Source organism: Streptomyces sp. HUAS CB01 (assembly GCF_030406905.1).
GTDB classification, from domain to species: domain Bacteria; phylum Actinomycetota; class Actinomycetes; order Streptomycetales; family Streptomycetaceae; genus Streptomyces; species Streptomyces chengbuensis.
The window spans coordinates 570206-626187 of sequence record NZ_CP129137.1; the positions used below are offsets into that span (position 1 = coordinate 570206).

54 protein-coding genes, 2 pseudogenes and 1 riboswitch (2 of these 57 running past the window's edge) are annotated in these 55982 nt (G+C 74.0%); of the genes and pseudogenes, 36 read left to right on the plus strand and 20 right to left on the minus strand.

Annotated elements, in window-relative coordinates; genetic code table 11:
• Both QRN89_RS02585 and QRN89_RS02590 read right to left on the minus strand, forming a co-directional pair.
• Positions 1–312, minus strand: the 5' portion of a protein-coding gene (locus tag QRN89_RS02585; RefSeq protein ID WP_290347704.1) for a tocopherol cyclase family protein. The gene continues 1530 nt to the left of window position 1, outside the view; only the first 312 of its 1842 coding nucleotides appear in the window; the start codon lies at positions 310–312; the stop codon falls past the left edge of the window.
• The gene (locus QRN89_RS02590; protein WP_290347705.1) at positions 309–995 is read right to left on the minus strand and encodes a FadR/GntR family transcriptional regulator; all 687 of its coding nucleotides are present in this window, start codon (positions 993–995) and stop codon (positions 309–311) included. Before QRN89_RS02590 ends, QRN89_RS02585 begins: the two co-directional genes overlap by 4 nt.
• Before the next feature lie 136 nt (positions 996–1131).
• Between QRN89_RS02590 and QRN89_RS02595 the strand changes: the two genes are divergently transcribed.
• From QRN89_RS02595 to QRN89_RS02670, 16 genes are all read left to right on the plus strand, one after another.
• Complete coding sequence (locus QRN89_RS02595; RefSeq protein ID WP_290347706.1) at positions 1132–2037, plus strand: alpha/beta fold hydrolase; 906 nt, start codon at positions 1132–1134, stop codon at positions 2035–2037.
• A 156-nt stretch (positions 2038–2193) separates the two neighbouring features.
• Positions 2194–3291, plus strand: coding sequence for a baeRF3 domain-containing protein (locus tag QRN89_RS02600; RefSeq protein WP_290347707.1), 1098 nt, complete (start codon positions 2194–2196; stop codon positions 3289–3291).
• 195 nt (positions 3292–3486) lie between these two features.
• Entirely contained in the window at positions 3487–4479 is a 993-nt protein-coding gene (gene dhaK / locus QRN89_RS02605; RefSeq protein ID WP_290347708.1) for a dihydroxyacetone kinase subunit DhaK, read from the plus strand.
• Between the two features lie 90 nt (positions 4480–4569).
• Positions 4570–5166, plus strand: a complete 597-nt coding sequence (gene dhaL / locus QRN89_RS02610) for a dihydroxyacetone kinase subunit DhaL (RefSeq protein WP_290347709.1) — start codon at positions 4570–4572, stop codon at positions 5164–5166.
• Positions 5163–5564: a PTS-dependent dihydroxyacetone kinase phosphotransferase subunit DhaM gene (locus QRN89_RS02615; RefSeq protein ID WP_290347710.1), complete on the plus strand. Its 402-nt coding sequence runs from the start codon at positions 5163–5165 to the stop codon at positions 5562–5564. The genes dhaL and QRN89_RS02615 overlap by 4 nt, the downstream gene beginning before the upstream one ends.
• 44 nt (positions 5565–5608) lie before the next feature.
• Positions 5609–5801, plus strand: a riboswitch (cobalamin riboswitch).
• A gap of 29 nt (positions 5802–5830) precedes the next feature.
• A complete protein-coding gene (locus tag QRN89_RS02620) occupies positions 5831–6523 on the plus strand; it encodes an energy-coupling factor ABC transporter permease (protein WP_290347711.1) in 693 nt (230 codons plus the stop codon).
• Positions 6520–6900, plus strand: coding sequence for an energy-coupling factor ABC transporter substrate-binding protein (locus tag QRN89_RS02625; protein WP_290347712.1), 381 nt, complete (start codon positions 6520–6522; stop codon positions 6898–6900). Before QRN89_RS02620 ends, QRN89_RS02625 begins: the two co-directional genes overlap by 4 nt.
• Positions 6901–6906: 6 nt before the next feature.
• Positions 6907–7656, plus strand: a complete 750-nt coding sequence (gene cbiQ / locus QRN89_RS02630) for a cobalt ECF transporter T component CbiQ (RefSeq protein ID WP_290347713.1) — start codon at positions 6907–6909, stop codon at positions 7654–7656.
• Entirely contained in the window at positions 7653–8519 is an 867-nt protein-coding gene (locus QRN89_RS02635) for an energy-coupling factor ABC transporter ATP-binding protein (protein ID WP_290347714.1), read from the plus strand. The genes cbiQ and QRN89_RS02635 overlap by 4 nt, the downstream gene beginning before the upstream one ends.
• Positions 8520–8616: 97 nt before the next feature.
• Positions 8617–10638 carry an NADPH-dependent 2,4-dienoyl-CoA reductase gene (locus QRN89_RS02640; RefSeq protein ID WP_290347715.1) on the plus strand — a complete coding sequence of 674 codons (2022 nt, stop codon included), beginning with the start codon at positions 8617–8619 and terminating at the stop codon, positions 10636–10638.
• A 24-nt stretch (positions 10639–10662) separates the two neighbouring features.
• Entirely contained in the window at positions 10663–11211 is a 549-nt protein-coding gene (locus QRN89_RS02645) for a PadR family transcriptional regulator (RefSeq protein ID WP_290347716.1), read from the plus strand.
• A gap of 475 nt (positions 11212–11686) precedes the next feature.
• Entirely contained in the window at positions 11687–11890 is a 204-nt protein-coding gene (locus QRN89_RS02650; RefSeq protein WP_004986771.1) for a cold-shock protein, read from the plus strand.
• A 336-nt stretch (positions 11891–12226) separates the two neighbouring features.
• Entirely contained in the window at positions 12227–13699 is a 1473-nt protein-coding gene (locus QRN89_RS02655) for a DEAD/DEAH box helicase (protein ID WP_290347717.1), read from the plus strand.
• A gap of 49 nt (positions 13700–13748) precedes the next feature.
• A complete protein-coding gene (locus QRN89_RS02660; RefSeq protein WP_390701867.1) occupies positions 13749–14138 on the plus strand; it encodes a CBS domain-containing protein in 390 nt (129 codons plus the stop codon).
• Positions 14139–14202: 64 nt separating this feature from the next.
• On the plus strand, positions 14203–14508 hold the full coding sequence (locus tag QRN89_RS02665; protein ID WP_290347718.1) for an SCO5918 family protein: 306 nt from the start codon (positions 14203–14205) through the stop codon (positions 14506–14508).
• Between the two features lie 413 nt (positions 14509–14921).
• Entirely contained in the window at positions 14922–15260 is a 339-nt protein-coding gene (locus tag QRN89_RS02670; protein ID WP_290347719.1) for a helix-turn-helix domain-containing protein, read from the plus strand.
• 25 nt (positions 15261–15285) lie between these two features.
• Here the strand turns inward: QRN89_RS02670 and QRN89_RS02675 are convergent, their stop codons facing one another.
• A complete protein-coding gene (locus QRN89_RS02675; RefSeq protein WP_390701925.1) occupies positions 15286–15816 on the minus strand; it encodes a hypothetical protein in 531 nt (176 codons plus the stop codon).
• Positions 15816–17969, minus strand: a complete 2154-nt coding sequence (locus QRN89_RS02680; RefSeq protein WP_290347721.1) for a heavy metal translocating P-type ATPase — start codon at positions 17967–17969, stop codon at positions 15816–15818. Before QRN89_RS02680 ends, QRN89_RS02675 begins: the two co-directional genes overlap by 1 nt.
• Before the next feature lie 200 nt (positions 17970–18169).
• On the opposite strand from QRN89_RS02680, the gene QRN89_RS02685 reads away from it, so the two are divergent.
• Genes QRN89_RS02685 through QRN89_RS02695 form a run of 3 tightly spaced genes read left to right on the plus strand, consistent with a single transcriptional unit; the run spans position 18170 to position 20780 of the window.
• The gene (locus QRN89_RS02685; protein WP_290347722.1) at positions 18170–18547 is read left to right on the plus strand and encodes an ArsR/SmtB family transcription factor; all 378 of its coding nucleotides are present in this window, start codon (positions 18170–18172) and stop codon (positions 18545–18547) included.
• A 27-nt stretch (positions 18548–18574) separates the two neighbouring features.
• The gene (locus tag QRN89_RS02690) at positions 18575–20017 is read left to right on the plus strand and encodes an FAD-dependent oxidoreductase (protein ID WP_290347723.1); all 1443 of its coding nucleotides are present in this window, start codon (positions 18575–18577) and stop codon (positions 20015–20017) included.
• Entirely contained in the window at positions 19917–20780 is an 864-nt protein-coding gene (locus QRN89_RS02695; protein ID WP_290347724.1) for an alpha/beta fold hydrolase, read from the plus strand. The genes QRN89_RS02690 and QRN89_RS02695 overlap by 101 nt, the downstream gene beginning before the upstream one ends.
• Positions 20781–21054: 274 nt before the next feature.
• On the opposite strand, the gene QRN89_RS02700 is transcribed toward QRN89_RS02695, so the two are convergent.
• The 3 genes from QRN89_RS02700 to QRN89_RS02710 all read right to left on the minus strand — a co-directional run bounded on the left by QRN89_RS02700 (position 21055) and on the right by QRN89_RS02710 (position 24791).
• Positions 21055–21945, minus strand: coding sequence for an ABC transporter substrate-binding protein (locus tag QRN89_RS02700; protein ID WP_290347725.1), 891 nt, complete (start codon positions 21943–21945; stop codon positions 21055–21057).
• A gap of 175 nt (positions 21946–22120) precedes the next feature.
• Positions 22121–23644 (minus strand): amino acid permease, encoded by a 1524-nt coding sequence (locus tag QRN89_RS02705; RefSeq protein ID WP_290347726.1) that lies wholly within the window; start codon positions 23642–23644, stop codon positions 22121–22123.
• A 151-nt stretch (positions 23645–23795) separates the two neighbouring features.
• A complete protein-coding gene (locus tag QRN89_RS02710) occupies positions 23796–24791 on the minus strand; it encodes a hypothetical protein (RefSeq protein ID WP_290347727.1) in 996 nt (331 codons plus the stop codon).
• Between the two features lie 474 nt (positions 24792–25265).
• Here QRN89_RS02710 and QRN89_RS02715 point away from each other — a divergent pair, with 474 nt between their 5' ends.
• The 3 genes from QRN89_RS02715 to QRN89_RS02725 are packed head-to-tail and all read left to right on the plus strand — an operon-like array spanning position 25266 to position 29448.
• Positions 25266–26822 (plus strand): FGGY family carbohydrate kinase, encoded by a 1557-nt coding sequence (locus QRN89_RS02715; protein ID WP_290353546.1) that lies wholly within the window; start codon positions 25266–25268, stop codon positions 26820–26822.
• Positions 26819–28216: an FAD-dependent oxidoreductase gene (locus tag QRN89_RS02720; RefSeq protein ID WP_290347728.1), complete on the plus strand. Its 1398-nt coding sequence runs from the start codon at positions 26819–26821 to the stop codon at positions 28214–28216. The genes QRN89_RS02715 and QRN89_RS02720 overlap by 4 nt, the downstream gene beginning before the upstream one ends.
• Positions 28217–28227: 11 nt before the next feature.
• Complete coding sequence (locus QRN89_RS02725) at positions 28228–29448, plus strand: NAD(P)/FAD-dependent oxidoreductase (protein WP_290347729.1); 1221 nt, start codon at positions 28228–28230, stop codon at positions 29446–29448.
• A gap of 568 nt (positions 29449–30016) precedes the next feature.
• Here QRN89_RS02725 and QRN89_RS02730 read toward each other — a convergent pair.
• Positions 30017–31408, minus strand: a complete 1392-nt coding sequence (locus tag QRN89_RS02730) for an NADP-dependent succinic semialdehyde dehydrogenase (RefSeq protein ID WP_290347730.1) — start codon at positions 31406–31408, stop codon at positions 30017–30019.
• 250 nt (positions 31409–31658) lie between these two features.
• Between QRN89_RS02730 and QRN89_RS02735 the strand changes: the two genes are divergently transcribed.
• From QRN89_RS02735 to QRN89_RS02765, 7 genes are all read left to right on the plus strand, one after another.
• Positions 31659–32402, plus strand: a complete 744-nt coding sequence (locus QRN89_RS02735; RefSeq protein WP_290347731.1) for a hypothetical protein — start codon at positions 31659–31661, stop codon at positions 32400–32402.
• A 124-nt stretch (positions 32403–32526) separates the two neighbouring features.
• Entirely contained in the window at positions 32527–33000 is a 474-nt protein-coding gene (locus QRN89_RS02740; protein ID WP_290347732.1) for an NUDIX hydrolase, read from the plus strand.
• Between the two features lie 35 nt (positions 33001–33035).
• Complete coding sequence (locus QRN89_RS02745) at positions 33036–33716, plus strand: glycoside hydrolase family 75 protein (RefSeq protein WP_290347733.1); 681 nt, start codon at positions 33036–33038, stop codon at positions 33714–33716.
• A gap of 160 nt (positions 33717–33876) precedes the next feature.
• Positions 33877–34923 (plus strand): PHP domain-containing protein, encoded by a 1047-nt coding sequence (locus tag QRN89_RS02750; protein ID WP_290347734.1) that lies wholly within the window; start codon positions 33877–33879, stop codon positions 34921–34923.
• 413 nt (positions 34924–35336) lie between these two features.
• Entirely contained in the window at positions 35337–35723 is a 387-nt protein-coding gene (locus tag QRN89_RS02755; protein ID WP_290347735.1) for a hypothetical protein, read from the plus strand.
• 117 nt (positions 35724–35840) lie between these two features.
• On the plus strand, positions 35841–36200 hold the full coding sequence (locus QRN89_RS02760) for an ArsR/SmtB family transcription factor (protein WP_290347736.1): 360 nt from the start codon (positions 35841–35843) through the stop codon (positions 36198–36200).
• Positions 36197–36721 carry an SRPBCC family protein gene (locus tag QRN89_RS02765; protein ID WP_290347737.1) on the plus strand — a complete coding sequence of 175 codons (525 nt, stop codon included), beginning with the start codon at positions 36197–36199 and terminating at the stop codon, positions 36719–36721. Before QRN89_RS02760 ends, QRN89_RS02765 begins: the two co-directional genes overlap by 4 nt.
• 163 nt (positions 36722–36884) lie before the next feature.
• Here the strand turns inward: QRN89_RS02765 and QRN89_RS02770 are convergent, their stop codons facing one another.
• The 6 genes and pseudogenes from QRN89_RS02770 to QRN89_RS02795 form a co-directional block, all read right to left on the minus strand.
• A complete protein-coding gene (locus QRN89_RS02770; protein ID WP_290347738.1) occupies positions 36885–37331 on the minus strand; it encodes an SRPBCC family protein in 447 nt (148 codons plus the stop codon).
• Between the two features lie 83 nt (positions 37332–37414).
• Positions 37415–38656, minus strand: a complete 1242-nt coding sequence (locus QRN89_RS02775) for a cytochrome P450 family protein (protein ID WP_290353547.1) — start codon at positions 38654–38656, stop codon at positions 37415–37417.
• Positions 38657–38682: 26 nt separating this feature from the next.
• Positions 38683–40029: a cytochrome P450 gene (locus QRN89_RS02780; RefSeq protein WP_290347739.1), complete on the minus strand. Its 1347-nt coding sequence runs from the start codon at positions 40027–40029 to the stop codon at positions 38683–38685.
• Between the two features lie 178 nt (positions 40030–40207).
• Positions 40208–40794 (minus strand): annotated as a pseudogene (locus tag QRN89_RS02785) (GTP-binding protein).
• A gap of 120 nt (positions 40795–40914) precedes the next feature.
• The gene (locus QRN89_RS02790; RefSeq protein WP_290347741.1) at positions 40915–41361 is read right to left on the minus strand and encodes a roadblock/LC7 domain-containing protein; all 447 of its coding nucleotides are present in this window, start codon (positions 41359–41361) and stop codon (positions 40915–40917) included.
• Positions 41358–42962 carry an ATP-binding protein gene (locus QRN89_RS02795; RefSeq protein WP_290347742.1) on the minus strand — a complete coding sequence of 535 codons (1605 nt, stop codon included), beginning with the start codon at positions 42960–42962 and terminating at the stop codon, positions 41358–41360. Before QRN89_RS02795 ends, QRN89_RS02790 begins: the two co-directional genes overlap by 4 nt.
• A 261-nt stretch (positions 42963–43223) precedes the next feature.
• Between QRN89_RS02795 and QRN89_RS02800 the strand changes: the two genes are divergently transcribed.
• Positions 43224–43667, plus strand: a complete 444-nt coding sequence (locus tag QRN89_RS02800) for a hypothetical protein (RefSeq protein ID WP_290347743.1) — start codon at positions 43224–43226, stop codon at positions 43665–43667.
• A 30-nt stretch (positions 43668–43697) separates the two neighbouring features.
• Complete coding sequence (gene secD, locus QRN89_RS02805) at positions 43698–46040, plus strand: protein translocase subunit SecD (protein ID WP_290347744.1); 2343 nt, start codon at positions 43698–43700, stop codon at positions 46038–46040.
• A 159-nt stretch (positions 46041–46199) separates the two neighbouring features.
• Here the strand turns inward: secD and QRN89_RS02810 are convergent, their stop codons facing one another.
• From QRN89_RS02810 to QRN89_RS02820, 3 genes are all read right to left on the minus strand, one after another.
• Positions 46200–46964, minus strand: coding sequence for a hypothetical protein (locus QRN89_RS02810; RefSeq protein ID WP_290347745.1), 765 nt, complete (start codon positions 46962–46964; stop codon positions 46200–46202).
• 591 nt (positions 46965–47555) lie between these two features.
• Positions 47556–48431 (minus strand): class II fructose-bisphosphate aldolase, encoded by an 876-nt coding sequence (locus tag QRN89_RS02815; protein ID WP_290347746.1) that lies wholly within the window; start codon positions 48429–48431, stop codon positions 47556–47558.
• Positions 48432–48434: 3 nt separating this feature from the next.
• Complete coding sequence (locus QRN89_RS02820) at positions 48435–49319, minus strand: SIS domain-containing protein (RefSeq protein WP_290347747.1); 885 nt, start codon at positions 49317–49319, stop codon at positions 48435–48437.
• Between the two features lie 130 nt (positions 49320–49449).
• Here QRN89_RS02820 and QRN89_RS02825 point away from each other — a divergent pair, with 130 nt between their 5' ends.
• Both QRN89_RS02825 and QRN89_RS02830 read left to right on the plus strand, forming a co-directional pair.
• On the plus strand, positions 49450–50229 hold the full coding sequence (locus QRN89_RS02825) for a DeoR/GlpR family DNA-binding transcription regulator (protein WP_290347748.1): 780 nt from the start codon (positions 49450–49452) through the stop codon (positions 50227–50229).
• Positions 50230–50397: 168 nt separating this feature from the next.
• Positions 50398–50760 (plus strand): DUF952 domain-containing protein, encoded by a 363-nt coding sequence (locus tag QRN89_RS02830; RefSeq protein WP_290347749.1) that lies wholly within the window; start codon positions 50398–50400, stop codon positions 50758–50760.
• Between the two features lie 157 nt (positions 50761–50917).
• Here QRN89_RS02830 and QRN89_RS02835 read toward each other — a convergent pair whose 3' ends face one another.
• Both QRN89_RS02835 and QRN89_RS02840 read right to left on the minus strand, forming a co-directional pair.
• The gene (locus QRN89_RS02835) at positions 50918–51910 is read right to left on the minus strand and encodes an MASE1 domain-containing protein (protein WP_290347750.1); all 993 of its coding nucleotides are present in this window, start codon (positions 51908–51910) and stop codon (positions 50918–50920) included.
• Positions 51911–51976: 66 nt separating this feature from the next.
• Positions 51977–52834 (minus strand): PP2C family protein-serine/threonine phosphatase, encoded by an 858-nt coding sequence (locus QRN89_RS02840; RefSeq protein ID WP_290347751.1) that lies wholly within the window; start codon positions 52832–52834, stop codon positions 51977–51979.
• A gap of 141 nt (positions 52835–52975) precedes the next feature.
• Between QRN89_RS02840 and QRN89_RS02845 the strand changes: the two genes are divergently transcribed.
• Positions 52976–53401 carry a nuclear transport factor 2 family protein gene (locus QRN89_RS02845; RefSeq protein WP_290347752.1) on the plus strand — a complete coding sequence of 142 codons (426 nt, stop codon included), beginning with the start codon at positions 52976–52978 and terminating at the stop codon, positions 53399–53401.
• An 83-nt stretch (positions 53402–53484) separates the two neighbouring features.
• A pseudogene (locus QRN89_RS02850) lies at positions 53485–54371 on the plus strand (NAD(P)-dependent oxidoreductase); the annotation flags it as partial.
• A gap of 126 nt (positions 54372–54497) precedes the next feature.
• Here QRN89_RS02850 and QRN89_RS02855 read toward each other — a convergent pair.
• A complete protein-coding gene (locus QRN89_RS02855) occupies positions 54498–55367 on the minus strand; it encodes a YhjD/YihY/BrkB family envelope integrity protein (RefSeq protein WP_290347753.1) in 870 nt (289 codons plus the stop codon).
• 336 nt (positions 55368–55703) lie between these two features.
• On the opposite strand from QRN89_RS02855, the gene QRN89_RS02860 reads away from it, so the two are divergent.
• On the plus strand, positions 55704–55982 hold the beginning of the coding sequence (locus QRN89_RS02860) for a SpoIIE family protein phosphatase (RefSeq protein WP_290353548.1). It continues 2457 nt past the right edge of the window; the window shows 279 of its 2736 coding nt (coding positions 1–279); its start codon is at positions 55704–55706; its stop codon lies off the right edge, out of view.

Sequence of the window (55982 nt, forward strand, 5' to 3'; positions counted from 1 at the left end):
CGCGGCACGCGCCATGTCATCACCCCCCACCGCGCCCGTACCTGCGTCCACCGCCGCCCGCGTGTCCGAACCCCCCGGGGCACCGGCACCCACCGCCGGGCCGGCGGCAGCGCGCGGCGCGCCGGCGCCCACCGTCGCGTCAGCGCCGGCCCTCATGCCCGCGTCGCCCGTCGTACCGCCGCTCACCACCACGCCCCTGCCGTCCCCCGTCCTGCCGGCACCCACCGCCGTGCCCTTGTCCAGGCCCGTGCTCGTTTCCTGGCCCGTGCCCCTGTCCTTGCCCGTGCCCGTGCCGCTCCTGCGCGTGCTCATCGGAGGCCCTCCAGCATGATCCGCTCGGTTTCGGTCAGATAGGCCTCCGCCGCCCGGCGTGCGGCGCCCGCGTCACCGGCGCCCACCGCGGCCACCACGGGTTCCAGCCGCGCGTGCGCGGCCGCCGCGTCGGTGAACGGGCCGACGAGCGCGGCGCGTACGGGCAGATAGGCGTTGAAGAGCGTGTTGGTGAGCAGGCCGTAGACACGGTTGCCGGTGGCGCGGGCGAGCGCCCGGTGCACCTCGATGTCCGCGAGTTGCACGGCGTCGCCGCTCTCGGCGGCGCGTACGGCCGCCAGCAGCGTGGTCAGTTCGGCCCGTTGCTCGGTGGTGGCCCGTACGGCGGCCCGCTCGGCGATCAACGCACCGATGCTGCGCCGCACTTCGAAGATCTCGCGGATCCAGGCCGCGTCGTGGCGCACGAGCATCGGCAGCAGGTCCGCTCCGCCGAACCGGGCGAAGTCACGGACCCGGGTGCCCACTCCGTGCCGGGTCTCCAGCAGTCCGGCCTGGACGAGACGGCCGAAGGCGTGCTTGAGGGTCGTGCGGGTGACGCCGTACCCGTCGGCCAGTCTGCGTTCCGGCGGCAGATAACTGCCCGCCGGATGGAGGCCGGTGAGGATGTCCTCCCGCAGCCGGCCCTCCAGGACGTCGACGATCGTCTCGCGGGGCAGTGCCTCCACGCCGTTCCTCCCCAGTGGCTCAGTGGATGAGCCACTGAACCAATGTCCTGCCGCTGAAGTCAATGGGGCGGCGGGAAACGGTTGTTGATCCGGTGGCTCCGGGCACCGGACGGACGGGGGCGTGGAGAATGGCCCGGTGACGGATGAAGCCACCGGACAGACGGTCGACCGCGACCCCGTCGAGCTCGAACTCCCCGTCGACGGCGGGAAGCTGCGCGTCCTGCGGTTCGGCTCAGGGCCGCGCACGGCGGTCGCGGCGCACGGCATCACCGCGTCCGGGATGTCGTTCCGCGCGCCGGCCCGCCATCTGCCCTCCGAGTGGTCGCTGTTCGCCCTCGACCTCCGGGGCCGGGGCGGCAGCGCGGACATCCCGGGCCCGTACGGCTTCGACGCCCATGCCGCCGATCTCTGCGCGGCGGCCGAACGCTGGGGCGGCGGCGCGCCGGTCGCGGTCACGGGCCAGTCGATGGGGGCGTGTGCGGCGCTGCGGGCCGCGGCGCGGCGCCCGGAGCTCTTCGACCGGCTGCTGCTGATCGACGGCGGTCTGCCGCTGCCGCTGGCGGAGGGCACCGATCCCGACGCCCTGCTCGACGCGTCGATGGGACCGATCCTGGCCAGGCTGACCCGGACGTTCGAGAACGACGAGGCGTACGTGGACGTGTTCCGCGCCCATCCCGCCCTCGGTCCGGAGTGGAACGCCGACATCGAGGCGTACGTGCGTGACGGCATCACGGGCCCCGCCGGCGCCCGCCGCTCCAGCGCCCGGGAGGGTCCGGTCCGCCGGGACGGCCGTGAGCTGATCACCTCGGGCCCGGCCTTCGGTGAGGATCTGGTGGGGCTCGCCGTGCCCGCCAGGCTGCTGCACGCGCCCCGGGGGCTGACGGGGGCGGCGCCGGGCGTGCTGTCCGACGCGCTGGTCGCGCACTGGACGGCCCGGGCGCCCCGGCTGACGGCGGAAGCGGTTCCGGACTGCAACCACTTCACGATCCTCATGGGCCCGCAGGCGAGGACGGTCGCCGACCGGCTCGTGGGCATGGTGTGAGGCGGGGCGCCGGGGCGCGGGCCGCGGTGCCCGCACCGGTCCTGGTGCCCGCGCAGGCAATCCGACTTATGGTGCATAGAGTCGGTTTCAGCTCGTCGCACTCCGGTGCGGACAGCCGGCCCTCCAGTGCACACGTGCTCGGAAAGGGTGGTCTTGATGCACCCAGCTCTCAGCTCCGACGACCTGGTCCGGCTCCGCCGGCAGCGCCCCTACCCCGCGGTGTCGGTGCTGATGCCCACGCACCGCCGCGAACCGGACAACGCGCAGGACCCGGTCCGGCTGCGCAATCTGATGGCCGAGGCCAAGGAGCAGCTCAAGGCCGATCCCGCCGTCCCCCGTGACACCCGGATCGACGTGTCCGAACAGCTCGACCGGGCGCTGGCCGAGATCGACCTGGTGCACGCGGAGGACGGGCTGGTGGTCTTCGCGGCGGCAGGCGAGCACGAGGTGTGGACGCTGGGCCGTCCCGTGCCCGAGCGCGTGGTGCTGTCGGACACGTACCTGACCCGCAATCTCGTCTCGGCGCAGGCCGCGGAGCGCCCCTTCTGGGTCCTGGCGGTCGCCTCGGACCGGGCCTCCCTCTGGAGCGGGACCGCCGACCGCCTCGCCGAGGAGCGCACCGGCCCGTTCCCGATGTCCCGGCCCGAGGAGAACTTCGACGCCGAGCGCCAGGAGCGGATCGGCGACGTGCCCAGCACCTTCCGGGACGAGGACACCCGGCACTTCCTGCGGGAGGCCGACACGGCGCTGGCCTCGGTGCTGAAGGCCGACCCGCGGCCGCTGTACGTGACGGGCGAGCCGGCGGCGCTCGCCCTGCTCGACGACGTCGGCACGGCCGCCAAGGGCCAGGCCGTCCACGCCCCCCGCGGCGGGGTGGCGGGCCGCTCGGCCGACGCGGTCTGGCAGGCGGTGCGCCCGTTCGTCGAGGCCCGTGCCGAGCAGGAGGTGTCCGGCGTCCTCGAGGAGCTGGACCGGGCCAAGGGCAGGCGCGCGTTCGCCGCCGGGGTCGACGAGATCCGCCAGAACGTGGAGACGGGCCGGGTCGCGCTGCTCGCCGTGGAGGAGAACTACCGGGAGACCGTGCGGGACACCGGCGCGCACCTCCTGCCCGCCGAGCCCGGCGACCTGGACGCGCTGGTCGACATCGTGGACGAGATCGTCGAGAAGTCCCTGGACACGGGGGCGCAGGTGCGGTTCGTCCCGGACGGCACCCTCGCGGGGATGGGCGGGATCGCGAGCGCCCTGCGCTACTGACCGCCTGCCGGGCGGCCGCCGTCGGGGAACCTCCGGCCGCGCCCGTGGACCGTGCCGACGGGTTCGCGGGAGCGCGGTGCCGCGCGGGCCGTTTGCGCCGATACTGGCAGAGGGTGTGCGGGCCCGTACCGCCACGGCCCCGCCTGAGAGGACACCGTCCGGAGTGATCGTCGCCAGTCTCATCAGGAGGTTCCCATGCGGATGCTCATCAATGTCCCCGAGACGGTCGTCGCGGACGGGCTGCGCGGCCTGGCCGCTGCGTACCCCGGACTGAACGTCGACGTGGAGAACAGGGTCGTGGTGCGGGGGGACGCCCCGGTCGCGGGCAAGGTGGGCCTGGTGTCCGGCGGCGGTTCGGGGCACGAGCCCCTGCACGGCGGCTTCGTGGGGTTCGGGATGCTCTCGGCGGCGTGCCCCGGCGAGGTCTTCACCTCCCCGGTGCCGGACCAGATGGCCCGGGCCGCGGCGGCGGTGGACAGCGGGGCGGGTGTGCTCTTCGTGGTGAAGAACTACACCGGCGACGTGCTGAACTTCGACATGGCGCAGGAACTCGCCGAGGACGAGGGCGTCCAGGTGGCCAAGGTGCTGGTCAACGACGACGTGGCCGTCCAGGACAGTCTCTACACGGCGGGCCGGCGCGGTACGGGCGCGACGCTGTTCGTGGAGAAGATCGCGGGCGCCGCGGCGGAGGAGGGTGCGCCGCTGGAACGGGTCGAGGCCGTTGCCCGCCTCGTCAACGAGCGGTCGCGCAGTTTCGGTGTGGCGCTCAGCGCCGTCACGACCCCCGCCAAGGGCAGTCCGACGTTCGATCTGCCCTCGGGAGAGCTGGAGTTGGGGATCGGCATCCACGGCGAGCCCGGGCGGGAGCGACGGCCCATGATGACCTCGCGGGAGATCGCGGACTTCGCCGTGCACGCGGTCCTCGAGGACCTCCAGCCGTCGAGTCCGGTACTGGCGCTGGTCAACGGCATGGGCGCGACACCGCTGCTGGAGCTGTACGGGTTCAACGCGGAGGTCCACCGGGTGCTGGCCGAGCGCGGAGTGCCGGTGGCCAGGACCCTGGTCGGGAACTACGTCACCTCGCTCGACATGGCGGGCTGCTCGGTGACGCTGTGCGAGGCGGACGAGGACATCCTGCGGCTGTGGGACGCCCCGGTGGAGACGCCCGCGCTGCGCTGGGGCCGCTGAGCCATGCCCGGCCCGGCCGACGACGGCGCCGCGTCCGCGGGCCGCGACGACGCGCGCCGGGAAGCCGACGTGCCACGACAAGGAGACGCTGTGCTCGACGCGGATTTCTTCCTCCGCTGGATGAACGCCCTCGCCGAGGCCGTGGACCGCGAGGCAGGCCGGCTCACCGAGCTCGACGCCGCGATCGGGGACGCCGACCACGGGACCAATCTGCAGAGGGGCTTCACGGCGGTGAAGGCGGCGCTGGAGAAGGACGCGCCGGCCACCCCGGGTGCCGTACTGATGCTGACCGGACGGCAGTTGATCTCGACGGTCGGCGGCGCGTCGGGGCCGCTGTACGGGACGCTGCTGCGGCGTGCGGGCAAGGCGCTCGGCGACGAGCCCGAGGTGTCGCGGGCCCAGCTCGCAGAGGCGCTGCGCGCGGGGATCGCCGCGGTGGCCCAACTCGGCGGCGCGAAGGCCGGGGACAAGACGATGCTGGACGCGCTGGAGCCCGCGGCCACGGCGCTGGACGAGTCCTTCGCGGCAGCGCGGGAGGCCGCCGACGAGGGTGCGGCCGCGACCGTGCCGATGCTGGCCCGCAAGGGCCGGGCGAGTTATCTGGGCGAGCGCAGCATCGGGCACCAGGACCCGGGGGCGACGTCCTCCGCCCTGCTGATCGGCACCCTCGAGGAGGCCGCACGATGACGATGGTCGGGATCGTCCTCGTCTCGCACAGTGCGCAGGTCGCCGCGTCGGTCGCCGATCTCGCCCGCGGGCTCGCGGGCGCGGGCGACGCCGTGCCGGTCGCCGCGGCGGGCGGGACCGCCGACGGAGACCTCGGCACCAGTGCGGAGCTGACGGCCCGCGCCGCGCACGAGGTGGACCGGGGCGCCGGGGTGGCCGTGCTGGTCGACATCGGCAGCGCGGTGCTGACGGTGAAGACGCTGCTGGCCGAGGGCGACGAACTCCCGGAGGGGACCAGGCTCGTGGACGCGCCGTTCGTCGAGGGAGCCGTCGCCGCGGTGGTCACCGCGGCGGCCGGCGCGGATCTGGACGCGGTGGAGGCGGCGGCGGCGGAGGCGTACGGATACCGGAAGGTGTGACGGTACGCATCCGTGCGCGGCTTGTGATGCACCTGGTCAACGCACTAATGTCGCAGGGCCTTGGTGAACGGGAAACCGGTGGAGTACCGGTGCGGCCCTCGCCACTGTGATCGGGAAGTCCGGCTCTCTCCGCAAGGAAGCCACTGGACCACCACGGGAGACCGCGGTGTCCGGGAAGGCGGAGCCCGGGCGGCAGGACCCGTCAGCCAGGAGACCGGCCAGGGCGCGTTGTCCATCCACGAGGTGCTGGAGAGGGTCTCCCAACCATGCATATAGCCGAGGGGTATCTGCCCCCTGTGCACGCGGCCGCCTGGGGCGTCGCGTCCGCACCCTTCGTGATCCACGGCGTACGGGCGCTCACCCGTGAGGTCAAGGCGAACCCCGAGTCGACACTGCTGCTCGGCGCGTCCGGTGCCTTCACGTTCGTCCTGTCGGCGCTCAAGATCCCTTCCGTGACCGGCAGTTGCTCGCACCCGACCGGCACCGGTCTGGGCGCGATCCTGTTCCGGCCGCCGATCATGGCGGTCCTCGGCACGATCACCCTGCTCTTCCAGGCACTGCTGCTGGCCCATGGCGGACTGACCACGCTCGGCGCGAACGTCTTCTCGATGGCGATCGTCGGGCCGTGGGCCGGATTCGGGGTGTACGCGCTGCTCCGGCGGTCCGGGGTTCCGCTGATGGTGAGCGTGTTCTTCGGAGCGTTCGTGGCGGACCTGTCCACGTACTGCGTCACCAGCGTGCAGCTGGCGCTGGCGTTCCCCGACCCGGGCAGCGGCATCGCGGGTGCGCTGGCCAAGTTCGGCGGCATCTTCGCCGTCACCCAGATCCCGCTGGCCGTCAGCGAGGGCCTGCTCACCGTGCTGGTGATGCGGCTGCTCGTGCAGTCCAGCAAGGGTGAGCTGACCCGGCTCGGAGTGCTCCTCCAGGGCGGGACGACGAAGGAGGCCGCGGTCCGATGAGCCGTGACGCGAAGATCAACACGCTGCTGCTGGCGATCGTGGCGGCGCTGGCGGTCCTGCCGCTCGCCCTGGGCCTCGGCGACCACAAGGAGGAACCCTTCACGGGCGCCGACGCACAGGCCGAGACCGCCATCACGGAGATCGCGCCGGACTACGAACCCTGGTTCGCGCCGCTGTACGAGCCGCCGTCCGGCGACGTCGAGTCGGCGCTGTTCGCCGTCCAGGCGGCCCTGGGTGCCGGTGTCCTCGCGTACTACTTCGGGCTGCGCAAGGGCCGCCGCCAGGGTGAGGCGCGGGCGGCTGCCGCGGCGGAGACACCGGCCTCCGGGTCCGCGGGGTCTGCCGGGACGGGCGATTCCGTCGCCTCGGGCGCGTAGGCGCCGATGTTGCCGATCGATGCGGCGGCGCACAGCAGTCGCTGGCGCCGCCGTCATCCGTGCGAGAAGGCGGCACTCGGGTTCGGGCTGACGGTCTGCGCCGTCTCGCTGCCGCCGTGGCCCGGTGCCGTGCTGGTCGCCGCGGCGGCCGTGGCCGTGCTGCTCGGCCCCGCGGGCGTGGCCCCGCGGCAGTTGTGGCGGGCCTGGCGCATTCCGCTGGGGTTCTGCGTCACGGGCGCGATTCCCCTGCTGCTCGCCGTGGGCGGCCCGGACGGCTTCGTGGCGCTCGCGCCCGACGGCCCGCTGCACGCGCTCCGGCTGCTGCTGCGGACGTCCGCCGCCTCGCTCGGGGTGCTGCTGTTCGCGTTCACCACGCCGGTGTCGGACGTGCTTCCCCGGCTGGTCCGGGCCGGGGTCCCGGGGCCAGTCGTGGACGTCGCCCTCGTGATGTACCGGATCAGCTTCCTGCTGCTCGATGCGGTGCACCGGATCCGTCAGGCGCAGGCGGCCAGGCTCGGGCACACCACCCGGGCTGCCGCATGGCGGTCCCTGGCGGGGCTCGCCGCGACCGCCTTCGTCCGCGCCTTCGACCGGGCCGAGCGGCTGCAGACGGGCCTCGCCGGGCGGGGCTACGACGGGGCGCTACGGGTCCTGCTGCCGCCCGCGACGGTGTCCGTGCGCTTCCTGACGGCCACCGCCGGGCTGCTCACGGGGATCGTCGCCCTCAACCTCGTACTGGAAAGGTCCGTACTGTGAGCACGTCCGTGGACTCGAGCGCGCGCGAGAGCGTGACGCCCGTGGTGGAACTGGCCGGCGCGGGATTCTCGTACCCGGACGGCCCGCCGGTGCTGCGCGGTGTCGACTTCGCCGTGGCCGGAGGCCGCTCCCTGGCGCTGCTGGGCCGCAACGGGAGCGGCAAGACGACCCTGATGCGGCTGCTCAGCGGCGGCCTGCGGTGCGGCGAGGGCCGCCTGCTGCTGGACGGCGAGCCGGTGACGTACGACCGCGGGGGGCTTACCCGGCTGCGGACGACCGTGCAACTGGTCGTGCAGGATCCGGACGACCAGCTGTTCGCGGCGTCCGTGGCCCAGGACGTGTCGTTCGGGCCGATGAACCTGGGGCTGCCGGAGCCGGAGGTACGGGCCCGGGTCGCCGAGGCGCTCGACGCCCTGGACATCACCGCGCTGGAGGACCGGCCGACGCATCTGCTGTCGTACGGGCAGCGCAAGCGGGCCGCGATCGCGGGCGCGGTGGCCATGCGGCCGCGCGTGCTGATCCTGGACGAGCCGACGGCGGGACTCGACCCGCACGGGCAGGAGCGCCTGCTGGCGGTGCTGGAGCGGCTCCGGGAGAGCGGTACGACCGTGGTGATGGCCACGCACGACGTGGATCTGGCGCTGCGCTGGGCGGACGACGCCGCGGTGCTCTCGCCGGCCGGGCTGCGGACCGGGCCCGTCGCGGAGCTCCTGGGGGACCGCCGGCTGCTGGACGCGGCCCGGCTGCGCAGGCCGTGGGCGATGGCGGCGGCGGAGGTGCTGCGGGCGCACGGGTTGCTGGAAGCGGGCAGTCCGGGTCCGCGGACGCCGGAGGAACTGGACCGCTGGGCCGTACCGGCGTAGCGCATCTCACCCACCCCCCGTTATGCAACTTGTTGCACAACGGGGGGTCCGGCGTCTACAAAAGGGGGCGACGCTGATCGCGCGAGGAGGCGCCCCGATGACCCCCACCCCGTACCCGCATCTGCTCAGCCCGCTCGACCTCGGGTTCACCACGCTCCCCAACCGGGTGCTGATGGGCTCGATGCACATCGGCCTGGAGGAGGCGGAGAACGGCTTCGAGCGCATGGCCGCCTTCTACGCCGAACGTGCCCGCGGCGGTGTCGGGCTGATCGTGACCGGCGGCATCTCCCCGAACGACGCGGGGCGCCCGTACGACGGCGGCGCCAGGCTCACCACCGAGGAGGAAGCCGCGCAGCACCGCACGGTCACGGACGCGGTCCACGCGGCGGGCGGCCGGATCGCCATGCAGATCCTGCACTTCGGCCGGTACGCGTACCACCCGCAGCTCGTCGCGCCGAGCGCGCTGCAGGCCCCCATCAGCCCGTTCGTCCCCCACGCCCTCACCGACGAGGAGGTCGAGCGGACCGTCGAGGACTACGTCCGCGCGGCCGCGCTGGCGAAGTCGGCGGGGTACGACGGCGTCGAGATCATGGGCTCCGAGGGCTACCTCATCAACGAGTTCATCGCGAGCGCCACCAACCACCGGGACGACCGCTGGGGCGGCTCGTACGAGAACCGCACCCGCTTCCCCCGTGAGATCGTCCGCCGCACGCGCGAGCGGGTCGGCGACGACTTCATCATCGTCTACCGGCTGTCGATGCTCGACCTCGTGCCCGGCGGATCCTCGCTCGACGAGGTCGTCGCGCTCGCCAAGGAGATCGAGGCGGCCGGCGCGACCATCATCAACACCGGCATCGGGTGGCACGAGGCCCGGATCCCGACCATCGCGACCTCGGTGCCACGCGGCGCGTACACCTGGGTGACCCAGAAGCTCATGGGAGCGGTGTCCGTGCCCCTCGTCACCAGCAACCGGATCAACACGCCCGAGGTCGCGGAGCAGCTGCTCGCCGAGGGCCGCGCGGACATGGTCTCCATGGCACGGCCCTTCCTGGCCGACCCGGAGTTCGTCGCCAAGGCCCGGGCCGGCCGCGCCGAGACGATCAACACCTGCATCGGCTGCAACCAGGCCTGCCTGGACCACACCTTCAGCGGGCGGATCACCTCCTGTCTGGTCAACCCGCGGGCCTGCCACGAGACCGAACTGGTCCTCTCCCCCACCCGGCTGCGCAAGCGCCTGGCGGTCGTCGGCGCCGGCCCGGCGGGCCTGGCGTTCTCGGTATCGGCGGCCGAACGCGGCCACGACGTCACGCTCTTCGACGCCGCCGACGAGATCGGCGGCCAGCTGAACATCGCCAAGCGCGTTCCCGGCAAGGAGGAGTTCGAGGAGACGCTGCGCTACTTCCGCACCCAGCTGGAGCTGCGCGGAGTCGAGGTCCGGCTCGGGACCTTCGTCACGCCGGACCTGCTGACCGGCTACGACGAGATCGTGGTCGCGACCGGCGTCACGCCCCGTACGCCCGTGATCGACGGCGTCGACCACCCCAGCGTCGTCAGCTACCTCGACGTGCTCCGCGACGGCGCCGAGGTCGGTGAGCGCGTGGCCGTCGTCGGCGCCGGCGGGATCGGCTTCGACGTCGCGGAGTTCCTCACCGACGGCGGCGAGGGCGCGAGCCTCGACCCGGAGACGTACTTCCGGCAGTGGGGCGTGGACACCGGGTACGCCGAGCGGGGCGGGCTGCGGGCCCCGGAGCGGCCGCGGCCCCCGCGCACGGTGCATCTCCTCCAGCGCAAGACCTCCAAGGTCGGCGCGGGCCTCGGCAAGACGACGGGCTGGATCCACCGCACGGAGCTCAAGCACCGCGGCGTCACGATGGTCGCCGGGGCGGCGTACGACCGGATCGACGACGAGGGCCTGCACATCACGGTCGACGGCACGGCGCGGACGATCCCCGTGGACACGGTGGTGCTGTGCACCGGCCAGGAACCGAGGCGCGACCTGTACGAGGAGCTGACCGCGGCGGGCCGCACCGTGCACCTCATCGGCGGCGCCGACGTGGCCGCCGAGCTGGACGCCAAGCGCGCCATCGACCAGGGCACCCGGCTGGCGGCGGCGCTCTGACGGCCCCTCCTTAGGATGCCGGTCATGTCACTCCCGCACGCGATCCTCACCGCCCTGCTCGAAAAGCCGTCCTCGGGGCTGGAGCTGACCCGACGGTTCGACCGGTCCATCGGCTACTTCTGGTCGGCGACGCACCAGCAGATCTACCGGGAGCTGGGGAAGCTGGAGGAGGCTGGGCTGATCCGGGCCCTGCACCCTGCCCAGCCGGCCAGGGGCAGGCGCAAGGAGTACGAGGTGCTCCCCGCCGGCCGTGCGGAACTGGCCGACTGGGTGGGCAGGGCTGAGGACCCCAAGCCCATCCGGGACGCCCTGCTGCTGCGGTTGCGCGCGGCCGCGGTCGTGGGCACGGAGGGGCTGGAGACGGAGCTGCGCCGCCATCTCGGCCTCCACCGGCGGCAGCTGACGGAGTACGAGGACATCGAGAAGCGCCACTTCCCGCCGGAGCGGGACGCGGCCGAGGACCGGCTCAGGCACGTGGTGCTGCGCGGCGGCATCGAGCTGGAGCGGTTCTGGATCGGCTGGCTCACGGAGGCGCTGGGGGAGCTGGAGAGGCTTCCCCCGGCGCCTCGATAGCCGGCGGGCGTCGGGACGGGCGGGGAGGGGGGCGGAGGCGTACCGGGTGGTGGGCGCCTGGACGGATGGGCCCGCGTGCAGGGCCGGGGCGGGCGTGCGCGGTGGAGCGGGCCGAGTGCGCGCGCGGCGGAAGAGGCCGTCGCGGACACCCCGGTATGCGTCACGGACCCGCTCCCCCGGGAATCGTCACCCGCCGAGAAATATCTGTTCCCGTGAAGTGAGAATGTGAGAAGCCGCGCGGCCAGATTTTCTCCCCGCACAGCGGGCCGCACATTTCGGCCGCCCGCACCGGACGCCCCGACGTGCTACTGTCGATATCAGCTGCAGTTGTGGTTCCCAGACTTCAAGTGCGCTTCGGCCGGCTCTTTGCCGCTGGAAGCGCCTTTGCATTTCCGGTCATTTCCGGCGGGTTAATCATCGCGGCGACAGGGTGTCCGCACGGTGCGGATCCCGGTGTCCCCCAAAGGAGATCGACATGGCTACTGGAACCGTGAAGTGGTTCAACGCTGAAAAGGGCTTCGGCTTCATCGAGCAGGACGGCGGCGGCGCCGACGTGTTCGCCCACTACTCGAACATCGCCGCTCAGGGATTCCGTGAGCTGCTCGAAGGCCAGAAGGTCAGCTTCGACATCGCGCAGGGTCAGAAGGGCCCGACGGCAGAGAACATCGTTCCCGCCTGAGACTGACGCGTACGACGTAGCTGGGGCCCGCATCCTCCGGGGTGCGGGCCCCAGCTGCACGCATTCCACCTGACGGTTGCCGCCCCGCGGGTCACATTTCAGCGCCGCGTGCACCTTCCGCCGCGGACGCCCCTCGGGACTGCCGGGCGGAAGTCGACGTCCCGGACCGTCACGATTCACCATCTCGTCATCCGTTCGGGCGCCGGTACTCCTGCGCGAATTTCCGCAGGCCCAGCCCATTCCGCATTCGCTTGCGTTCGGTCCGTTCCGGTGATTCCACGTGCCGTTCATCCGCTCCGGGAATTTCCTGCCGTGCGCCGCATCGAAAGGCTCCGTATGACCCCACTTTCACGAACCGACCACCGCTCCTCCCGCAAGCGTGACCGCACTCCCGGCTCCGCCGGCGGCAGCCGCACCGGCGCGCCGCGCCGCTCGGGCGGACACACCCGCCGTCCCGCCGCGGCCCAGGGCGAGTTCGCACTCCCCCGGACGATCACCCCTGCGCTGCCCGCCGCCGAGTCGTTCGCCGATCTCGAGATGCCCAGGCAGCTGCTCGCGGCGCTCGTGGCGGAGGGCGTGACCGTACCGTTCCCGATCCAGGGCGCGACCCTGCCGAACACCCTCGCCGGGCGAGACGCCCTGGGCCGCGGTCGCACGGGCTCAGGCAAGACACTCGCCTTCGGGCTCGCGCTGCTGGCCCGTACCGCCGGCCGGCGCGCCGAGCCCCTGCAGCCGCTCGCCCTGGTCCTCGTCCCCACTCGCGAGTTGGCGCAGCAGGTGACCGACGCGCTCGCGCCGTACGCACGGTCGCTGAGCCTACGGCTGACCACGGTCGTGGGCGGTGTGTCGATCGGCAGGCAGGCACGCGCGCTGCGAAGCGGTGCCGAGGTCGTCGTCGCGACGCCGGGCAGGCTGAAGGACCTCATCGACCGCGGCGACTGCCGGCTGGACCAGGTGGCCGTCACCGTGCTGGACGAGGCCGACCAGATGGCGGACATGGGTTTCCTGCCCCAGGTCACCGCGCTGCTCGACCAGGTGCGTCCCGGGGGGCAACGGATGCTGTTCTCGGCCACCCTGGACCGCAACGTCGACCTGCTCGTCCGCCGCTATCTGAACGACCCCGTCGTGCACTCGGTGGACCCCTCGGCCGGCGCGGTCACCACGATGGAACACCACGTACTCCAGGTCCGCGGCACCGACAAGCACGCCGCCACCACGGAGATCGCCGCGCGGGACGGCCGTGTGATCATGTTCCTGGACACCAAGCACGCCGTCGACCGGCTCACCCGGGACCTGCTGGGCAGTGGCGTACGGGCCGCCGCGCTGCACGGCGGCAAGTCGCAGCCCCAGCGGACCCGTACACTGGCGCGTTTCAGGACCGGGCACGTCACCGTCCTGGTCGCCACGAATGTCGCCGCTCGCGGCATCCACGTCGACGACCTCGATCTCGTCGTCAACGTCGACCCGCCGACCGACCCCAAGGACTACCTGCACCGCGGTGGCCGTACCGCCCGTGCGGGGCGGTCCGGCAGCGTCGTCACCCTCGTCACGCCGAACCAGCGCGGTGGCATGCTGCGCCTCATGTCGCATGCGGGCATCAGCCCGCGCATCACGGAAGTCCGCTCCGGCGAGGCCGAACTGCACCGCATCACCGGCGCGCAGGCTCCCTCGGGCACCCCCGTCGTGATCACCGCCCCGGCGTCCGAGCGCCCCGAGCGCGACACCGCCTCCCGCGGCCGGCGCAACCGGCCCATGCGCGCGACGCGCCGTACCACCCGTCGGCGGTCCACCGCCGACGCGGCCGCGTAGGCCCATCGTTCGCAAGGCCGTTGTTCCCCCATCACTGCAGGAGGCATTTGTGACACCGATTCACGCGCAGGCCCGCCCCACGGGGACCACATCGGCGAGCCTGGCAGTGGCCGGGGCGGCGGACGAGGCCGCACCGCAGGTCTGGGGCGGGATGACGGTCGAGGTGGCCCTCTCGGTCATGGCCAGCGCTCGCGTCGGCCACCTGCTCCTCTGCGACGACGACGGCCGGTGCACCACCCTCATCACCTCGGCGCAGCTCGCCACCGTCCGCGGCAGCGCCGCGTACACCGATCGGGTGCGCCTGGGCGACGTCCTCGGCGACCACGGAGCGTTCTCCCCGGCCGTGGCCCCGTCGGCCGAGCAGGCGCACCGCACCGTTCTGTTCGCAGCGCCGCACACGCCCGGCGAGCCGGGCACCTCCGCGGTCCCGCTGCACTGAAGCGCCGCCCTCGCCACTCCACCTCTCCGCGCCACCCGCTGCTCCCCTCCCCCTGTGAGGCCACATGCGCTGTGTCATCGCCCGCTTCCCGTTCGAACTGACGAAGGGCGTCGTACTGGAAAAGATGAAGGGGGTGCGCCCCGAACCCGTCACCGGAGTGTCCGTGGTCATCGGGCGCCGCCGGTACCCCGTCATGCAGGCGGGTGCGGTCATCACCCGTCAGGACCGCCGTGACTTCACTCCGGGCGAAGTCATCCGGGCCCTCACCCTGCTCGGATTCGTCTGCCGGCCCGGCCCGTCGGCCGCCCCCGCCGACCTCGTCGGGCTTTTCCCACAGGTGTCCGACCTGCTCGGCGGCCCCGCGGCCTGACCGCCGGGCCGGCGCGAGCCGTACGACGGGAAGTCGGCCCGACCGGAGCGTGTTCGGCCGGGTCCCGTGGTGCGCCCGCCGCTCTCCCACCGCCGCGGCGGCTCGGTGGCCGGAGCAGCCGGGTCTGCCCGCTCCCCTGTTGCCGACGTCCTCGATGCAGACGCAACGGCACGGCACGGGCCGCCGCGGGCCCGCTGCCGGGGGGAACCGGCCCGTGCCTGCCCACGATGCGCCGGTGCCGCGGCACGGCGCCGGTGCCGCCGGTGCCGCGGCCGGATACGGCCGTGCCCGGCGCCCGTACCGGCGTCGTGGTCCGCGGTGGTACTAGGGTCGTCGGTGGTGCGGTTCGGCGCCGTGGGCCCGGAGGTGCGGTTCGGCGCCGGGCTCCTCCACGTGTTCCCCGGAGAGGTGAGATGACAGCGGACGACTCGGTCGGCCGTCTCGAGGACGACGACTATCCCGCCTACACGATGGGGCGGGCGGCGGAGATGCTCGGCACCACCCCCGGCTTCCTCCGCGCCATCGGCGAGGCACGGCTGATCACCCCCCTGCGCTCCGAGGGCGGTCACCGGCGCTATTCCCGATACCAGCTGCGCATCGCGGCTCGCGCCCGGGAACTCGTCGACCAGGGGACCCCCATCGAGGCCGCCTGCCGCATCATCATCCTCGAGGACCAGCTCGAGGAGGCCCTGCGGATCAACGCCGAATACCGTCGGGCTGCAGGCGAGCCGCACCCGCCGACGTCGACCTGAGGTGGCTCCGCCCACCGGAGTGGGCTCACTCCGCGTGCCGGTTGCCCGCGTCGGGCCCTGCCTCGCGTCGGCGAGACGGCCCCTGGCCCGTCGGCATCGCGTTCCGGGCCCGGTGGGTCTTCACGCGGGAACCGGGGCGCAGCGCCATGAGGCTCCATCCCGTTGCCGCCGACAGGGCGATCGCCGCCATCAGGGCAAGTGGCAGCCACTCGGGACGCCAGCCGAGCGACAGCCGGGTCCCCAGCCAGACGACGCCGACGGCGATCGTCTCCGGTGCGTGGACGGGCACGCGGGCGGCCGCGGCCCGCAGCACGGAGGCCGCCACCAGACCGATCGCGGTCCAGGCGGCCAGGTAGGGCAGCAGACGGCCGGGGGCGACACTGGGCAGGCCGTACTCCTCGGGGCCGATGCGGAACAGGCCGGACCACCAGCCGAGTGCCACACCGGCGGCGGTGACGGCCACCACCCACACGGCATGGCGCCAGAGCGGCCCGGGCCTGACCTCCTCGTCCGCGTCGTCGAAGTCGTCGTACGGGGCGGGGCCGAAGTCGTCGATCACGGCCGTGAGGACGCCGCCGGGGGGTCCGGGGTTGCCGGGCCGGCGGGCCGTTCCGGCGTCTTCGGGGTCGCCGGGCCGTCGGACCCGTCCGGGGCGCCCGGAGCCGACCCGCTGCCCGAGGGCCGATCCGGGCCGTCGGACCGGTCCGGGGCGCCCGGGGCCGGCCCCCGGGAGGGCCGATCCGGGCCGGGTGACGCGGCCTTGCGCCAGGCCGATTCCCGTAGCAGTCGAAGGCCGTTGAGACCGACCAGGACGGTGGAGCCCTCGTGGCCCGCGACGCCCAGGGGCAGCGGGAGCCGGCCGGCGAGGTCCCAGACGACCAGCACCGCGATGCAGACACCGGCGATGACGAGGTTCTGCACGACGAGGCGGCGGGCGCGGCGGGACAGCGCCAAGACGGCGGGGACGGTGGTGAGTTCGTCGCGGACGACCACGGCGTCGGCCGTCTCCAGCGCGAGGTCGGACCCCGACCGGCCCATCGCCATCGAGGAGTGCGCCGCGGCCAGTGCCGGCGCGTCGTTGACGCCGTCGCCCACGACGAGCACACGCTCGCCCGCCCGTTCCCAGGCCCGCACCGCGGCCGCCTTGTCCTCGGGCAGGAGTCCGGCACGCAGTTCGGTGATGCCGCTCTCGTCGGCGATGTGCCGTGCGGCCGGTTCGTTGTCGCCGGTCAGCAGCACCGGCGTGGTGCCGGTGAGCCGACGGAGAGCGGCGACGGCCTCGGGGGCGCCGGCCCGCAGCCGGTCGGCGACGGCGAGGACGCCGGCCGGTTCTCCGTCGACGAGGACGACGACGGCCGTGTGCCCGTTCCGTTCGGCCTCGTCGACCGCCGGGCACCCGCCGCTGAGCAGCGCCGCGGGGCTGCCGACGCGGACCTCGCGGCCGCGCACGACCGCGCGCACCCCGCGGCCCGGTTCGGACGCGAACTCCTCGGCGGGGGCGGGTTCCAGGCCCCTTTCCCGGGCCGCGGCGACCACGGCCCGGGCGAGCGGATGCTCGCTGGGATGCTCGGCCGCGGCGGCCAGCGCGAGCGCCTCGGCCGCGGCGAGGGAGAGTCCGTGCACCTCCGTCACCCGCGGCGCGCCCTCGGTGAGCGTGCCGGTCTTGTCGAGCGCGACCCGGTTCACCTCGCCGAGCCGCTCCATGACCACGGCGGACTTGACGAGGACACCGTGGCGACCCGCGTTGGCGATGGCGGAGAGGAGCGGGGGCATCGTGGCGAGGACGACCGCACACGGCGACGCCACGATCATGAAGGTCATGGCGCGCAGCAGCGTCTCCGTGAAGTCCGCGCCGAGCGCGAGGGGTACGGCGAGCAGCGCGAGCGTGGCGGCGACGACGCCGACCGAGTAGCGCTGCTCGATCTTCTCGATGAACAGCTGCGTGGGTGCCTTCGTCGCCCCCGCCTCCTCGACCATGGCGACGATCCGCGCGATGACCGAGCCGGCGGCGTCGGCCTCGACCCGGACGCGCAGCGCGCCGGTGCCGTTGAGCGTGCCGGCGAAGACCTGATCCCCCGGTGCCTTGGCCACGGGCAGCGGTTCACCCGTGATGGTGGCCTGGTCGACGTCGCTCGCCCCGTGCAGCACGCTGCCGTCCGCGGGAAGCCGCTCCCCGGGCCGCACGAGGACGGTGTCACCGACGGCCAGTTCGGTGACGTCGACGGTCTCCTCGGCGTCCACGGCCTCGCCGCCACCACCCGTGAGCCGTACGGCCCGCGCGGGCGCCAGGTCGAGGAGTCCGCGCACGGAGTCCGCGGTGCGCCGTGTCGCCACGGCCTCCAGCGCTCCGGACACCGCGAAGATCACGACGAGGAGCCCGCCGTCGAGGTACTGCCCGACGGCCGCGGCGCCGATCGCGGCCACCACCATCAGCAGGTCCACGTCGAGGGTCCTCTCGCGCAGCGCACGGAGTCCCGCCCAGCCGGGCTCCCAGCCGCCCGCCGCGTAGCAGAGCGCGTACAGCGGGCCCCAGGTCCACGCGGGCGCCCCGGCCAGATCGAGCGGGAACGCGCACAGGAACGCGACGGCGGAGAGGGCCGCCCAGCGCACCTCGGGCAGGTCCGGCAGCCGCGCGGCGCGGTTCGCCGGGCGCGGGAGTGGTGCGGAGGGCGGGGTGGAGGACCGCGTGTCGAGGGCCGGGGAAGGCATCGGGGCGCACACCTCTTCGTCTCGTGGCCGGCTCGGGCCGTACGGGGCCGTGTCGTGCGTCGTCCCGCGGGCGCGCACGGTCGCCCCGGCCGTGCGGGGGCACGCGGCCCCCTGCGCGGCGGAGCGACCCCCTCACGATAGCGGAACACATGAAGAGGTCTTCATTCATGCCTACGGACCGTCCGGTTACGATGTGCCCCATGGGACATGGAGCCGACGGCCGGGCCACCCCGGCGGCCAATCTGGACGCGGACTCCGCCGCCACCATCGCCGCCACCCTCCAGGCGCTGGCGACCCCTTCCCGTCTGATGATCCTCACGCGGCTCAGGCAGGGCCCCTGCGGAGTCACCGAACTGGCCGAGGCGGTGGCGATGGAGCAGTCAGCCGTCTCCCACCAGTTGCGACTGCTCCGCGCGCTGGGCCTCGTCACCGGCACACGACAGGGTCGCCGGATCGAGTACAGCCTCCACGACAACCACGTCGCCCAACTCCTGGACGAAGCCGTCTACCACATCGAGCACCTGCGGCTCGGCGCCCGTGATCTCCCCGTCCCCGCCGGGGATACTGGTCAGCCGTAGACGACTCGCTGACCACGAGGGGCGGCCATGGTGAACCACGTGCGGGACAAAGGCAGTTGGGGCCGGCGAGGCGACGGGCGCCACGCCGTCGTCATCGGGGGCAGCCTCGCGGGACTGCTCGCGGCGCACGTCCTCGCCGGGCACGCCGACCGGGTGACCGTCGTGGAGCGCGACCGCGTCCCCGACGGCCCGCAGCCGCGCCCGGGCGTCCCGCACAGCAGGCACGCCCATGTGCTGCTGGAGAGCGGGCAGCGGGCGCTGGACTCCCTTCTGCCCGGATTCATGGCCGAGTTGCGGGCGGCCGGAGCACCCCGCGTGGGCATGCCCGAGGACATGGTGGCGTGGAGCGGCACCTGGTTCCGGCGCACCGCCCCGACGACACACATCCACACCGGCTCCCGCGCCCAACTGGAGCACCTGGTGCGCGAGCGGGTGCTGGCCAACCCGGTGATCACGACCGTCGGGTCCACGGAGGTCGTCGGGCTGGCCGGCGACGCCGGCCGGGTCCGGGGTGTCCGGCTGCGGGAGCGCGGCGGCGCCGACGGCACCGCGGACGGCGCCTCGGCGCGGCAGTCCCGCACACTCGCGGCCGACCTGGTCGTGGACGCCTCCGGGCGGAGTTCACGGGCCCCGCGGTGGCTGGCCGCCATCGGGGCAGAGCCGCCCCACGAGGAGACCATCGACACCGGCCAGGCGTACGCCTCGCGCATCTACCGCAACACCAGCGCCCATCTGGGCACGGAGGCGCTGGCGTACTGGTTCTACCCGAACCCTTCCCAGACGTACGCGGGCGGCGTGCTGCCCCTGGAGGACGGCAGCCACCTCGTGGCGTTCGCGGGCCTCCGCGGCCAGGAACCGCCCACGGACGACGCCGGGTTCACCGCTTTCGCGGCCCGCCTCCCCCACCCGTTCCTCCACGAGTGGCTGCGGACCGCCGAGCCGCAGACCCCGGCGTACGGCTTCCGGTCGACGGCCAACGTGCGCCGCCGGTACGACCGCCAGGGCCGGCGTCCCGCCGGGTTCCTCGCCACCGGCGACGCGCTGTGCACCTTCAACCCGATCTACGGACAGGGCATGTCGGTCGCCGCGATGAGCGCCGTGGCGCTGCGCGACGCGCTCGCCGACCCCCGCCGCACGCCGACGACCCGACGTGTCCAACGCGCCCTCTTCGACGCCTCGCGCCAGGCCTGGGACATCTCCGCGGGCGCCGACCGGGCCATGCCCGGCGCGGTGGGGAACGCCGTCGCCTCACGGGCCGTGGACCGCCCGGTCGGCTGGTACCTGGACCGCGTCCAGCAGCGGTACGTGGGCGATCCGGTGCTCGTGGGCCCGGTGTTCCGTTCGGTGCTGACGCTCACCACGCCCCTGAGTGCCCTGTTCGCTCCGAGGATGGCCCGCGCGGTGCTGTTCGGCCCCGTCACGCGGACGCCCGCGGCGCCGCCGATGCGGGCGGAGACGGCGGACGGCTGAGCGACCGGGGCCCTTCGAGGCCCGGTGGGGCGCTGCGGCCACGTCGAAGCCCGACCCCGATCGGCGCGCGGCAGCTCTCCTGGTCGACATGGAGCGGCTGCGGGAGTTGCTGAACGTCGACCGGTGGCTGCTGTACGGCGGGTCCTGGGGATCGTCGCTGTTGCTCGCCTACGCCCAGCGGCATCCGGAGCGGGTGTCCGAGATCGTCGTCAACGGGGTGACGACGACCCGCCGTTCGGAGATCGACTGGCTCTACCGCGGCGTGGCGCGGTTCTTCCCCGAGGAATGGGAACGCTTCATGGCCGGCGTCCCCGAGGCCGGACGGGACGGCGACGCGGTCGCCGCTTACGCCCGCAGGATGAACGACCCGGACCCGATGGTACGGGCGAAGGCCGCGGACGACTGGTGTGCCTGGGAGGACGCCGTCGTCTCATGCGAGCCCAACGGCCCGTCGGGCGTCTACTCCGGCCGCGCCCCTGCGGCCCGGATCGCCCTGGTCCGGATCGCCTCGCACTATTTCGCGCACGGGGCGTGGCTGGAGGAGGGCGCGCTGCTGCGGAACGCGGCGCGGCTCACCGGCATCCCCGGGGTGCTGGTGCACGGCCGACTCGATCTCTCCAGTCCTCCGGACACCGCGTGGGAGCTGTGCCGGGCGTGGCCGGACGCACGACTGGTGACGGTCGGCGACGCGGGACACCTGGGCAGCGACGCGGCGGACGCCGAGGTGCTGGCCGCGCTCGACCGCTTCGCCGGCCGCCCCTGAGGGTCCTGCGACGGCGGCGCTCGACCGCCGGTCCGCACGATCGGACGCCGCACCTCGCCGCGGGAGGTCGCCGCGGGACGTCTCCCGCTCACCACCGCGCCACGCACCGCCGTCGCCGGTGACGTCCCGGACCGCCCCTGCCGCGCGAGCCGTGCCGCACGGCGGCCGGGGGCGTGGACCGTCCCGCGCGACTCGCGCCGGACAACTCCCGTGGCGAAGGCCCGTAGGCCCACCCTCACGCCCGTGAGCCCGGCGCGCGGGAGGGATGCCGGCGCTACGCGCCGCCGCCCGTCGCCGCCCCCACCGCGTCGGCGACGCGGTCGAAGAAGCGCGCGTGTGCGCCGTCGCTGCACGGCGCCTCGGGGTTCCACGCGACGACCTGGGCGCCGGACGCCGCCTCGCGCCAGGCGGGGTTGCCGTCCAGGGCGTCCAGGGGGTACGCGTTGGCGCGCGCGTCGACGAGGAGGACGCCCGCGGAGAGTTCCGCGACGTGCGACCAGTCGGCGGTGAACCAGTTGGTGCCGGGACCTCCCTGCGGGGACACCAGGTCGAGGCCGAAGGCCCTGAGTTCCCTGAGGTCGGGCCAGGACTGCGGCTTGGCCAGGTAGGTGCTCTCGGCCGAGGCCGGTGACAGGGCCAGCAGGGCCGGGCGGGGGGCGCCGTCGTGTGCGAGGGTCCGGAGCCGGGCCGTGGCGCGGGCGAGGGCTATGGCACCCGCCGTGTCCTGGGCGGCGCCCAGGGCTCGGGCCAGGGCGGCGAACCGGGCGCGCACGTCGCCGAGCGACCGGCCCTGTCCGACGTCGAGCACGACCAGCGGCACCCGTTCCTCGACGTGCTTCGCCGTGTCCGGGTCGAGCCCGTAGACCTGCCCGCCACCGTAGGTGACGGCGACGACCAGGTCGGGGTCGTCGCGGAGCAGCACGTGGGCGTCGAGCGCGGTGCCCGAGCCGAGATAGCCGAGGCCGTCGAGCGGCAGGGACCCGGCTTTGACCGGGTCGGGCCCGTCGCCGTCGTGGTTCGAGCCGAAGAGTCCGGCCGGGCGTATGCCGTGCTCCCAGAGGGTGGCTCCGGCCTGGATGTAGGTGACGACCCGTTCGGGCCGCCGGTCGTACGTGGCCAGATGGCCCCGGTCGTCGAGGAATTGCCAGTCGGTCTGCCTGTCCATGATCGAGTGCTCCTGCCCCTCGCCTGCGACGCGCTGCCCCTCTTCCTGCCCACGGATCGCGCACGACGAACAGCCGGTCAGGGACACGTGGTGCGGGGTCCCGGACCGGCCGCCGGAGGGTCCGGGACCGGGGGCAGGAGCGAGGAGGCGGCGGTGCGGAGGCCGGGCCGCCGGGTCAGACGATGCCCTCGGCGATCTCCGCCTGTTCGCGCGCGTTGCCGTACGCGGCAGGGGTGCTGTACGAGCGCCGCGCGACGTACCACCACACGCTGGCCAGGACGAGGACGACGGCCAGGGCGATGGAGGCGTAGTTCATGGAGTTGACGGTGAGCGGCGAGGACTGCGGCAGGCAGAACAGCACTGTCACGAAGGCGACCCAGGACACGGCGGTCCAGCCGATCGGCTTGCTCCAGCGGCCGAGTTGCCAGGGCCCCGGCTGGAACCGCTTCCCCGCCCGCAGACGCAGATAGACGGGGATCGCGTACGCGGGGGTGATGCCGATGACGTTGATGGCGGTGACCGCTCCGTACGCCGTGGCGGAGTACAGCGACGGCAGCGCCAGCAGCGCGGCGACGGAGACGGAGAGCCACACGGCGGGAACGGGCGTCTGGGTACGGCTGCTGACCCTCCGCCACAGGGACGAGCCCGGCAGGGCGTTGTCGCGGCTGAAGGCGAACACCATCCGGCTGGCGGCGGCCACCTCGGCGTTGCCGCAGAACAACTGGGCGACGATCACGACGAGGAGCAGCGCGGAGGCGCCTGCCGTGCCGAGGGCGTCCAGCAGGATCTGGGCGGGCGGCACCCCCGTCGCGCTCTGCTGGGTGCCGGCGTAGTCCTGGATGGCGAAGGTCAGTCCGGCGAGGAGCACGAATCCCGCGAGCCACGAGACCCAGATGGCCCGGACGATCCCGCGCGCCGCGGTCACCGAGGCGTTGGACGTCTCCTCGGACAGATGGGCGGACGCGTCGTAGCCGGAGAACGTGTACTGGGCGAGCAGCAGTCCGATCGCCGCCACGTAGAACGGGTTGGCCCAGCCGGTGTCGTTGACGAACTCGGTGAACACGAAGGACGGGGACTGGTGGTGGTCGGGCACGATCGCGAGGGCGCCCACGATCACGGCGACCCCGGCGAGGTGCCACCAGACGCTGATCGAGTTGAGGACGCTGACGAGGCGGACGCCGAAGAGATTGAGCGTGGCGTGCAGCAGCAGGATGCAGAGGAAGATGAGGAACGTCGAGCCCGGCGTGGGTGCGAAACCGAACCGCAGATTGAGGAACGCGCCGGTGAACAGGGCTGCGCCGTAGTCGATGCCCGCGATGGCGCCCAGCAGCCCGAGCAGGTTGAGCCAGCCGGTGTACCAGCCCCAGCGGCGGCCGCCGAGCCTGTCGGCCATGTAGTACAGCGCTCCCGAGGTGGGGTAGGCGCTGGTGACCTCCGCGAGGGCGAGGCCGACGCAGAGGACGAACAGGCCGACACCCGCCCAGCCCCACATCATGACCGCCGGACCGCCGGTGCTCAGCCCGAAGCCGTACAGGGTCATGCAGCCGGACAGGATGGATATGACGGAGAAGCTGATGGCGAAGTTGCCGAAGCCTCCCATCCGGCGGGCGAGGACCGGCTGGTAGCCGAGTTCGCGCAGTCGTTGTTCCTCGTCCCTGGGCGGGGCCTGGTCCTGGGCGGACCATGCGGTGCGGGACATGAAGGGACCTCCGGGGAAGAGAGTGGACACGTCGGGGACAGGCGAGGGACGGGCGGAGCCGCGGGCCGGGTGCGTCATGGTCCGGAGAGGGGTCGGAGACGGTCCGCCGCAGGCGACGGACGGGGGACGCGGCCGTGCCGGTCGGCGCCGGTCAGTCGCCGGGGGCGTCGCGGGCCGCCGCGAGGCAGCGGCCGCGTGCTCTCAGGTACAGCTCCTCGGTGAGCACCGGGTCGCCCGGGTCCTCGGTGCGCAACGACCACGGCAGCGCGGTGTAGTAGGGCCCGAGGGCACGGAAGACGCGACCGGCCTCCTCGAAGTGCAGGGCGCCCCACAGCGCGTGGGCGAGGTGGCCGAGGTCGAGCAGCGAGCTGGTCGCGGGCTCGGCGTGGTCGAACCAGCCGTGCAGGGCCCGCACCGAGTCGCGGATGGCGTCCTCGGCGACCCAGTGGAGGTCGAGTGCGCGTCGGTGGCCCTGCTCCCTGCGGTAGCGCTCGACCCGGGCGTACAGCGGCAGGGCGTGCAGCGGGGAGCCCGGGGCCGCGGTGGACGCGGCCCACTGCACGAAGTTCACGGCCTCCGACAGTGCTCCGGCCCGGCGGGTGCAGAGGAACTGCAGCATCCGGTGGTACGCCTCGCGGTTGCCGGGGTCGCGCTTGTCGGCCTCGGCCAGCAGGCCCCAGGGGCCCGGCGGCAGCATCGGGCCGGGCGGGGCCATCCGGTGCTCCTCCATGTGCTGCCGCTCGTCGAGCTGGGCGAGGGCGAGCAGGCAGACCCAGGGAACGGGGTCGTCGGGTGCCGTACGGGCGGCGGCGCCGCAGGCGTCCCACGCCTCGTGCCACAGGTCGCGGGTGCGGGGGTGGCCCTCCCGGTGTGCGCGGACGGCCCGTTCGACCGCGACCCTCGCGTGCATCACGGCCGCGGCGACGCTGTGCGGCTCCTCCGCCCGCCAGGCGCGGACCACGTCGGTGCCGGCCGCGACCGCCGCGAGGACCTGTGTGCGCTGGGTCCACAGGAACGCGTCACGGGTTTCCGCGAGGAGGTCCCGCATCGCCACCCAGCGCCCGGTCCGCAGGTCCTCGATCGCCACGCGCAGGGCGTCGTCGTGGCCCGCGGGGTGGTAGACGGGGCGGAAGTGGTCATCGGCCATCACCCCTCCCCGGCACGGTCGGCCGTCGCCTTGGTGCGGCTGCGTTCGGTGCGTAATCGGGGGTCGGCGTGCGTCGTCATGGGTCCTCCAGGACGGTGGGGGCGTTGACGGCGGGGCGACCGCCGGGGCGTCCTGCTGTTGATCGACGATCAGTGTAGGTGTGGTGGCGCTCCGTGGGACACATTTTCGGATCTTGCACAACTATTCGCGCCCACAAGAGAACTGACGACTCATCAGATGCACTTCCGGTGCGGCTTGCGGGCCTTGACGAAGACCGCGGGCCGGGCCAGGCTGGCTGTCGGTGATCACGCCGCCACTACCTGTGCCGGTGCCGTTCGCCGGACGGCCGCCGTCCACCGGCCGGTGACCGCCCTCGCCCACAGAGGAGTCGGGACATCCCGCGCCCACCGCACCCGCACCTACCGCACCTACCGCACCTACCGCACCTACCGCACCTACCGAAGAGAACAGGACATGGTGTCTGCCGAGCCTCGCCCCACCTCGCCCGTACTCGCCGTCGACCAGGGCACCTCGGGCACCAAGGCGCTCGTCGTCTGCCCCGAGCGCGGGGTGATCGGTTCCGGCTCGGCGGAGGTCCGCCCGCGCTACGGCCCGGGTGGAACCGTCGAGGCGGACCCGGCCCGGCTGCTGGCGTCGGTGGTCGACGCGGGACGCCGGGCGCTCGCCGAGGCGGGTGAGCCCGTCGCCGCGGTCGGCCTGGCCAACCAGGGCGAGACGGTACTCGCCTGGGACCCCGCCACCGGCACGCCGCTCACGGACGCGATCGTGTGGCAGGACCGGCGGGCGGCGTCCGTGTGCGCGTCGCTCGGCGAGGCCGAGGCGGAGGAACTGCGCGGCCTCACGGGGCTGCCGCTGGACCCGTACTTCGCGGCGCCGAAGATGGCCTGGATCCGCCGGGAGGGAACCCGCGAGGGTGTCGTCACCACCAGCGACGTCTGGCTGGTGCACCGGCTGACCGGTGCGTTCGTCACCGACGCGGCCACCGCCGGCCGTACGCAGCTGCTGGACCTCGACCGCGTGGAGTGGTCGCGGCGGGCCCTGGAGATCTTCGGACTGGACGGTGAACGACTGCCGCGGGTCGTGGACGCGGCGGGCCCGGTGGGCACCACCGGGGCGTTCGGGCCCGAACTGCCCCTGACCGGACTGCTCGTGGACCAGCAGGCCGCCCTGTTCGCCCAGGGGGTGACCGAGCCGGGCACCGCCAAGTGCACCTACGGCACGGGGGCGTTCCTGCTGGCACACACCGGTGACCGCCCGCGGCGCGGGAGTTCGGGCCTGGTCAGCTGTGTGGCGTGGCGGCTCGGCGGGCGGACCGGCTACTGCCTCGACGGGCAGGTCTACACGGCCGCGTCCGCGGTCCGCTGGCTGACCGATCTCGGCGTGGTCTCCGGGGCCGCGGACCTCGACCGGGTGGCCTCGTCCGTTCCGGACTCCGGGGGTGTCACCTTCGTCCCGGCGCTCGCCGGACTCGCGGCGCCCTGGTGGCGCGCCGATCTGCGCGGATCACTCACGGGCCTGGGCCTGGACACCGGTGCCGGGCATCTGGTGCGGGCGCTGTGCGAGGGCATCGCCGCCCAGGTCGTCGCACTGGCCGACGCCGTGGCCGCCGACACGGGCGCGCCGCTGACGTCCCTGCGGGTGGACGGCGGGCTCACGCGGTCGGCCGTCCTGATGCAGACCCAGGCGGACCTGCTCCAACTCCCGGTCGAGGTATCGGCGTTGCCCGATGCCACGGCGCTCGGGGTCGGCGCGTTGGCACGGCTCGGTCTCGATCCCGCTCTCGGCGTGGCCGCCGCCGTGCCGGACCGGAAACCGGCGGCCGTGTACGAGCCCCGCATCCCCTCGGACCTGGCGCGGGAGCGGCTGGCGGCGTTCCGGGCCGCGGTGGACGCGCTCACCGCCCGGACGCCGCACCCCGTCGGCGTCCCGGCCGCGGACACCCCGCCCCCGTCCCCGTCGTCCCCGTCCCCCTCCGACGGGAGCCCCGCGGGAGCCCGGAGCGGGTCATGACGGTCACCACGGCCGGCCCGGTCGACGAGGGCGTCCTCGACGTCGTGGTGGTGGGTGCCGGAGTCGTCGGCACGGCCATCGCCCGCGAACTGGCCCGGTACCGGCTGCGGATCGCCGTCGTCGAGGCGTCCGGGGATGTCGGCGACGGCACGTCGAAGGCCAACACGGCGATCCTGCACACCGGTTTCGACGCCGTGCCCGGCTCGCTGGAGGCCGGACTGGTCCGCGACGGCAGCCGGCGGCTCGCCGCGTACGCGCGGGAGGTCGGCATCCCGCTGGAGCCCGTCGGCGCACTGCTCCTCGCCTGGGACGAGGAGCAGCTCGCGGCCCTTCCCGGCCTGGCGGACAAGGCGAAACGCAACGCGTACGGCGAGGCCCGCGTCATCGGCGCCGGTGAGCTGCGTTCCCGGGAGCCGCACCTGGGGCCGGGCGCCCTCGGCGCGCTCGCCGTCCCGGGTGAGAGCATCGTCTGCCCGTGGACGACCACGCTGGCGTACGCCACCCAGGCCGTGCGGTCCGGTGCGGCGCTGCACCTGAACTGCCGCGTGACGGCCGTGCGTTCGGCGGACGGACTGCACGTGGTCGACACGGACCGGGGCCCGCTGCGCACCCGGCACCTGGTGAACGCCGCCGGTCTCCACGCGGACGAGGTCGACCGGATGCTGGGTCTGGAGACGTTCACCGTCACACCGAGACGCGGTCAGCTGATCGTCTTCGACACGTTCGCACGCGGTCTGGTGCGGCACATCCTCCTCCCGGTGCCCACCGCGCTCGGCAAGGGAGTGCTCGTCGCGCCGACCGTTTACGGGAACGTGCTGCTCGGCCCCACGGCCGAGGACCTCGACGACAAGACCGCCACCGGCACCACGGCCGAAGGGCTCGCACAGCTCAGGGAGAAGGGCCGCACGATCGTGCCCGAGCTGCTCGACGAGGAGGTCACCGCCGTCTACGCCGGGCTGCGGGCCGCGACCGGCCGGGAGGACTACCGCATCGACGGCCGGCCGGACCGCCGGTACGTCACGGTCGGCGGGATCCGTTCGACCGGGCTGACGGCGTCCCTGGCCATCGCCTCCCACGTGCGGGAACTGCTGGCGGACGCGGGGCTCGCGCTCGGCGCGCCGGGCGAGCTCGCCCCGGTGCGCATGCCGAACATCGGGGAGGCGTCCCCCCGCCCGTACCGGGACGCCCGGCTGATCGCCGCCGACCCCGAGTACGGGACGATCGTCTGCCACTGCGAGCGGGTGACGCGCGGGGAGATCCGGGACGCGCTGGCCGGAGACATCCCACCCGCCACGCTGGACGGCCTGCGGCGGCGCACCCGGGCCCGGGGCGGCCGCTGCCAGGGGTTCTCTTGCGGGGCCGCGGTGCGTGAACTGTTCGGGGCCGGCCGGTGAGGCGGCGCTCGGTGGACGTGCTGGTCGTGGGCGCGGGCCCGGCCGGCCTCACTGCCGCGGCCGCGCTGGCCGCGTCCGGCGCGGGAGCCGTCGAGGTCCTGGAGCGGGAGCGGGAGGCGGGCGGGGTGCCCCGCCACTGCGACCGCGGGGGTTTCGGGACGCGCGAGCTGTGGCGGCCGATGACGGGGCCCGACTACGCGCGCCACCGGACCCGGGCGGCCGTACGGGCCGGGGCGGCACTGCGCACCGGCGTCATGGTCACCGGGTGGGCCGGCCCGCTGACCGTGGAGGCGACGAGCCGCGCCGGTCCGGAGGAGGTGACGGCGCGGGCGGTCGTCCTGGCCACGGGTGCGCGTGAACGGCCCCGCAGCGCACGGCTGGTGCCGGGCGACCGCCCCGAAGGGGTCTGGACGACGGGCGAGTTGCAGCAGGTCGTGCACCTCCACGGGCGGCGTGTCGGCGGTCGCGCGCTGATCGTCGGCGCGGGGCCCGTGGCACGTGCCACGGTGGGCACGCTGCGCAAGGCGGGAGCCGAGCCCGTCGCCCTGGTGACCGACGGTCCCGGCCCGGCGCCGCGCCCGGCGCTGCGGAGAGCCGTGCCGGTGCTGACGGACACGGTCGTGACGGAACTGATCGGCCGGGGGCGGCTCACCGGGGTGGCGCTGCGCCGGGCCGACGGCCGGGTCACCGTGGTCCGCTGCGACTCGGTCGTGTTCACGGGCGACTTCGTCCCGGAGCACGAGCTGGTCAGGAGTGCGGGCATCGCGCTGGACCCGGGCACGCGCGGCCCGTCCGTCGACGCGTACTTCCGTACCGCACGGCCCGGAGTCTTCGCCGTGGGCAACGTCCTGCACGGCGCCGAGCCCGCCGCCACGGCGGCGTCCGAGGGCGGTCGCGCCGCGGAGCGGGTGCGGCGGTTCCTCGCCGACCGCCGGTGGCCCGCGGTGAGGGTGCCGGTGGTGGCCGACGGCGCGCTCCGGTGGACCGCGCCGAACCTGCTCGTGCCGCGGGACTCCGGCGTACGGCTGCTGCTCCGCGCCGGGCGCCGCGTCGTCCGGCCGGTGGTGACGGTGTCGCAGGACGGCCGGACGCTGTACCGGGACCGGCTGTCGCGCCCGGCGGACCCGGAGCGCTCGGTACCGCTGACCGGGCCCTGGGCGGACGGTGTGGACGGAGCGGGCGGCCCGGTGCGGATCCGGCTCGACGAGACCCGGGACGCCGGGCGGTGGTGACCGGTGGCGGGACCGGACGGCCTTGTGTGTGAGCCGCCGCATCGCGCAGCGCACGGCGTACGGCGACGACCGGAGAGCGGGGACGATGCCGGCCGGGGCCGCGGGGAGGACGACGGGTGCGCGGGAAGACCGCACCGTACAGCAGCCCCGGCGGTCCGGGCGCCCTGCGCGCGCTGACCGACCAGCTTGCTGTCCGGACAGCACATCTGGGGCCGTTGCGGCGGGCCGGAAGGGGCGGGGACTTCGGTACCACCACGCCGGTGGCGGCCCCCTCTCGGCCGCTCCCCCGTTCCCGCCCGGGTGGGGTGACGAGCCGGATGTGGCCGAGGTCCCGCAGCACACGGACGAGTTCGGCCGGCGCCCCGGCCGCGGGTGACTGCGGTACGACGACCACGCCCGTGACTCCGAGGCCCGTGAGTGCGCCGACCAGTTCGCCGGGGCTCCGGGCCACGCCGCCGAACTGGTCGGCGCTCGGCCGGACAGGCGGCTCGGCCACGGGGTCCGAGGGCTCACGGACGGGTCTACCGGTGGGACGTCCGGGCGGGGGGTCCGCGGATGGGCGTGTGCCTCAGGCGGCGGTCCAGACGGTGGTGATGTTGCAGAACTCCTTGATCCCGTGGTCGGACAGCTCGCGGCCGTAACCGGACCGCTTCGCGCCGCCGAACGGCATCGCCGGATGCGAGGCGGTCATCCCGTTGAAGAAGATCCCGCCGGCCTCCATGTCCTGGACGAACCGCTCCATGTCGCCGGCGTCCCGTGTCCAGACGTTCGAACTGAGCCCGAAGGGCGAGTCGTTGGCGACGCTCACGGCCTCGTCGAGACCGGACACGCGGTAGACGGTCGCGACCGGGCCGAACGCCTCCTCGTGGTGGATCCGCATGTCGGGCGTGATCCCCGCGAGGACCGTCGGCAGGTAGTACCAGCCGGCGGGTCGGTCCTCGGGGCGGCCGCCGCCGCACAGCACCTGCGCCCCGCGCCGTACGGCGTCGTCGACGAGCTGCTCCACGTCGTCGCGGCCCTGCTCGGTGGCGAGCGGGCCGACGTCGGTGGACTCGTCCATGGGGTCGCCGACGCGGAGTGCCTCCATCCGGGCACTGAAGCGCTCGGTGAAACTGTCGTGGACGTCCTCGTGGATGATGAAGCGCTTGGCCGCGATGCACGACTGCCCGTTGTTCTGGACCCGGGCGGTGACGGCGACCCGCGCGGCCCGGTCAACGTCGGCGGAGGGCATGACGACGAAGGGGTCGCTGCCGCCGAGTTCCATGACCGTCTTCTTGACCTCGTCACCGGCGATCGAGGCGACGGACCGGCCGGCCGGCTCGCTGCCCGTGAGCGTCGCCGCGGCGACCCGGGGATCACGCAGTACGCCCTCGATCGCGCCCGCGCCGACCAGCAGCGTCTGGAAGCAGCCGTCGGGGAACCCGGCCCGGTGGAAGAGGTCTCCCAGATAGAGGGCGGTCTGCGGGACGTTCGAGGCGTGCTTGAGCAGGCCGGTGTTCCCGGCCATCAGCGCGGGGGCCGCGAACCGCACGACCTGCCACAGCGGGAAGTTCCAGGGCATCACGGCGAGCACCACCCCGAGCGGGCGGTAGCGAACCGTCACGCCGGAGGCGCCCGAGTCCTTCACGTCGTCGTCCGAAGGGTGCTCGTCGGCCAGCAGTTCCTCGGCGTGGTCGGCGTACCAGCGCATGGCCTTCACGCACTTCGCCGCCTCGGCCCTGGCCGCGGCCAGGGGTTTGCCCATCTCGCTCGTCATGGTGCGCGCGATGTCCTCCTGGTCCTCCTCCAGCAGCGACGCCGCCCGCTTCAGCAGGCGGGAACGCTCGGAGAACGAGGTGGTGCGGTACGCACGGAAGGTCGCGTGGGCGGCGGCCAGGCGGTTCTCGATCTCCTCTGGGCCGATGGCTTCGAAGGTCTTGAGCGTCTCGCCGGTCGCGGGGTTCACACTGGCGATGGCCATGGCTGTGTCCTCCTTCGGCCGCACTTACGACCCTGCCGCGCCCGGGGCGACGGCGCAACGCGACGAGGGGCTCCGGCCCGGCACCACTCACCAGTCCCGGGGTCCCGGAACTCACCAGTCCCGGTCCGGGCACTCGGGCCCGGACGTGGGCAGCCCTCGATCGTTCACCCGAACGGGCAGCGGGTGCCCCCGCGGCGTAGGCTCGGGAGCGGCGGATCACCCGGCCGGCCGCGTTCCCCCGGGAGTCGACGTGAGCGCACATCGCCGCAGGACCTGGACACGGGCGTCGTCCGCGGCGTTCCTCGCGGTCGCACTGGCGGCCGGCGGGACGGCGTACGCGGGCGACGACATCGAGACGCTCACGGCCCGGCAGATCGCGGAGAAGGCCCGCGAGGCGCTGCTCGGCGCCCAGTCGGTGCACATCACCAGCAAGGGCGACCTGCGGGAGCCGGGGTCTCCGAACGAGCTGGACCTCGCCCTGGACCGCTCGGGCAACTGCGCCGGGACCGTCAGCATGGGCGACGAGGGCTCCGTGGAGATCATCAAGCGCGGCGCGACGGTGTGGATGAAGCCGGACGCCGCGTTCTGGAAGAACCAGGTACCGGGCGGGGGCGACACGGTCAAGGAGCTCGTCGGTGACCGCTATCTGCGCGGCACGACCGACAACGGCCTGCTCAAGGGAATGACCGAGGTCTGCGACCTCGACATGTTCGTCGACCGGCTCACCGGCGTGCCCACCGGCGACGTCGACCTCACCAAGGGGAAGAAGACGAAGGTCGAGGGCGTCGACGCCATCCCGCTGTCGGGGAATCTGGCGGGCCGGACGATCACGCTGTACGTCGCCACCGAGGGCAAGCCCTATCCGGTGCGCCTGGTGGTCACGAGCGCCGGCGCGGCGAAGGCGACCGTGGACTTCACGGACTACGACAAGCCGGTGCCGACGGCGACTCCCCCGGCGGACGACACCGTCGACCTGTCCACTCTCCTGGGCTAGACGCCCTTGCTCCGACCGGACCGGCCCACTCCCAGGGGTGAACCCGACCGAGGACGTTCACCCGGCCTCCGGCACCCCGCGGGCCCGATGGCGGCGGCCGTCGCGCCCCCGCAGACTCGGCGGCATGTCGGGCAAGCGAAGCGCCGGTCTCCTGCTGTTCCGGGGCACCGCGGCGGATCTCGAGGTGCTGATCGGGCACATGGGAGGCCCCTATTGGGCCGCCAAGGACGAGGGCGCGTGGTCGATTCCCAAGGGCGAGTACGGCCCGGAGGAGCAGGCGGAGGCGGCGGCACGGCGGGAGTTCGAGGAGGAGCTCGGACTGCCCGCACCGGACGGCGAGCGCATCGCGCTCGGTGAGAACCGCCAGTCGGGCGGCAAGACCGTCACGGTCTGGGCGGTCGAGGGCGACCTCGATCCGCGTTCGGTGGTGCCCGGCACTTTCACGATGGAGTGGCCGCCGCGGTCCGGCGTGCCGACGGAGTTCCCGGAGGTCGACAGGGTCGGCTGGTTCCCCCTGGAGCGCGCGGCGGAGCTGCTCGTTCCGGGCCAGCGGATCTTCCTGGACCGGCTTGCCCACCACATACGCGGCGGCCGCTGAAGCGGCCGCCGCCCCCGAACCGGAGGAAACACCCCGTGTCCCGTTGCTTCAAGACCGTCGCCGCGTGCGGCGCGGCACTGCTCGTCGCGGCCGTTCTGCCGGCCACCGCCACCGCCCGCCACGCCTACGAGGGCTCCGTGAGCGCGCGCGAACTCCTGGCCAAGGTCAGGAGTTGCACACAGATATCCGACGGACTGTTCCGGACCGACGCGGACCAGGAGGAGTCCATACCGGTGTGCGGCACCAGTTCGGTGGTCTTCTGGAAGGCGGACCTCGACATCGACTGCGACGGGCTGAGCAGCCCGGAGTGCAACCCCGACACCGACGAGTACTGGCAGCCCGAGACCGCGTACTGGGACTCCGAGGGATACCCGCTGGACTCCGCCGACCTGCCGTTCATCGTCGTACCGGCGGCGAGTCCCCTGTGGGACTACGGCTACTCGCGCATCCGCGGGGGCACCGTGGCCGCCGTCATCTACCGCGACCGGCTCGTGTACGCCGTGGTCGGCGACGCCGGACCGACCGATCTCATCGGCGAGGCGTCGCACGCCACCGCCCGGGCGCTGGGCATAGACCCCGATCCGGCCGTAGGGGGCGTCAGCTCCGGTGTGACCTACATCCTGTTCCGGGACTCGCAGGTCGCCCCCATCGAGTCGCACCGGGCCGCCGTGACACTGGGTGACAGGCTGGCGCGGAAGTTCGTCGGTCGCTCGTGAGGTGCCGCGGGAGGACGATGGGAGCGACGGACCGGCGAGGAAGGGCGGCACGATGACAGCGGACGGCGGGACGCTCGGCGGCCGCCCGGCGCAGGGCCCCGGAGCACGCGCGGCGGCGTCCGCGCCCCGTGCTCACGGCGCGCGCTAGCGGCATCCGGCCGTGGACCCGGTGGAGGCACTGGACCGGATCGCCTTCCTGCTGGAGCGGTCCGGGGCCCCCACGTACCGGGTGCGTGCCTTCCGGACGGCGTCCGCGGCGGTCGCGGCCCTCGGCGAGGGCGAGGTCGCCGACCGGGCCGCGGCCGGCTCGCTGGAGTCGGTACGGGGCCTCGGGCCCAAGACCGCCCAGGTCGTCCGGGAGGCCCTGGCCGGCGAGGTGCCGGCGTATCTGCGGCGGCTTGAGGAGGACGCGGGCGCGCATCCCGACGAGAACGCGCCGGGGGCGCGGCTGCGCGCGGCGCTCCGCGGGGACTGTCATCTGCACTCGGACTGGTCCGACGGCGGCAGCCCCATCGAGGCCATGGGACGCGCCGCGGCCGCCCTCGGGCACGAATGGGCCGTGCTCACCGACCACTCCCCCAGGCTCACGGTCGCACGCGGGCTCAGCCCGGAGCGGCTGCGGGAGCAACTGGACGTGGTCGCCGAACTCAACCGGACCTGGGAGCCGTTCCGGCTTCTCACCGGCATCGAGTGCGACATCCTGCCGGACGGCTCGCTCGACCAGGAGCCGGAACTTCTCGACCGGCTGGACGTGGTGGTGGCGTCCGCGCACTCCAAACTCCGCATGGAGGCACGGCCGATGACCCGACGGTTGGTCGCAGCGGTGACCGACCCGCTCGTCGACGTCCTCGGCCACTGCACGGGAAGGCTGCTGAAAGGGCGTGACGGAGGCCGCGGAAGACCGGAGTCGGAGTTCGACGCGGACGAGGTGTTCGCGGCGTGCGTCGAGGCCGGCACGGCGGTGGAGATCAACTGCCGCCCGGACCGGCTGGATCCGCCGCGCCGGCTGCTGCGGCGTGCGGTCGAGGCGGGCACGCTCTTCACGATCGACACCGACGCCCACGCTCCGGGCCAGCTCGACTGGCAGATCAACGGCTGCGCACGGGCCGAGGAGTGCGGGGTACCGGAGTCGCGCGTGGTCAACACCCGCGGTGCGGACGCGGTGCTGCGCTGGACGCGGACCGGGGAACTGCAGGGCGCGGGCTGAGCGTCACGGAGCCGTGGGGGCCGCGCGCCCCCGGACCGCCTCACGGGGCGGCTGCCGGAGCCGCCCGGGGGGCGGGGCGGGGACGGGGCGCGCCGCGGTGGGCCCCCGCGGCCGGCCGCTCCCCGGCACGGATCGTTCCGGTCCCGCCCGGTCGCGCACGCCCACGGCCTCGTACCTTCCCGGTCGCGCACGCCCACGGCCTCGTACCTTCCCGGTCGCGCACGCCCACGGCCTCGTACCTTCCCGGTCGCGCACGCCCACGGCCTCGTACCTTCCCGGTCGCGCACCCCCACGGCCTCGTACCGGTCGCGCGCTCCCCGCCCCGATCGTCCCTGCCCGGCCGCGTGCTGTCCCACCCGAGAAGTGCGACCTTGGAGTGGGACGTCGCAGCGCGAGAGAGGACGGGGATCACCGTGGCCGTCATCGACAGGCACGAGGAAGTATCGGTACAGCTGACCGGCGCGCCCGAGGACGCCGACGCCGTCTTCGCCGCGCTGCTCGCGGCCTATCCCTGCGACCGGGACGCCGAGGAGCACCCCCACCAGGAGGGCCGGGGCGACCACCCGACGATCTGGTCGGCGACCTACGACGTGGCGCCCGCCGACACGGCCGGGGCGGTGGCGGCCACGGCCCTCCACGGACCGGTGGGAGCCGAGCTTTCGGGCTCCTACGCGGCGGTGGACCGGCTCGCTCGGGCCATGACCACGGGTTTCGTGGTCGAGGTGGAGCACGCGGTGTCGGGGGACGGTGAGAAGCAGTTGCGGCTGCGGCTCGATTCGTCGCCCACCGCCGGCGGCTGAGGGGGCGCGGGAGACGCCGGGCACACGAGCTCCCGTGCCCGGCGGGGGTCCCATGCGGGCATCCCTGGGCTACGCATGCCTTGACAGGCATATAACCATGCAGGCATATTCGGTGCCATGACGGACGCCATCTGGTCCGCCCTGGCGGACCCCCACCGGCGTGCGGTGCTCGATCTGCTGCGCGACGGCGACCGCTCCGTGGGCGAACTGGTCGAGGTGCTCGGCCAGTCGCAGCCGAACGTGTCCAAGCACCTGAGGGTGCTGCGCGAGGCCGGGCTCGTCCGGGTGCGCAAGCAGGCGCAGCACCGGATCTACGCGATCGAGCCCGGCCCCATCGCCGATCTGGACGGCTGGCTCGCGCCCTACCGGCGTCTGTGGAACGACCGTCTCGACGCACTGGGCCGCCTTCTCGACGACCAGGGCGGAGCCGGTGCCCGGCAAGGCACCGGTGCACAGTCAGAGGAGCCACTTCCATGAACCGCGGAGCCTTCATCGACTTCGAGGGCCGCCCCGCCGTCCGCTTCGAGCGCTCGTACGCCCATCCGGTGGAGCGCGTCCGGGCCGCCGTGTCCGCACCCGAGGGCCTCGCCCACTGGTTTCCTTCCCGGGTCCGGCTGGAGCCGCGGGAAGGCGGGCGGATCGAGTTCTCGGACGACCCCAACAGCCCTGCCACGACGGGCACGGTGCTGGTCTTCGAGCCGCCGCACCGGCTCGCCTTCACCTGGGGCGGCGACGAGATCCACCTGGAGGTCGCGCCGGAGGGCGAGGCCTGCCGGCTGACGCTCACCAACGTGCTGGCCGCGCGGAACACCGCCGCGCGCAACGCCGCCGGCTGGAGCGTATGCCTGACGGAACTGGACCGGACCCTGGACGGTCTTGCGAGCGGCGGACCGCACGGCGAGTCGGCCGAACCGTGGAAGCCGTACTACGACGCGTACGTCGCGGACGGCATGCCCGCCGGCGCGGAGATTCCCGGTGCGTCGGGGCAGGAGGGCTGACCCGCCGCCCGCGGCAGGCGCGCGCGGGAGTCGCGGCCCGGCGCCTCGGCCCGCGCCACGCCGGGGCGGGTCCCGTGGCGGACACGCCGCACCAGCCGCTGTCCGGGGGCCGGACATGCCGGCGCCCGCCGGAAACCACCGTGAGCGGGGCGCGCCGGCGCGCTCAGGACGCCTCGACGGCCGCCTTGATGCGCCGGGCGAAGGCGTCGGCGTCCTTGCGCGCCGCGCTCAGCGCGAGCCCGACGAGCAGCTTGCCGAGACCGTGGCCCTCCAGGGTGTTGAACACCGTGAGCCGGGTCCGGCCGGCGTCCACGGGCTCCAGGTCGTACCCGCCCTCGGGCGCCGTCACCAGGTTCTTCGAGACCTCCGTCCAGCGGATCCGGCGCGGCGGGTCGAACTCGCTGATCCGGAACTCGCGCGAGGTGGTCATCCCCGCGTCCTTGACCTTGCTGCGGTACACCGTGCCCACACCGGTCGGACCGTCGGTCGTCCTCGTCATCTCCTGCACCCTCGGGCTGAACTTCCGGTCGTTCTCACCGTCCGCGAGGAAGGCGAAGACCTCTTCGACCGGGCGGTCGATCACGACCGTCCCCTGGAACCGTCCGGCCATGCTGCCTCCCTCTCCGTCGACGCCGAGGCGCTTGCGGTGCCCGTTGTCCCTCCAGCCTGCGCCGGGCCCCGGGGAGGGGCCGATCAGCCTGGGCCGTACGGGTGACGCGCCGCCCCAGGCCGGGGAACGGGTCGTACCGGTAGTTCCCGGACGCTGTTCCCCACGAAACTGGCGTGCCGGGCCAGTTCCGGCTCCGGAACGGCGAGGTCCAGGTCCGGGAACCGGGTGAACAGCCCATCCAGGGCGACGGTCGCCTCCATCCGCGCCAGCGGCGCCCCGAGGCAGTAGTGCGGCCCGTGGCCGAGGGAGAGGTGGCGGGATGCGGACGCCCGGGTGATGTCGAACCGGTCCGCGTCCGGCCCGTGCGCGGCCCGGTCCCGTCCGGCGGCGGAGTATCCGGCGAGGACCGGGGTGCCCTTGGGGATGACCGTGCCGTCCAGGGTGAGGTCCCGGGTCGGGTAGCGGAACGGGAAGTAGCTCACGGGGCTGTCCCAGCGCAGGGTCTCCTCGACGACGTCCGCCCAGGTCGCGCCGCCCGAGCGGACGAGGTCCAACTGGTCGCGGTGCGCACAGAGCGCACGGACCGCGTTGGTGATCAGGTTCAGTGTCGTCTCGTGCCCGGCGACGATCATCAGCAGGAGCGTGCCGATGAGTTCGTGGCCGCTGAGCCGGTCGCCGTCCTCCTCGCGGGCTGCGATCAGCGCACTGGTGAGATCGTCGCCCGGGTCCTTCGCCCGGGTGGCGGCCACGGTACCGAGCACGTCGACCAGCTCCCGGTTGGCCGCCATCGCCTCCTCGGGGCCGATGTCCGTGGCGACGACCTGGTTCGACAGATGGTGGAGCCGGTCCTGGTGCTCGGCGTCCACGCCCAGGAGTTCGCAGATGACGCCCATGGGCAACGGCATGGCGAAGTGCCGCCGCAGATCGGCGACTCCGCCGTGCTCCGCCGCGGCGAGGCCGAGGCCGTCCAGCAGCCCGGCCGTGACCGTCTCGACACGGGGGCGCAGTTCGGCGACCCGGCGTGCGGTGAACGCCTTGCTCACCAGCGACCTGAGCCGGCGGTGGTCGTCCCCGTCGGCCGTGGTCATCCCCCGTACCGTGGCAAACGTCCTCAGCGGCCAGCCGTCGGCGATCCGGCCCTCCCGCAGAGCGGTGAAGTGCTCGGCGCCCTTGGCGACGTCGGGGTGGGCGAGGAACTCCCTGAGCGCGTCGTGCCCCAGGACGGCCATGCCCGTCACCTCGCCGGGGAGGACGACGGGGACGACCGCGCCCCGCGCCAGCAGCCGGGCGTTGTCGGCGTGCGGGCAGCCGCCCGCAGGGTCCATCCGGTGCGGGGCGCTCGATGAGGTGGTCAACGGGCCTCTCCTGTCTGTGGGGCGGCTGTCCGTGGGGCGGCCGGACGGCCGGGACGGGTGGGGCACGCGGGCGCGCCCGGTCGGGGGGCACGGGGCAGCTGCGGGTCGGTGAACCGGACGGGCAGCGCGGCGAGCCCCTTGCTCCAGGGGGACGAGACCCAGGCGAGCTCCGACTCGTCGACGGCCAGCTCCAGGTCGGGCAGCCGGTGCCGGACGGTGTCCACCGCGGTACGGGTGATCAGCCGGGCCGGGTCCTGGGCCGGGCAGGTGTGCGGCCCGGCACCGAACGCGAGATGGGAACGGTTCCCGGTGACCGGGCCGCCCGGGGGCAGCACGGCCGGATCGGCGTTGGCGGCGGCCAGTCCGAGGATCAGCATGTCTCCCGTCCGGATGGACTGGCCGCCGAAACTCAGGTCGCGGGTGGCGTAGCGGGCGGGGAAGTTCTGCGTCGGCGGGAAGCGCCACAGCACGAGGTCGAGCGCGTCGTCGACGCTGAGGTGACCACCGGTCAGCGAGGAGTGGAACGCCGGGTCGCAGAGCAGCACGCGCAGGGTCGTCGCGATCCAGTTGACGGTGGTCCGGTGGCCCGCGACGAACATCACCACCAGGTTGTGCAGCACCTCCTCGTCGGTGAGGCGCGCCGGGTGGTGCAGCAGGGCGGAGGTGATGTCGTCGCCGGGGCGGGACCGCTTCTCCTCGATGAGGGCGAACAGGATCGCGTTGATGCGTCTGCTCGCCCTGCCGGGGTCCGCGGTCGCGGCGACCAGGCCGGTGATGGCGTGGACGAGCCGCCCGCCGGTCCGTTCGTCCAGCCCGAGCAGGCCGGTGATGACCTGCGTCGGGAGCTGGAGCGCGTAGTCGGGTACGAGGTCGGCCTCGCGGCGCTCGGCGAACGACGCGATCAGCTCCTCGGCGGCGGACCGTACGCCGCGCCGCAGCTCGTGCCCGTTGATCCCGGCGAGCGCGTGGGAGACGGCGGCCCTCATCCTGCGGTGCTGCTGGCCGTCGGCGAACAGCAGTGCGGGCCGCCAGCCGACGAACGGCAGGATCGGCGAGTCGGGCGGCACCCGACCCTCGCGCAGGAGGCTCCATCGGCGCGGATCGTGGGAGAAGTCCTGTTCGTCGCGGGTGAGCCGGAGCAGCTCGCGATGGCCGAGCACGAGCCACGCCTCGATGCCCGGCGCGACGGTGACGGGCGCCACCGGGCCGTGGTTCCGCCGGAGTTCCTCGTACAGCGCGGGCATCGCGTCGCCGTCGAGGTGCGGCCCGTACAGCGCGGTGGCGGTGGGGCGCCGTCCGCCGAAGCCGGACGGCGGCGGCGAGTAGCCGTGCGGGGTGGTCATGGGGACTCCCTGGTCATGAGGACTCCGTGGTCATGAGGCTCCCTGGTCATGAGGACTCCGTGGTCGGTCATGAAGAGTCGCGTGTCGCGTGTACTGCCCGGCCACGTGGGCGGCGAGTGCTCCGCGGCCCGGCGGAGCCCGTGGTCGCGACGGATCCGCCGCCCCGAGGTGTCCGTCGTCATGACGATTTGGTGGCGGCGTGGACGAGATGGCGTACGAGCGCGACCAGGGCCGGCACCGATGAGCGCGGATCCCGGGCGTCGCACCTGACCGGCAGGGTGCTCGGGAGCAGGTCGAGCGCGATGCGCAGATCGTCCTCGGAGTGCCGCGGGCTCCCGGGGAACGCGTTGACGGCCACGGCGAACGGCAGGTCGAGGTCCTCCGGATTGCCCAGGGCGTCGAAGGAGGCGGCCGGATCGCAGGTGTCGACGAGGGAGAGCGCGCCTTTGGCCAGATCCCGCCAGGCGGGCAGGAAGCGCTGCTGCCCCGGGGTGCCGAACAGATGGAGCACGAGGTCGCCGTCGAGCGTGATCCGGCCGAAGTCGGGGGCGACGGTCGTCGTCTTCGTACGCCCGTCTTCGTACGCCCGCCCCGGGTCTCCACCCGCGCGCCGGTCCGGGTCATGAGTGCTTCGGCGGACAGCGGCCGGATCTCGGACACCGTACCGATGAGCGTCGTCCTCCCGACTCCGGGCGGACCGACGACGAGGATCTTCGCCGCGCCCGCGACGCCGGGTGCGAGGCACTTCCCGCCGGGCTCCGCCACCGGGTACGGCACCGGGGCGAGTCTCGCAGGACGGCGGGGCGCCGTCGGCACCCGCGCGGCCGCCGGTGATGACGTAGGGGCGGACCGCTCGCGTGGTGGTGCGTCCGTCCGGCCCGTCCGTCATGCCGGAGGGTGCGCCGGATCGCGGGGCCCGGCGCCCGGATGGCTGCCCATCCTCGCCACCAGCACCTGCATCAGCTGGGCCACCGGACCGACATCGGCGTCGGTGCCGGTGGCGACGTCGGCACCGGCCCCGGCGCGGGTGAACAGGCCGAAGCCGTGCTCCGACTCCGGCGTCAGCCGGCCCACCCCGGCACCGCCGCCGAACAGCAGCGCGGCCGTGGACCGTCCGGTCATCGTCATCGTCATCGCGGCGCACGCCGCGGCGAGCGCCCCGGCCTCCGGTACGCCGAGCAGGGCGACGGGTCCGGTGAGGTCGCCTGCGGGGGCGTGCCCGAGCCGCAGCCCGTCCTCGGACACCACCACGGCGTGGCGCCCTCCGGGGACGTCGTTCAGCGGAAGCAGCATCCGTCCGAGGTCGGGCAGTCTCGTCACGGCTCCGGTCACTGGCGGCCTCCCTCCTGGTCGGTCTCGTCGGCCGTCGGCGTGGCGTCCCCCAGGGCGGCGCGGCCCCCGCGTGTCCCGGAGACGACGCCGGAGATGGAGGCGCGGGCCGCCTCGGGTGTGCAGGGGGCGCCGGGGTCCGCGGGCGGCGTCGCGCCGCGGCTCTGCTCGGGACCGGGCTCGCGCCCCCCTCGCCTGCTCCGGCGCCGCGGGAGCGCGCCCGGTGGGGGCGTGCCGCCGTCGGCGGAAGCCGGACCCCCACCGGGTGCGGGTGAACCACCGGGCCCCGCAGTCCCGGGCGCAGGGCCGTTGCCGTGCACCGGACCCCCACCCGGAGCCGAAGGACCACCAGGCCCCGGGGCCCCCGGTGCCGTGGTGCCGGGTCCCGGAGCGACGCCCGGTGCGGGGGACCCGATGGCCGGGACGCCGCCGGGCGTCGTGAAGCCGGAGGCCGGACCGCCGCGGGACGTCCTGGGGACCGCCGGGTCCGGGTCGTCCTGCTGGGGGTGCGGCTCTCCCTCCCCGGTTGCCGGCCGCGACGGCTCGTGCCCGGATGCCCGCCGGCCCGGCGCCGGTTCGTGGCGGGGTGCGGCGGGGTGGGACAGCGGCTCGGTGAGCAGCCGGTGGGGGACGAGGGTGACGGCCCGGGTTCCGCCGTGCGCCGAGGCGGACGTGAGTTCCACGCTGAAGCCGAGCTCGCGGCCCCAACGGCCGGCGCAGGCGAGTCCGAGGCGCGGCACCGCGCCGAGCCGGGCCAGATCCAGGTCGTCCCGGAGCTGGGCCGTGGCCTGCGCGAGCACGTCCGGCGGCATGCCGAGGCCCGCGTCGTCGATCTCGACGACGGCCCCCGCGGCCACCTCCCGGACGGTGACCACGACCTGGGTGCCGGACGGCGAGAACACCGTGGCGTTCTCGAGGAGTTCCGCGAGGGCGTGCATCAGTCCCTCGACCGCGAGCGGCACGACGTGGAGGGTGTGCCCTCCGTGCACCTCGACCCGGTCGAACTCCACGATGCGCGACCGGGCGCCGCGCACACAGTCGTGGAGGGTCACCGGCCGGCTCTCCCGTCGCGCGGGCCAGATGCCGCACAGCACGAGCAGGGTCTGGGCCTTGCGGGTCATCTGGGCGGCAGCGTGGTCGGCCTTCGTCACCTCGGCCATCAGCCGGGGGTCGTCGATGGAGCGTTCGAGGTGGTCCAGCACCTGCTGCTGCACGGTCGCCATGGCGTGCATGGTGCGGGCGACGGATTCGAAGGCCGCCTGCACGGAGTCCCGCAGGGCCCGCTCCCTGCGTACGGCCTCGTCGGAGCCGAGGGCCGTGACGACTGCGGCCAGGGCCCGGACGAAGTCGGCGCCCAGTTCGGTGTCCGAGCCGACGGGCCCCGGCACCCCGTCGAGCAGGCGGCCGGCGCGCGTGCGTTCCGCGATGGCCGGGGCGCGGACGGCGGCCAGATGGGCGATCTCGGCCTCACGGGCGGCCGCGAGGTCTTCCGCACGCACACGCACGCGTTGCTCGGCCCGCAGCCTGCGGCGCAGCGACAACGCCCACATCAGCAGCGCCAGGGCGGCGACCCCGCCGCCCCCCGCGATCAGCGGCCCGACCATGACACGACGCTTCCCGATAACGCGACCACGCCAGAACGAGTCCCTTCCAGACCGCATACGGGCTCCCCCGGCGATCGGGGGCATCCAGATCCTACGGTCAACCAGCCAATCTTCGAACGCCAGTTGTGCAACTGCCGTCACTTTCCGCCAACGCGGATCCGGGGGTTCGATGGCTTTCGGTGGCGGTTTGTCGCATAGTGTGAGCTCGGCACCGCCTCGCCCACCGCGGGCGCGGGAAGCGGGTCGGACAGGGGGCCGTTCATGCGAACACAGCGCGTGCCGGCCCTCGTCGTCGCCGCACTCCTCGCCGTCCTCGGGTTCCTCGGCGGCATGCCCCCGGCCGTGCAGGCCGTCGCCGCCGGTGCGGCGGCGCCCGCCGCCTCCTCGCCGGACGCGGCCGCCGCGTCCCACCACACCGCGCGTGCCGTGCGCTCCGACGGCGTACGGACGCGGCACGACGCACCGCGGCGGACGACGGCCGAGGACGCCCACGGCGCGCGCCCGCTGCTGCTCCCTCCCGCGCCCGGCGGGCTCCTGTCCGACGCGCCCGCGTCGGGGCCCGCCGTCCACGGCAGGGTCCGGGTGACCGGTGCCCGCGAAGGCGTCCGGACGCCGGCCCGTGCCGAGCTCCCCGATGTGCGCGGCCCTCCGGGGACGGCCGGTCACCGGTCACGTCCCACATCACCGCCGGCGCGTCCCTCCTGAGGGCGCCCGGCGCCCTCACGGAGGAAACCCATGACTCGCACCACCGTGGTGCGGGCAGTTCTGGCTGCGCTCGTACTGCTCGCATCCGTGTTCATCGCACTCACCCAGTCCCCCAGACTCGGTCTGGATCTCCAGGGCGGCACCCGCATGGTGCTCGAAGCCCGTGACACCGCCACCGCGAAGGCGGACGCCGCCACCACCGACCGCACCGTCGAGGTGCTGCGGCAGCGCATCGACGCGCTCGGCGTCGCGGAGCCGACGCTGACCCGCTCCGGCGAGAACCGCATCGTCGTGGAACTGCCGGAGGTCCAGGACCCGCGCCGTGCGGCCGAGGTCCTCGGCCGCACGGCGCAGCTGGCCTTCCACCCCGTCGAGTCACCGCCCGAAGGGGGAAGGACCGGCCGCGCGGACGAGAAGACCGGCCCCGAAGGCGGGAAATCCTCTCCGGAAGGCGAGGCGTCCGGCCGGCGGGTGCTGCCCGACGAGCAGGGCAGGCCGCTCGCGCTCGGCGCCGCCGCACTGTCCGGGGCGGGGGTGGAGGACGCCGTGGCCCGGTTCGACGCCCAGCAGGGCACGGGCTGGCACGTGGCCCTGGACTTCCGGGGCGACGCGGCACACGACTGGGCCCGGCTGACGGGACAGGCGGCCTGCCATCCCGTGCAGGACGACCGTCGTCGCGTCGCGATCGTGCTCGACGACAAGGTGATCTCGTCGCCGCAGGTGGACCCGTCGGTCGGCTGCGGCTCCGGTATCGCCTCGGGCTCGACGCAGATCACCGGCGCTTTCGACGCGGCGGAGGCCAAGGAGCTCGCCCTGCTCGTCAAGGGCGGCGCGCTGCCCGTGCCGGTCGAGACCGTCGAGCAGCGGACCGTGGGCCCGACGCTCGGTGCGGCGGCGATCGGCGCGAGTGCCCAGGCCGCCGTGGTCGGGGCGTCCCTCACGGCGCTGTTCATCACGTTCGTCTACCGGCTCTTCGGCGCGCTGGCCGCCGTGGCACTGGCTGCGTACGGAGTGATCTCGTACGCCGTCCTGGTGGGCCTCGGCGTGACGCTGACGCTTCCGGGACTGGCCGGATTCGTACTCGCGATCGGGATGGCCGTGGACGCGAACGTGCTCGTCTTCGAACGGGCGCGGGAGGAGTGCGCGAGCGGGGCCCGGCGGTCGTTGCGCAGCGCGATGTCCGCGGCCTACCGCAAGGCCTGGACCGCCGTGGCCGACTCCAACGCCACCACGCTGCTCGCGGCGGGGCTCCTCTTCCTGCTCGGCTCGGGGCCGGTGAAGGGGTTCGGTGTGACACTGGCGATCGGCGTCGTCGTGTCGATGTTCTCGGCGCTGGTCGTGGCGCGGGCGCTGACCGACGTCGCCGCGCGGTTCCCGTTCGTGGACGGTTTCCGGAACGTGAGCGGGGTGGGCAGGCCGGGCCGCGTCCGGACGTTCCTGATCCGTCGCGGCCCACGGCTCATGCGTGCGCCCCGCCGCCGGCTCGTGGTGTCGGCCGTGCTGGTCGCGGTGGCCCTCACGGGCATCCTGGTGCGCGGGCTGAACCTGGGGGTCGAGTTCACCGGCGGCCGGCTGGTCGAGTACGCCACGGGCCGGCCCGTGGACGCCGAGACGGCCCGGTCGGCCGTCGCGGGGGTGGGCTTCCCCGACGCGGAGGTCACCACGGCCGACGGCAAGGACATCTCCGTGCGGGGCGCGGGCATCGACGACGACGGGGCCGCGGCGATCAGCGGCGCGCTCGCCGAACACGGCGGGGGCACGGCGACGAAGGTCCGCGACGAGCTGATCGGCCCCAGCATGGGCGAGGAACTGCGGCGCAACGCACTGATCGCCCTGGGCATCGCCGTGGTCGCCCAACTGGTCTATCTGGCGGTGCGGTTCCGCTGGACGTTCGCGATGGGCTGCGTGGGGGCGCTCGTCCACGACGTCGTCGTCGTGGTCGGCGCGTTCGCCTGGCTGGGGCGGCCGGTGGACGGCATCTTCCTCGCGGCGCTGCTCACGGTCATCGGCTACTCGGTCAACGACTCCGTCGTGGTGTTCGACAGGGTCAGGGAACTGTGGCGGAAGAATCCGCGCGGCGCGCTGCCGGCCCTCGCGGACACGGCGATCCTCCAGACGGTGCCGCGCACGGTCAACACGGGGGCGGGAGCCCTGTTCATCCTGGCGGCCCTGGCCGTGCTCGGCGGCGATTCCCTCGCGGACTTCTCCGTCGCGCTGCTCATCGGGGTGTGCGTGGGCACGTACTCCTCGGTGCTCACCGCCGTCCCCGCGGCGCTGCTCCTCGAGGCCCGGCACCCCGCGGCCGCCCCCACGGGCCGCCCTCGTGCCGCCGCCTCCCGTCGCGCTCGGCACGACAACGGCGCCCGGGTGTGACGGTGGGGACGACGGCCGTGCCGGGCCCCGGGCCGGCTGATCCGCGCACGTCCGGCCGGCTCCGTGCGTACGCGCTCCAGTGGACCGGAACACGGACCGGCCCGCCGGGCGGTGTTCACCGTCCGGCGGGCCGGGGGCCGGTCCGAGGGGGCGTGCCGGTCAGGACGTACCGGCCGACTCGATCGCCTTCGCGAGCTTCGCGGTCTGACGGCCGTGCAGGTCCTTCGGGAGGTCGGCCTTCTTCGGGTCGAGGAGGTTGAGCGTGAAGAACACCGCCACGTTGCGCCCCTGCCGGACGGCGGTGATCTGCATGGGCATCGCGGAGCCCTGTGCGGTGCCGGTCATCCTCCAGGAGACGGCCTCGTCGCCGCCCTCGGGCGCCTCCTCCTCCTTCACGGCCACGTACTTCACCGTGGATCCGCCGCTGTTCCCCGACGTGGTGAAGCCGGCGCCGCAGGTGGCGAGGGCCTTGCGGACGTCCGTGAAGGTGCGCCGGGCGTCGTCGCCCTCGTACGAGAAGAGGCTGACCGTCGTGGTGAGGCCGGGCGTTCCCGTGGAGACGTAGGAGCGGCTGGCGAAGTCGACTGCCTCGGGCGTACGGGCCGTACCGGACGCGGTCATGTCCGCGAGGGGTCGGCACTCCTCCCGGTCGGACTTGGGCCGCACGTTCGGCGGGCTGATCTCCTGGGCCTCGTAGGAGCGCAGTTCGGTGTCGGTGACGAGCGCCTTCCTGATCGTGTCGCCGCGGAGCACGGCCATGCCGGGGCCGGCCTTCTCCGGGCCGGCGAGCGGTTTGCCCGTCGGGGAGGAGGAGCCCTCCGGGCCACCGGAGGACGTGCAGCCGGTGAGCAGCGCGGCGGCCGCGACGCCGGCGAGCGCGAGCGCGCCGCCCCGCCGGAGGGCCGGAAGTGTGATGTGGGGCATGGGAATCCTGTCGGTTCGGTACGGCGGCGGGCGACTCGCGGTTCCGTGGCGCCGGGCGTCCGTTCCCTCGAGCCCGCTCCGCCGCCCGCGGGGGACGGGTGGCGAGGAAAGTGTGTCCCGGATCACCTCGCTGAACCGGGAGGGTCCGGGCGCGGTTGGGCCGTTCCGGTGGCCGTGCGCACCGGATTTCACCGGACCCGCCGTACGACGCGCAGCAGGTGTTCCTTGCGGTCGAGCGGATCGAGGTCGGTGCGCGGCCGGGTCGGGGCGGCTCCCGCGACCGGCGCGCACCGGGTGAAACGCGCGCCCGGTCACGGCCTCGCCGCGGTTCGGCCCGGGCAGCCGCTGCTCCGGACGACGCAGGCGGCGTGCGGCGGCCGCTCGATCAGCCTCGTCCCCGGCGTCGACGTGCGCCGGGGTTCACGGTTCGCTGCGCCCACGGCCATGTGTGCCCTCGGGGCGGGCGGAGACTGCGCGGCGAGGGCCGACGAGGCGACCTGCGCATGAACCGCTCCTGCGCCGTCCGCCGTCGCCGGAGGTGCGGCGGACGGCGCAGGAGCGGGCACCCGTTTCCGGACCGGACGACGCCTGCTACGCGACGGGGACGGGCTCCCCCGCGTCGCGCAGGACGCCGATCAGCACGGTGACGGTCTCGGCCATCGCGCGGCGTCCGACCGACAGGTACTTCCGCGAGTCCACGGCGTCGGCGTTGGCGGCGAGGTAGTCGCGGATGGCGGAGGTCATGGCGAGGTTCAGGGCGGTACCGATGTTGACCTTGGCGATGCCACCGGACACGGCGGCCTTCAGCTCCCCGTCCGGTACGCCGGACGAACCGTGCAGCACGAGCGGCACGTCGAGGGCACCGGCGAGCCGGGCCAGGAGCCCGTGGTCGAGCGCGGCCGTGCGGTCGGTCATGGCGTGCGTACTGCCGATGGCGACGGCGAGGGCGTCGACCCCGCTCCCTTCGACGAACGCACCTGCCTCGTCGGGGTCGGTGCGGGCCCCGGACGCGTGGGCGTCCAGCGGCGGGGCACCCTCCTTGCCGCCGACCTCCCCCAGTTCGGCCTCGATCCAGAGACCGTTGGCGTGGGCCCATTCGGCGGCGGACCGGGTCGCGGCGAGGTTCTCCGCGTACGGCAGGTGCGCGGCGTCGTACATCACGGAGCTGAACCCCGCGTCGACCGCCTGGCGCAGCAACTGGTCGCTCTTGACGTGGTCGAGGTGGAGGGCGACGGGCACCCCGGCCTCCGCCGCCGCCTCGGCGGCGGCCCTGGCGAGCGGACGGACGCGGCCGTAGCGGTACTTGACCGCGTTCTCGCTGATCTGGAGGACGACCGGGGAGCCGGCGGCCTCCGCGCCGGCGATGACGGCTTCGGCGTGCTCCAGCGTGATGATGTTGAAGGCGGCGACGGCACGGCGCTCGGCGGCGGCCGCGGTGACCAGCGTTCCGGTTCGGGCGAGCGTCATGGGTCAGGCTCCGGAGAGGATGACGGAACGGGTCAGATGGCGGGGGCTGTCGGGGTCCAGGCCCCGCGACTCGGCGACGGCGACCGCGAGCCGCTGGGCTCGCACGAGTTCGGCGAGCGGGTCGAGACCGCCGGCGACCCACATCCCTCCGGTGGCGTGGACCTCGTCGGCGAGCCCGGCGGGCGCTTCGCCGATCATCCAGGTGACGGTGCCGCGGGTGGTGACGCTGATGGGGCCGTGCCGGTACTCCATGGCCGGGTACGCCTCGGCCCAGGACGCCGACGCCTCGCGCACCTTGAGCGCGGCCTCGTTGGCGAGGCCCACGGTCCAGCCCCGGCCGAGGAAGGTGAACTGCGCACAGCCGGTGAGCCATTCGGGGAGCGGCTCGGCGAGGGCGTCCCGGCAGTCGTCGACGACGGCGTCCGTGTGCAGGCCGGAGCCGGCGCGCAACAGCGTGAGGGCGGTGGTCGCGAACCGCGTCTGGACCACCGACTCCTCGTCGGCGAAGTCGAGGACGACGGTCTCGTCGGCGGCGGTCATGACGGGTGTGGCGGGGTCGGCGGTGATCGCGGTGGTGCGCGTGCGTCCGCGCAGCCGGCCGAGGAGTTCGAGCACCTCGGTGGTGGTGCCCGAACGGGTGAGGGCGATCACCCGGTCGTAGGAGCGGCCGACGGGGAACTCGGAGGCGGCGAAGGCGTCCGACTCGCCCTGTCCCGCGCCCTCGCGCAGGGCCGCCGCGGCCTGGCTCATGAACAGCGAGGTGCCGCAGCCGACGTACGCCACCCGCTCGCCGGGGGCCGGGAGGGCCCCGCTCTGGGTCGCGGCGAGCCCCGCGGCCCGGTTCCAGCACTCCGGCTGGCTCGCCAACTCCTGCGCGACATGGCTCATATGTGTGCTCCACCCTTCGAGTGTGTGCGTGTTTTTGCAAGATAGCGCGCACTTTCAAGCATCTTCAAGCATCCCGGCGGTACTCGCGTGCGCTAGGGTCACCACGGACGTACGAGGAAGGGAGCGGTGGATGTCGCGCGACGCCCGCTGGAAGGCGCTGCTGGAACTCCTGGTGGAGAAGGGCCGGCTGGACGTCGACGAGGCCGCGGCGGCCCTGGACGTCTCGGCCGCGACGATCCGGCGCGATTTCGACCAGCTGGCCGAGCAGCAGATGCTCGTCCGCACCCGTGGCGGCGCGGTCGTGCACGGCGTGTCCTACGAACTCCCGCTGCGCTACAAGACGTCGCGGCACGCGGCGGAGAAGCAGCGCATCTCCGCCGCCGTCGCCGAGCTGATCTCGCCCGGCGAAGCGGTCGGCTTCACCGGGGGCACGACGACCACCGAGGTCGCACGTGCGCTCGCCGCGCGGCCCGACCTGGCCACGGGCAGCCCCGCCCTCACGATCGTCACCAACGCCCTCAACATCGCCAACGAGCTGGCGATCCGGCCCCAGTTCAAGATCGTGGTGACGGGCGGTGTGGCCCGGCCGCAGTCGTTCGAGCTGATCGGCCCGCTCGCCGACGGGGTGCTCGGCCAGATCACCCTGGACGTCGCCGTCCTCGGTGTGAACGCCTTCGACGCGGTGCACGGCGCCGCGGCGCACGACGAGGACGAGGCCGCGATCAACCGGCTGCTGTGCGAGCGGGCCCGGCGGGTGATCGTCGCGGCCGACTCCACCAAGCTGGGCACCCGCGCCTTCGCCCGTATCTGTGCGACGGACGCGGTGGACACGCTGGTCACCGACTCCGCCGTGTCCGACGGCACGGCGGCCGGGTTCACCGAGGCCGGGGTGACGGTGGTCCGGGCCTGAGCCGTCTGCCGGGCTGCCGCCCCCGACCGGGGCCGGGACCGTGGGCGCGGCAAGGCGCTCGGCCGGGTCACGGCTCGCGTCCGGGATCCGAGGCGACTCCGGGGCGCGAGCGCGGCCCGGGCTCCGGCCTCGTCCCGCGTGTGCGCCGCGCGGGGCTATAACTGACGCATGATCATGCATGTGGTTCCGCTCGACGACTGGCTCGCCGTCCCCGAGCGGCCGTACGCGCCCGCGTCCCTCTCCGCGGAGGGCTTCGTCCACTGCTCGCCCGACGAGGCCACCACGCTCGCGGTCGTCAACGCCTTCTACCGCGATGTGCCGGGCCCTCTGATGGCGCTGCTCATCGACGAGACGAGGCTGCTCGCACCGGTCCGCCTCGAACCGGCCGACCCGGTGCCGCCGCCGGGTGTCACCTCCGGCACGCTGTTCCCGCACGTCTACGGGCCGATCGACCGCTCGGCGGTCGAGGGCATGCTGGAGATCCAGCGCGACGACACCGGCCGGGCGGTGGGCTTCGCTCCCTGGGCGTGAACCGCGGGGTACGGCCGAACCGCGGGTGCCGTCCCGCCCGCGCCGCTCCGCGCGGCGCAGGGCACCGCCGTCCGAGGGGACCGGGACGGAGGCCGCGGGCCGCACGGCGGCTCCGGCACCGTCGGCCGTCAGCGCCGCTTCCGGGCCCGCCACGCCGTCAGAGGTCCTTGTCCTGCGGTGGCGGCCAGCGGCGGGCAGCCCCGCTGCCCGGGACCAGCCGGTCCACCACCTCGGCGAGTTCGCTGCAGGCCAGCTCGATCTTGCGGCGGACCGTGAGCTGCTCGCTGACCACGGCGGAGAGCAGCAGACCGGTCAGCGCCGCAGAACCGTTGAGCGCCTGGAGGACGCTCATCACGGCGAGCATCCCGTGCCCCCCGAACGGCCCCTGGCCCTCGGTCGCGGCCGAGATCGCCAGGACCGACACGATCAGCACGCACGGCGCGGCGCCGAACAGCTGGAACCGCAGCGCGGCCCACATCAGCAGCGGGAAGACGAGGAACAGCAATGAGACGGGCGTACGGGTGACGGCGTACGCGACGACGGCGACGCTCACCACCAGGCACACGGCCTCGGCCCAGCGGCCGAGGGACATGTCGCCCGGCCACCGGACCGTCCGGCAGACGAGCAGCAGCGGGGTCACCACCAGCACGCCCATGGCGTCACCGACCCACCACGCCGACCAGATCGGCCAGAACCCCTCGGCCGGGATCTGGCCCGAGATCAGGAGCACCCCGGCCCCCACCGTCGCGCTGATCAGCATGCCGGCCAGCGCGCCCAGGAACACCAGGGCCAGTCCGTCCCGCAGGCGGTCCAGCTCGGTGCGGAAGCCGACCCGCCGCAGCATCAGACAGGCGCAGACGGGGGCGAGGCTGTTGCCCGCGAGAATGCCCAGCGAGTGGGCGCGGAACGGGCTGATGGCCAGGATGACGAGGAGCGTGCCGAGGGCGATACCCGGCCAGATCCGCAGACCGAACCAGAGCAGGCAGGTCAGGGCGATCCCCGTCGGCGGCCAGAGCGGTGTGACGATCGCCCCCTCCACGACCACCTGCAGTGTGAGTCCGACGAGCCCCGCCGCGTAGTAGGCGACGGCGACGCCGAGCATCAGGAGGACCACTGCGCCGATTCGGCGGAGGAGCTGGTTACGGGCCACGGCAGCCATCACACAACGCCGCCGCGCATGGGCGTTGCCGTGACACGCGCCGACGGGCCCGTCGAGTCAGACGGGCGGCGGGGGCGGCCGCAGTCTGCCGGCCGCGGCGTCATGGCGCAGGACGAGCACCGCGGCGTCGTCGGTGTGGCCGGTGAACTCGGCCGCCTTCATCACCTCGGCGGCCATGTGGTCGGCGGTGACCGCCTCCGCCGCACCGGCCCCGACGACCCGGGTCACCCGCGCGAGTCCCGTCTCGATCGGTACGGCGGGACCCTCGATCACCCCGTCCGTCAGGAGGACGAACGACCCGGCCTCGGCGAGCGTGCGCCGGGTCACCGGGTACACCTCGCCCGGTTCGATGCCGAGCGGGAGGCCGCCGGGGTCCTGCATGGGTTCACAGCGGCCGTCCGCCGTCGCCCGGATGCCGGGGACATGGCCGGCGCGGGCGCTCTCCAGCACCCATTCCGAGGGGTCGAAACGGAGGAAGCTGCAGGTGGCGAACAGATCGCGGGCCACGGACACCAACAGGTCGTTCGCCCGCGCGAGGACCTCGCCCGGGTCGGTGGCCGCCAGCGCCACGGCCCGCAGCCCTATCCGGATCTGCCCCATGAAGGCCGCGGCCTCGACGTCGTGGCCCTGGACGTCGCCTATCGAGAACCCGAGCGATCCGTCGGCCATCACGAAGCCGTCGTACCAGTCCCCGCCGATGTCGAGCCCGTCACGTGCGGGTGTGTAGCGCGCGGCGGTCTGGAGCCCGGGGACGGACGGCAGGGTCTCGGGGAGCATCTCGCGCTGCAGGGCTTCCGCCAGATCCACCCGGGCCCGCTGACGCTCCGCACCCTGCCGAGCCTTGGCGGTGAGGAGACCGAGCGTCGCCAAGAGGTCGTCGGCGCTCGCCGACCGCGGAGGACGACGCCGCGTCATGGACCTCTCCGGAGCATCTGTTCCTACGGAATCCGTCGTTCATATTACGTCCGGCACCGCTGGACCGCTTGATGAAAAGGCCTTCGGTCAAGAAGATGACTACTCACATTGTTGAGTAGTCTGCCTGACGAAGGGAACCCCATGGACACCGCCGACCGTTTCCGCGCCGCCGTGGAGAAGCGCGACCCGTCCGCGCTGGACGATCTGTTCACCGAGGACGTCCGCTTCTACAGCCCCGTGAAGTTCACGCCCTTCGAGGGGAAGCCGATGGTCCTGGGCCTGTTCGGCGTACTCCTGCGCACGTTCGAGGACTTCCGCTACATCGGCCGCTTCGACGGCTCCGCCGAGACCAGCGCGGACGGCGGCGAGGCCCCGGCGGAGATCCTGCTCTTCCGGGCGACGGTGGGCGGGAGGGAGATCCACGGCATCGATCTGCTGCACTACGACGCGTCGGGCCGCATCAAGGAGTTCACCGTGATGGTCCGGCCGCAGTCGGCCCTGCGGACCCTGAGCGAGGCCGTGCTCGCGGGCCTCGTCGCCGACGGTCTCGTCACCGACCCGGCCTAGGTCGAGGCGGGGCCGGGGTCTCCGGCCCCGCTCGATCGTGCCTGGGCCGGGCACGGAGGCGGACGCGTCCGGAGGCGGTTCACATGGCGGGACCCACAGCTCACCGGTCGGAACGACGGCCGACGGTCGCCGTCCCGGGCACCGGCCTCGTGGGCGCGGCGATGGCGCGCTCCCTGCTGCGGGCCGGCCTGCCCGTGCGGGCCTGGAACCGCACCCGCGAGAGAGGCCGAGCCCCTGCGGCCCGACGGGGCCCGTCTCGCGGACCCGCCGGCGGACCCCGTCCACCGGCGCGGACGTCGTGCTGACCGTGCTCCAAGACGGCCCCGGGTGCCGGCCTCGATGAAGGAAGCGACGTCGGCCCTGTGCCCGGGGACGGGGGGCGCAGTCCGCGACCGTCGGCGACGCCGCCACGGCCGGCCCGGTTCGCCGGTGACCAGGGCCTCGTCTTCGTGGACGCACCGGTCCCGCGTACCGGCAGCCGGCCGAGGCGGGTGAGCTGCGCGTGCTCGGAGCCGGTCCGCCCGCAGCGCGCGATGTGTTCACCCCCGTCTTCGACGCCGTCGGGGCCGCACCGTCCGGGTGGCGGACGACGGGGCGGCCGCCGCCGCGAGCCGGCTGAAGCTGGTGGTGAACAGCTGGGTCGACGCTCTCAACCACGCCTCCGGTGACGCCCTCGGCCCGGCCCGGGCCCTGGACGTCGCCCCGGGACTCGTCCTCGACGCCGTGTCAGGAGCCCCCTGGACAACGGCTGTCTGCGCGCCAAGTCCTCCGCCGTCCCGGAGGACGATCCCACGCCCGGTGTCACCGTCACCAACGCGCTCAAGGACGCGCGCCTCGTCGCGGAGGCCGCCGGACGGACCGGGCTCCGGCTGGATCTGGCGGAGGAGGCGTGGCACGCCTGGAGCGGGTCGAGCGCGCCGGGCAGGGCGACGACGACGTGGCGGCGTCGTACTTCGCGCCGTTCGAGAAGGGCGAGAAGGGGCCAGAAGGCCGAGGCGCGGGCCGAGGGCGCCCGCCCGGGCTGAAGTTCGCGGGGCCGGGGCGTGGACCCGCGGTCGGCGGGCCGGAGTCCGGCCGACCCGGTCCCCGGGCGCGGTCAGCTGGGCCGAGGCGGCGCCAGCTCCTGGGCCTCCATTCTGCGTCGTACCAGGCGCTCGTGGTACAGCCGCCCGACGAGCGCCCCCCCGTACACCACGAACCCGACGCCGACCAGCCAGGACTGCACCACCAGCACGGTCCCGATCGGCCCGTACGTCACCGCGTTGGTCGCGATCAGCGGTGAGAACACGAACTGCGAGAACACCCGCAGCCCGAGCAGCCCGAGCGCGGTCGCCGCCGCTCCCGGCGCCAGTGCCCGCCAGCGCAGCCGGCCGCAGAGCAGCAACCGCTGCGACCACCAGAAGAACAGGAAGGTGCCGATCAGATCGGCAGCGGGGATCAGCGCCTGCACCGCGATGGAGGAGCGCGGCGGGGTGGGCGTGTTGACGAACAGCAGCAGTGCCGCGACCAGCATCGCGAGCCAGACGACGTGGCGCCACATCGTGTGCCACCGCGCGGTCGGCAGGTCCCACACCCGTTCGTAGCCCGTCTGCACCACGGAGCCGAACGTCACCCCGAACGCCGCCAGCGCGGCGAGGCCGAGCGCGGTGGTCCGCTGCAGGGCCTCCCCCGGCAGGCCGAAGAGCTCCTCCACCTCCTCCTGCGACACCTCCGAGACGCCGAGGCCCTGGACCAGCCACCGGGCGAAGCCCTGCCCGCTCGCCGGGTCGGCGGCCGCGACGACCACCAGCAACGGCACGAGGGTGAGGAAGCAGAGCGCCGCGAAGCCCATGGCGCGGTGCAGCAACTCCATCTCGCGTCCGCGGTTCCAGGCGAGCCCGACCACGGAGGTCCGCACACGCCGGTGGAGCCGGGCGAACCAGTGGCCGGTCCGGCCGTCGTCCGGATCACCGAATCTGAAGGGCATGTGGCGTCGGTACCCTCAAGCGCGGCGTGAGCAGTCCGGTGTGCCGCCGAACGGGTGCCCGGGGCCCGCCGAGGCCGTACCGGAGCCGACGGCCCGCAACGCCGGTACGAATTCCCGCAAGGCCGCCGAGACCCGGAGGGCACGCAGGCCGGAAACGGCGCCGAGACCCGGAACACCGGTACACAGGTCCCGGACCGGCGCCGGGACCGTGCCCCCACCGAGCCCGCGCTCTGCCGTCGCCGGACCCGGACGGCGACCGGTCGCCCGGGAGGGCGGCCCAGTGCTAGAACTGGGGACATGATCGGACGTCCCCGCCGGTCCTGGTGGACGGCGGTCATGCCGTCCAGCCGCCCGCGTCCGCCCGGCCGGCGCGAACGCCCGGGGTGGCGCCGCCGTCTGCAGTCCCTGCTCAGCGTGCACAGCCTCGCGACCCAGGTGTTCCTGCTGCAGGCCGTCGTGATCATCCTGCTGGTCGTCGCCGCGGCGGTCGCCCTGGTCCTGCAGGCGCGCTACGACAGCTACGAGGACGCCCACAACCGTTCCCTCGCCGCCGCCGAGGCTTTCGCGTACGGCCCCGGCACGGCCGCGGCCCTGAAGTCGCCCGACCCGACGGCC

Excerpts from the sequence above, each read along its gene's own strand:
- QRN89_RS02715 (WP_290353546.1), top strand. The coding sequence starts at position 25,266 with ATGGTGTCTGCCGAGCCTCGCCCCACCTCGCCCGTACTCGCCGTCGAC.
- QRN89_RS02720 (WP_290347728.1), top strand. The coding sequence starts at position 26,819 with ATGACGGTCACCACGGCCGGCCCGGTCGACGAGGGCGTCCTCGACGTC.
- QRN89_RS02840 (WP_290347751.1), bottom strand. The coding sequence starts at position 52,834 with ATGACGCGGCGTCGTCCTCCGCGGTCGGCGAGCGCCGACGACCTCTTG.
- QRN89_RS02825 (WP_290347748.1), top strand. The coding sequence starts at position 49,450 with ATGTCGCGCGACGCCCGCTGGAAGGCGCTGCTGGAACTCCTGGTGGAG.
- QRN89_RS02710 (WP_290347727.1), bottom strand. The coding sequence starts at position 24,791 with ATGGCCGATGACCACTTCCGCCCCGTCTACCACCCCGCGGGCCACGAC.
- QRN89_RS02740 (WP_290347732.1), top strand. The coding sequence starts at position 32,527 with ATGTCGGGCAAGCGAAGCGCCGGTCTCCTGCTGTTCCGGGGCACCGCG.
- QRN89_RS02615 (WP_290347710.1), top strand. The coding sequence starts at position 5,163 with ATGACGATGGTCGGGATCGTCCTCGTCTCGCACAGTGCGCAGGTCGCC.
- QRN89_RS02705 (WP_290347726.1), bottom strand. The coding sequence starts at position 23,644 with ATGTCCCGCACCGCATGGTCCGCCCAGGACCAGGCCCCGCCCAGGGAC.
- QRN89_RS02670 (WP_290347719.1), top strand. The coding sequence starts at position 14,922 with ATGACAGCGGACGACTCGGTCGGCCGTCTCGAGGACGACGACTATCCC.
- QRN89_RS02795 (WP_290347742.1), bottom strand. The coding sequence starts at position 42,962 with ATGGTCGGGCCGCTGATCGCGGGGGGCGGCGGGGTCGCCGCCCTGGCG.
- QRN89_RS02680 (WP_290347721.1), bottom strand. The coding sequence starts at position 17,969 with ATGCCTTCCCCGGCCCTCGACACGCGGTCCTCCACCCCGCCCTCCGCA.
- QRN89_RS02640 (WP_290347715.1), top strand. The coding sequence starts at position 8,617 with ATGACCCCCACCCCGTACCCGCATCTGCTCAGCCCGCTCGACCTCGGG.
- QRN89_RS02845 (WP_290347752.1), top strand. The coding sequence starts at position 52,976 with ATGGACACCGCCGACCGTTTCCGCGCCGCCGTGGAGAAGCGCGACCCG.
- QRN89_RS02645 (WP_290347716.1), top strand. The coding sequence starts at position 10,663 with ATGTCACTCCCGCACGCGATCCTCACCGCCCTGCTCGAAAAGCCGTCC.
- QRN89_RS02775 (WP_290353547.1), bottom strand. The coding sequence starts at position 38,656 with ATGGACCCTGCGGGCGGCTGCCCGCACGCCGACAACGCCCGGCTGCTG.
- QRN89_RS02620 (WP_290347711.1), top strand. The coding sequence starts at position 5,831 with ATGCATATAGCCGAGGGGTATCTGCCCCCTGTGCACGCGGCCGCCTGG.
- QRN89_RS02730 (WP_290347730.1), bottom strand. The coding sequence starts at position 31,408 with ATGGCCATCGCCAGTGTGAACCCCGCGACCGGCGAGACGCTCAAGACC.
- secD (WP_290347744.1), top strand. The coding sequence starts at position 43,698 with ATGACTCGCACCACCGTGGTGCGGGCAGTTCTGGCTGCGCTCGTACTG.
- QRN89_RS02770 (WP_290347738.1), bottom strand. The coding sequence starts at position 37,331 with ATGGCCGGACGGTTCCAGGGGACGGTCGTGATCGACCGCCCGGTCGAA.
- QRN89_RS02815 (WP_290347746.1), bottom strand. The coding sequence starts at position 48,431 with ATGACGCTCGCCCGAACCGGAACGCTGGTCACCGCGGCCGCCGCCGAG.
- QRN89_RS02820 (WP_290347747.1), bottom strand. The coding sequence starts at position 49,319 with ATGAGCCATGTCGCGCAGGAGTTGGCGAGCCAGCCGGAGTGCTGGAAC.
- QRN89_RS02780 (WP_290347739.1), bottom strand. The coding sequence starts at position 40,029 with ATGACCACCCCGCACGGCTACTCGCCGCCGCCGTCCGGCTTCGGCGGA.
- QRN89_RS02855 (WP_290347753.1), bottom strand. The coding sequence starts at position 55,367 with ATGCCCTTCAGATTCGGTGATCCGGACGACGGCCGGACCGGCCACTGG.
- QRN89_RS02800 (WP_290347743.1), top strand. The coding sequence starts at position 43,224 with ATGCGAACACAGCGCGTGCCGGCCCTCGTCGTCGCCGCACTCCTCGCC.
- QRN89_RS02650 (WP_004986771.1), top strand. The coding sequence starts at position 11,687 with ATGGCTACTGGAACCGTGAAGTGGTTCAACGCTGAAAAGGGCTTCGGC.
- dhaK (WP_290347708.1), top strand. The coding sequence starts at position 3,487 with ATGCGGATGCTCATCAATGTCCCCGAGACGGTCGTCGCGGACGGGCTG.
- QRN89_RS02810 (WP_290347745.1), bottom strand. The coding sequence starts at position 46,964 with ATGCCCCACATCACACTTCCGGCCCTCCGGCGGGGCGGCGCGCTCGCG.
- QRN89_RS02690 (WP_290347723.1), top strand. The coding sequence starts at position 18,575 with ATGGTGAACCACGTGCGGGACAAAGGCAGTTGGGGCCGGCGAGGCGAC.
- QRN89_RS02665 (WP_290347718.1), top strand. The coding sequence starts at position 14,203 with ATGCGCTGTGTCATCGCCCGCTTCCCGTTCGAACTGACGAAGGGCGTC.
- QRN89_RS02830 (WP_290347749.1), top strand. The coding sequence starts at position 50,398 with ATGATCATGCATGTGGTTCCGCTCGACGACTGGCTCGCCGTCCCCGAG.
- QRN89_RS02685 (WP_290347722.1), top strand. The coding sequence starts at position 18,170 with ATGGGACATGGAGCCGACGGCCGGGCCACCCCGGCGGCCAATCTGGAC.
- QRN89_RS02625 (WP_290347712.1), top strand. The coding sequence starts at position 6,520 with ATGAGCCGTGACGCGAAGATCAACACGCTGCTGCTGGCGATCGTGGCG.
- QRN89_RS02760 (WP_290347736.1), top strand. The coding sequence starts at position 35,841 with ATGACGGACGCCATCTGGTCCGCCCTGGCGGACCCCCACCGGCGTGCG.
- cbiQ (WP_290347713.1), top strand. The coding sequence starts at position 6,907 with ATGTTGCCGATCGATGCGGCGGCGCACAGCAGTCGCTGGCGCCGCCGT.
- QRN89_RS02765 (WP_290347737.1), top strand. The coding sequence starts at position 36,197 with ATGAACCGCGGAGCCTTCATCGACTTCGAGGGCCGCCCCGCCGTCCGC.
- QRN89_RS02700 (WP_290347725.1), bottom strand. The coding sequence starts at position 21,945 with ATGGACAGGCAGACCGACTGGCAATTCCTCGACGACCGGGGCCATCTG.
- QRN89_RS02655 (WP_290347717.1), top strand. The coding sequence starts at position 12,227 with ATGACCCCACTTTCACGAACCGACCACCGCTCCTCCCGCAAGCGTGAC.
- QRN89_RS02600 (WP_290347707.1), top strand. The coding sequence starts at position 2,194 with ATGCACCCAGCTCTCAGCTCCGACGACCTGGTCCGGCTCCGCCGGCAG.